Annotated in this window: 58 protein-coding genes, 2 tRNA genes and 1 pseudogene (2 of these 61 cut by a window edge); 30 read left to right on the forward strand and 31 right to left on the reverse strand. The window is 57.2% G+C overall.

The window, feature by feature from the left end; all coding sequences use genetic code 11:
- A protein-coding gene (locus tag IEW66_RS07990; protein WP_188681709.1) for an MFS transporter crosses the window boundary here: on the reverse strand, window positions 1-62 show its 5' portion. The gene continues 1,270 nt to the left of window position 1, outside the view; the window shows 62 of its 1,332 coding nt (coding positions 1-62); it begins with the start codon at window positions 60-62; the stop codon falls past the left edge of the window.
- A gap of 127 nt (window positions 63-189) precedes the next feature.
- Window positions 190-843, reverse strand: coding sequence for an HAD family hydrolase (locus IEW66_RS07995; protein ID WP_188681710.1), 654 nt, complete (start codon window positions 841-843; stop codon window positions 190-192).
- 80 nt (window positions 844-923) lie between these two features.
- On the opposite strand from IEW66_RS07995, the gene IEW66_RS08000 reads away from it, so the two are divergent.
- Window positions 924-2,012, forward strand: a complete 1,089-nt coding sequence (locus IEW66_RS08000; protein WP_188681711.1) for an alanine racemase — start codon at window positions 924-926, stop codon at window positions 2,010-2,012.
- Here IEW66_RS08000 and IEW66_RS08005 read toward each other — a convergent pair.
- The 7 genes from IEW66_RS08005 to IEW66_RS08035 all read right to left on the reverse strand — a co-directional run bounded on the left by IEW66_RS08005 (window position 2,009) and on the right by IEW66_RS08035 (window position 8,883).
- A complete protein-coding gene (locus tag IEW66_RS08005; RefSeq protein WP_188681712.1) occupies window positions 2,009-3,442 on the reverse strand; it encodes an ABC transporter permease subunit in 1,434 nt (477 codons plus the stop codon). The two genes, IEW66_RS08000 and IEW66_RS08005, sit on opposite strands and share 4 nt — an antisense overlap.
- Entirely contained in the window at window positions 3,439-4,356 is a 918-nt protein-coding gene (locus IEW66_RS08010) for an ABC transporter ATP-binding protein (RefSeq protein WP_188681713.1), read from the reverse strand. The genes IEW66_RS08005 and IEW66_RS08010 overlap by 4 nt, the downstream gene beginning before the upstream one ends.
- Window positions 4,357-4,383: 27 nt before the next feature.
- Window positions 4,384-5,568, reverse strand: a complete 1,185-nt coding sequence (locus tag IEW66_RS08015; RefSeq protein ID WP_188681714.1) for an MFS transporter — start codon at window positions 5,566-5,568, stop codon at window positions 4,384-4,386.
- Window positions 5,569-5,682: 114 nt separating this feature from the next.
- Entirely contained in the window at window positions 5,683-6,609 is a 927-nt protein-coding gene (locus IEW66_RS08020) for a hypothetical protein (RefSeq protein ID WP_188681715.1), read from the reverse strand.
- Between the two features lie 50 nt (window positions 6,610-6,659).
- The gene (aroF, locus tag IEW66_RS08025) at window positions 6,660-7,655 is read right to left on the reverse strand and encodes a 3-deoxy-7-phosphoheptulonate synthase (protein WP_188681716.1); all 996 of its coding nucleotides are present in this window, start codon (window positions 7,653-7,655) and stop codon (window positions 6,660-6,662) included.
- Window positions 7,652-8,311 (reverse strand): Rossmann-fold NAD(P)-binding domain-containing protein, encoded by a 660-nt coding sequence (locus IEW66_RS08030; RefSeq protein WP_188681717.1) that lies wholly within the window; start codon window positions 8,309-8,311, stop codon window positions 7,652-7,654. Before IEW66_RS08030 ends, aroF begins: the two co-directional genes overlap by 4 nt.
- Complete coding sequence (locus tag IEW66_RS08035; RefSeq protein ID WP_188681718.1) at window positions 8,308-8,883, reverse strand: chorismate mutase; 576 nt, start codon at window positions 8,881-8,883, stop codon at window positions 8,308-8,310. Before IEW66_RS08035 ends, IEW66_RS08030 begins: the two co-directional genes overlap by 4 nt.
- 104 nt (window positions 8,884-8,987) lie before the next feature.
- On the opposite strand from IEW66_RS08035, the gene IEW66_RS08040 reads away from it, so the two are divergent.
- Genes IEW66_RS08040 through IEW66_RS08060 form a run of 5 tightly spaced genes read left to right on the forward strand, consistent with a single transcriptional unit; the run spans window position 8,988 to window position 12,607 of the window.
- Window positions 8,988-9,779 carry a hypothetical protein gene (locus IEW66_RS08040; protein ID WP_188681719.1) on the forward strand — a complete coding sequence of 264 codons (792 nt, stop codon included), beginning with the start codon at window positions 8,988-8,990 and terminating at the stop codon, window positions 9,777-9,779.
- Between the two features lie 9 nt (window positions 9,780-9,788).
- Window positions 9,789-10,616: an ABC transporter permease gene (locus tag IEW66_RS08045; protein WP_188681720.1), complete on the forward strand. Its 828-nt coding sequence runs from the start codon at window positions 9,789-9,791 to the stop codon at window positions 10,614-10,616.
- Window positions 10,613-11,503, forward strand: a complete 891-nt coding sequence (locus IEW66_RS08050) for an ABC transporter ATP-binding protein (protein WP_188681721.1) — start codon at window positions 10,613-10,615, stop codon at window positions 11,501-11,503. The genes IEW66_RS08045 and IEW66_RS08050 overlap by 4 nt, the downstream gene beginning before the upstream one ends.
- Before the next feature lie 31 nt (window positions 11,504-11,534).
- On the forward strand, window positions 11,535-11,927 hold the full coding sequence (locus IEW66_RS08055) for a DUF302 domain-containing protein (protein WP_188681722.1): 393 nt from the start codon (window positions 11,535-11,537) through the stop codon (window positions 11,925-11,927).
- A gap of 35 nt (window positions 11,928-11,962) precedes the next feature.
- Window positions 11,963-12,607: a metal-dependent transcriptional regulator gene (locus tag IEW66_RS08060; RefSeq protein ID WP_188681723.1), complete on the forward strand. Its 645-nt coding sequence runs from the start codon at window positions 11,963-11,965 to the stop codon at window positions 12,605-12,607.
- On the opposite strand, the gene IEW66_RS08065 is transcribed toward IEW66_RS08060, so the two are convergent.
- A complete protein-coding gene (locus tag IEW66_RS08065; protein ID WP_188681724.1) occupies window positions 12,604-13,089 on the reverse strand; it encodes a GNAT family N-acetyltransferase in 486 nt (161 codons plus the stop codon). The two genes, IEW66_RS08060 and IEW66_RS08065, sit on opposite strands and share 4 nt — an antisense overlap.
- Complete coding sequence (locus tag IEW66_RS08070; RefSeq protein WP_229657577.1) at window positions 13,086-14,426, reverse strand: NAD(P)-dependent malic enzyme; 1,341 nt, start codon at window positions 14,424-14,426, stop codon at window positions 13,086-13,088. Before IEW66_RS08070 ends, IEW66_RS08065 begins: the two co-directional genes overlap by 4 nt.
- 258 nt (window positions 14,427-14,684) lie before the next feature.
- Here IEW66_RS08070 and IEW66_RS08075 point away from each other — a divergent pair, with 258 nt between their 5' ends.
- Window positions 14,685-15,614 (forward strand): GNAT family N-acetyltransferase, encoded by a 930-nt coding sequence (locus IEW66_RS08075; RefSeq protein ID WP_188681725.1) that lies wholly within the window; start codon window positions 14,685-14,687, stop codon window positions 15,612-15,614.
- A gap of 2 nt (window positions 15,615-15,616) precedes the next feature.
- Here IEW66_RS08075 and IEW66_RS08080 read toward each other — a convergent pair whose 3' ends face one another.
- Together IEW66_RS08080 and IEW66_RS08085 are read right to left on the reverse strand one after the other, a co-directional pair.
- Window positions 15,617-16,561, reverse strand: a complete 945-nt coding sequence (locus IEW66_RS08080) for a diacylglycerol/polyprenol kinase family protein (RefSeq protein ID WP_188681726.1) — start codon at window positions 16,559-16,561, stop codon at window positions 15,617-15,619.
- Window positions 16,562-16,619: 58 nt separating this feature from the next.
- Window positions 16,620-16,931 carry a hypothetical protein gene (locus IEW66_RS08085; protein WP_188681727.1) on the reverse strand — a complete coding sequence of 104 codons (312 nt, stop codon included), beginning with the start codon at window positions 16,929-16,931 and terminating at the stop codon, window positions 16,620-16,622.
- Window positions 16,932-17,113: 182 nt separating this feature from the next.
- Here IEW66_RS08085 and IEW66_RS08090 point away from each other — a divergent pair, with 182 nt between their 5' ends.
- Window positions 17,114-17,686, forward strand: coding sequence for a hypothetical protein (locus IEW66_RS08090; RefSeq protein ID WP_188681728.1), 573 nt, complete (start codon window positions 17,114-17,116; stop codon window positions 17,684-17,686).
- Window positions 17,687-17,716: 30 nt separating this feature from the next.
- Window positions 17,717-18,289 (forward strand): hypothetical protein, encoded by a 573-nt coding sequence (locus IEW66_RS08095; protein ID WP_188681729.1) that lies wholly within the window; start codon window positions 17,717-17,719, stop codon window positions 18,287-18,289.
- 34 nt (window positions 18,290-18,323) lie between these two features.
- Here IEW66_RS08095 and IEW66_RS08775 read toward each other — a convergent pair.
- Window positions 18,324-18,663 (reverse strand): annotated as a pseudogene (locus tag IEW66_RS08775) (zinc ribbon domain-containing protein); the annotation flags it as partial.
- A gap of 128 nt (window positions 18,664-18,791) precedes the next feature.
- On the opposite strand from IEW66_RS08775, the gene IEW66_RS08100 reads away from it, so the two are divergent.
- Both IEW66_RS08100 and IEW66_RS08105 read left to right on the forward strand, forming a co-directional pair.
- Entirely contained in the window at window positions 18,792-19,172 is a 381-nt protein-coding gene (locus IEW66_RS08100) for a 30S ribosomal protein S8e (RefSeq protein WP_188681730.1), read from the forward strand.
- A 4-nt stretch (window positions 19,173-19,176) separates the two neighbouring features.
- Complete coding sequence (locus tag IEW66_RS08105) at window positions 19,177-19,434, forward strand: signal recognition particle subunit SRP19/SEC65 family protein (RefSeq protein ID WP_162509697.1); 258 nt, start codon at window positions 19,177-19,179, stop codon at window positions 19,432-19,434.
- Here IEW66_RS08105 and IEW66_RS08110 read toward each other — a convergent pair.
- Both IEW66_RS08110 and IEW66_RS08115 read right to left on the reverse strand, forming a co-directional pair.
- Window positions 19,431-20,405: a hypothetical protein gene (locus tag IEW66_RS08110; protein ID WP_188681731.1), complete on the reverse strand. Its 975-nt coding sequence runs from the start codon at window positions 20,403-20,405 to the stop codon at window positions 19,431-19,433. The genes IEW66_RS08105 and IEW66_RS08110 overlap by 4 nt on opposite strands.
- A complete protein-coding gene (locus tag IEW66_RS08115; protein WP_188681732.1) occupies window positions 20,402-21,481 on the reverse strand; it encodes a M24 family metallopeptidase in 1,080 nt (359 codons plus the stop codon). The genes IEW66_RS08110 and IEW66_RS08115 overlap by 4 nt, the downstream gene beginning before the upstream one ends.
- Window positions 21,482-21,552: 71 nt before the next feature.
- Here IEW66_RS08115 and IEW66_RS08120 point away from each other — a divergent pair, with 71 nt between their 5' ends.
- The 4 genes from IEW66_RS08120 to IEW66_RS08135 are packed head-to-tail and all read left to right on the forward strand — an operon-like array spanning window position 21,553 to window position 24,444.
- Window positions 21,553-22,182, forward strand: coding sequence for a 7-carboxy-7-deazaguanine synthase QueE (locus tag IEW66_RS08120; RefSeq protein ID WP_188681733.1), 630 nt, complete (start codon window positions 21,553-21,555; stop codon window positions 22,180-22,182).
- 11 nt (window positions 22,183-22,193) lie between these two features.
- Entirely contained in the window at window positions 22,194-23,435 is a 1,242-nt protein-coding gene (locus tag IEW66_RS08125; RefSeq protein ID WP_229657578.1) for a dihydroorotase, read from the forward strand.
- A 38-nt stretch (window positions 23,436-23,473) separates the two neighbouring features.
- Window positions 23,474-24,142, forward strand: a complete 669-nt coding sequence (locus tag IEW66_RS08130) for a phosphoglycolate phosphatase (RefSeq protein ID WP_188681735.1) — start codon at window positions 23,474-23,476, stop codon at window positions 24,140-24,142.
- On the forward strand, window positions 24,139-24,444 hold the full coding sequence (locus IEW66_RS08135; protein ID WP_075057424.1) for a ribonuclease P Rpr2/Rpp21/SNM1 subunit family protein: 306 nt from the start codon (window positions 24,139-24,141) through the stop codon (window positions 24,442-24,444). The genes IEW66_RS08130 and IEW66_RS08135 overlap by 4 nt, the downstream gene beginning before the upstream one ends.
- Here the strand turns inward: IEW66_RS08135 and IEW66_RS08140 are convergent.
- From IEW66_RS08140 to IEW66_RS08170, 7 genes are all read right to left on the reverse strand, one after another.
- The gene (locus IEW66_RS08140) at window positions 24,434-24,661 is read right to left on the reverse strand and encodes a hypothetical protein (RefSeq protein ID WP_188681736.1); all 228 of its coding nucleotides are present in this window, start codon (window positions 24,659-24,661) and stop codon (window positions 24,434-24,436) included. The two genes, IEW66_RS08135 and IEW66_RS08140, sit on opposite strands and share 11 nt — an antisense overlap.
- A gap of 190 nt (window positions 24,662-24,851) precedes the next feature.
- Complete coding sequence (locus IEW66_RS08145) at window positions 24,852-27,962, reverse strand: MMPL family transporter (RefSeq protein WP_188681737.1); 3,111 nt, start codon at window positions 27,960-27,962, stop codon at window positions 24,852-24,854.
- 108 nt (window positions 27,963-28,070) lie between these two features.
- Window positions 28,071-28,430 carry a DUF2203 domain-containing protein gene (locus IEW66_RS08150; protein ID WP_188681738.1) on the reverse strand — a complete coding sequence of 120 codons (360 nt, stop codon included), beginning with the start codon at window positions 28,428-28,430 and terminating at the stop codon, window positions 28,071-28,073.
- A 40-nt stretch (window positions 28,431-28,470) separates the two neighbouring features.
- Entirely contained in the window at window positions 28,471-28,815 is a 345-nt protein-coding gene (locus IEW66_RS08155) for a tRNA-binding protein (protein ID WP_188681739.1), read from the reverse strand.
- Window positions 28,816-28,884: 69 nt separating this feature from the next.
- The gene (locus IEW66_RS08160) at window positions 28,885-30,108 is read right to left on the reverse strand and encodes an NRAMP family divalent metal transporter (protein WP_188681740.1); all 1,224 of its coding nucleotides are present in this window, start codon (window positions 30,106-30,108) and stop codon (window positions 28,885-28,887) included.
- Window positions 30,109-30,264: 156 nt separating this feature from the next.
- Window positions 30,265-30,338, reverse strand: a tRNA-Arg gene (locus tag IEW66_RS08165).
- A 41-nt stretch (window positions 30,339-30,379) separates the two neighbouring features.
- Complete coding sequence (locus tag IEW66_RS08170; RefSeq protein ID WP_188681741.1) at window positions 30,380-30,952, reverse strand: hypothetical protein; 573 nt, start codon at window positions 30,950-30,952, stop codon at window positions 30,380-30,382.
- A 315-nt stretch (window positions 30,953-31,267) separates the two neighbouring features.
- On the opposite strand from IEW66_RS08170, the gene IEW66_RS08175 reads away from it, so the two are divergent.
- The gene (locus tag IEW66_RS08175) at window positions 31,268-32,227 is read left to right on the forward strand and encodes an SIS domain-containing protein (RefSeq protein ID WP_188681742.1); all 960 of its coding nucleotides are present in this window, start codon (window positions 31,268-31,270) and stop codon (window positions 32,225-32,227) included.
- 25 nt (window positions 32,228-32,252) lie between these two features.
- Here the strand turns inward: IEW66_RS08175 and IEW66_RS08180 are convergent, their stop codons facing one another.
- From IEW66_RS08180 to IEW66_RS08190, 3 genes are read right to left on the reverse strand one after another with little or no spacing between them, the layout of a single operon-like run.
- Complete coding sequence (locus IEW66_RS08180; RefSeq protein WP_188681743.1) at window positions 32,253-32,708, reverse strand: hemerythrin domain-containing protein; 456 nt, start codon at window positions 32,706-32,708, stop codon at window positions 32,253-32,255.
- A gap of 45 nt (window positions 32,709-32,753) precedes the next feature.
- Complete coding sequence (locus IEW66_RS08185; protein ID WP_188681744.1) at window positions 32,754-33,491, reverse strand: Rossmann-fold NAD(P)-binding domain-containing protein; 738 nt, start codon at window positions 33,489-33,491, stop codon at window positions 32,754-32,756.
- 45 nt (window positions 33,492-33,536) lie between these two features.
- Window positions 33,537-34,388 (reverse strand): DMT family transporter, encoded by an 852-nt coding sequence (locus tag IEW66_RS08190; RefSeq protein ID WP_188681745.1) that lies wholly within the window; start codon window positions 34,386-34,388, stop codon window positions 33,537-33,539.
- Between the two features lie 262 nt (window positions 34,389-34,650).
- Between IEW66_RS08190 and IEW66_RS08195 the strand changes: the two genes are divergently transcribed.
- Window positions 34,651-34,735: transfer RNA gene (locus tag IEW66_RS08195), tRNA-Leu, on the forward strand.
- 926 nt (window positions 34,736-35,661) lie between these two features.
- Window positions 35,662-36,510, forward strand: coding sequence for an SMP-30/gluconolactonase/LRE family protein (locus IEW66_RS08200; RefSeq protein WP_188681746.1), 849 nt, complete (start codon window positions 35,662-35,664; stop codon window positions 36,508-36,510).
- Between the two features lie 535 nt (window positions 36,511-37,045).
- Here IEW66_RS08200 and IEW66_RS08205 read toward each other — a convergent pair.
- Window positions 37,046-38,605, reverse strand: coding sequence for an AMP-binding protein (locus IEW66_RS08205; RefSeq protein ID WP_188681747.1), 1,560 nt, complete (start codon window positions 38,603-38,605; stop codon window positions 37,046-37,048).
- 227 nt (window positions 38,606-38,832) lie between these two features.
- Between IEW66_RS08205 and ppcA the strand changes: the two genes are divergently transcribed.
- The 9 genes from ppcA to IEW66_RS08250 all read left to right on the forward strand — a co-directional run bounded on the left by ppcA (window position 38,833) and on the right by IEW66_RS08250 (window position 49,245).
- Window positions 38,833-40,350 carry a phosphoenolpyruvate carboxylase gene (ppcA, locus tag IEW66_RS08210; RefSeq protein WP_188681748.1) on the forward strand — a complete coding sequence of 506 codons (1,518 nt, stop codon included), beginning with the start codon at window positions 38,833-38,835 and terminating at the stop codon, window positions 40,348-40,350.
- Between the two features lie 225 nt (window positions 40,351-40,575).
- A complete protein-coding gene (locus tag IEW66_RS08215) occupies window positions 40,576-41,916 on the forward strand; it encodes an ammonium transporter (RefSeq protein WP_373286581.1) in 1,341 nt (446 codons plus the stop codon).
- Between the two features lie 75 nt (window positions 41,917-41,991).
- The gene (locus IEW66_RS08220; protein WP_188681750.1) at window positions 41,992-44,088 is read left to right on the forward strand and encodes an FMN-binding glutamate synthase family protein; all 2,097 of its coding nucleotides are present in this window, start codon (window positions 41,992-41,994) and stop codon (window positions 44,086-44,088) included.
- Window positions 44,088-45,104 (forward strand): class II glutamine amidotransferase domain-containing protein, encoded by a 1,017-nt coding sequence (locus IEW66_RS08225; RefSeq protein ID WP_188681751.1) that lies wholly within the window; start codon window positions 44,088-44,090, stop codon window positions 45,102-45,104. Before IEW66_RS08220 ends, IEW66_RS08225 begins: the two co-directional genes overlap by 1 nt.
- Window positions 45,105-45,147: 43 nt before the next feature.
- On the forward strand, window positions 45,148-45,984 hold the full coding sequence (locus IEW66_RS08230; protein WP_188681752.1) for a GltB/FmdC/FwdC-like GXGXG domain-containing protein: 837 nt from the start codon (window positions 45,148-45,150) through the stop codon (window positions 45,982-45,984).
- Window positions 45,985-46,141: 157 nt separating this feature from the next.
- Entirely contained in the window at window positions 46,142-46,744 is a 603-nt protein-coding gene (locus tag IEW66_RS08235; RefSeq protein WP_188681753.1) for an isochorismatase family protein, read from the forward strand.
- A complete protein-coding gene (locus tag IEW66_RS08240; protein WP_188681754.1) occupies window positions 46,741-47,376 on the forward strand; it encodes an AAA family ATPase in 636 nt (211 codons plus the stop codon). Before IEW66_RS08235 ends, IEW66_RS08240 begins: the two co-directional genes overlap by 4 nt.
- A complete protein-coding gene (locus IEW66_RS08245; protein ID WP_188681755.1) occupies window positions 47,363-48,424 on the forward strand; it encodes a GHMP family kinase ATP-binding protein in 1,062 nt (353 codons plus the stop codon). Before IEW66_RS08240 ends, IEW66_RS08245 begins: the two co-directional genes overlap by 14 nt.
- An 89-nt stretch (window positions 48,425-48,513) precedes the next feature.
- Window positions 48,514-49,245 (forward strand): HNH endonuclease, encoded by a 732-nt coding sequence (locus IEW66_RS08250; RefSeq protein WP_188681756.1) that lies wholly within the window; start codon window positions 48,514-48,516, stop codon window positions 49,243-49,245.
- On the opposite strand, the gene IEW66_RS08255 is transcribed toward IEW66_RS08250, so the two are convergent.
- The 3 genes from IEW66_RS08255 to IEW66_RS08265 form a co-directional block, all read right to left on the reverse strand.
- Window positions 49,214-50,374: a PLP-dependent transferase gene (locus IEW66_RS08255; RefSeq protein WP_373286580.1), complete on the reverse strand. Its 1,161-nt coding sequence runs from the start codon at window positions 50,372-50,374 to the stop codon at window positions 49,214-49,216. The two genes, IEW66_RS08250 and IEW66_RS08255, sit on opposite strands and share 32 nt — an antisense overlap.
- Window positions 50,340-51,263, reverse strand: coding sequence for a homoserine kinase (locus IEW66_RS08260; RefSeq protein WP_188681758.1), 924 nt, complete (start codon window positions 51,261-51,263; stop codon window positions 50,340-50,342). The genes IEW66_RS08255 and IEW66_RS08260 overlap by 35 nt, the downstream gene beginning before the upstream one ends.
- 80 nt (window positions 51,264-51,343) lie before the next feature.
- Entirely contained in the window at window positions 51,344-51,529 is a 186-nt protein-coding gene (locus tag IEW66_RS08265) for a DUF1059 domain-containing protein (protein WP_075057456.1), read from the reverse strand.
- A gap of 123 nt (window positions 51,530-51,652) precedes the next feature.
- On the opposite strand from IEW66_RS08265, the gene IEW66_RS08270 reads away from it, so the two are divergent.
- Entirely contained in the window at window positions 51,653-53,587 is a 1,935-nt protein-coding gene (locus tag IEW66_RS08270; RefSeq protein ID WP_188681759.1) for a hypothetical protein, read from the forward strand.
- A 7-nt stretch (window positions 53,588-53,594) separates the two neighbouring features.
- Here IEW66_RS08270 and IEW66_RS08275 read toward each other — a convergent pair whose 3' ends face one another.
- The gene (locus IEW66_RS08275) at window positions 53,595-54,536 is read right to left on the reverse strand and encodes a PLP-dependent cysteine synthase family protein (RefSeq protein ID WP_188681760.1); all 942 of its coding nucleotides are present in this window, start codon (window positions 54,534-54,536) and stop codon (window positions 53,595-53,597) included.
- A 139-nt stretch (window positions 54,537-54,675) separates the two neighbouring features.
- Between IEW66_RS08275 and IEW66_RS08280 the strand changes: the two genes are divergently transcribed.
- A complete protein-coding gene (locus IEW66_RS08280) occupies window positions 54,676-55,494 on the forward strand; it encodes a sulfurtransferase (protein WP_188681761.1) in 819 nt (272 codons plus the stop codon).
- Between the two features lie 199 nt (window positions 55,495-55,693).
- On the forward strand, window positions 55,694-56,189 hold the beginning of the coding sequence (gene vat / locus IEW66_RS08285; protein WP_188681762.1) for a VCP-like ATPase. 1,748 nt of this gene lie beyond the right edge of the window; only the first 496 of its 2,244 coding nucleotides appear in the window; its start codon is at window positions 55,694-55,696; its stop codon lies beyond the right edge, outside the window.

The following is a 56,189-nucleotide window of genomic DNA, read 5'->3' on the forward strand; positions in this document are numbered from 1 at the left end:
ACCCATCTCCTCTTCACGAGCCTGTCGAGGTTAGTGTCCGCCTGAGCAACAGAACTGAGCATAAATTTAGATGCCTCTTGTATTATATAACTAATATTTTGTACCGGTACAATTTGAACACGTTCAAGTATATGTCTACAGAAACAAAGATCCTCAGAACATGGCGGTCTCAGGGATGTCCATTCCTCTTCAGGCCTGCATCAGTCTTTCGAATATCTCCACCAGCTCCGCGGGATCCCTTGCGGTGTAGTCTGGCCTGTACATGTACAGTTCATCCTCAATGCCAGCGCCCCACAGCGCTGCCACGGAGACAACGCCAGCCTCCCTAGCCGCTATTATGTCCCACGGCTGGTCACCGACCATGACTGCCTCCCCAGGTGTCACGGAAAGCCTTGAGAGTGCCAGGAGCACTGGCTCCGGATCCGGCTTATGATACCGCGTATCCTCCTGTGCCACTATGGTGCTGAAGTAGTCCAGGATACAGTTAATACAGAGGAGCCTCACGGCATCCTCCCTCTTTGATGCTGTTACAACGGCCAGCCTTGCCTTTCTAGAGATGTGCTTTAGGGCCTCCAGTACGCCCGGATATAGGGAGACAGCCCTGGAGTTCCTCCTGAAGAAGGCCCTGCTCAGGGCATAGACCTCATCACCCTTCTCACCGTACTTCTCCCTGAGGATTTCGCTCACCGGCCTCCCCGTGAGTTCCTTCACTTCTCCCCTGGTTATGTGCCTCCCGAACACCGTCTCGAACGCTATGTCATTCGATATCGCAGAGAGCCACTCGCTCTCGAGCAGTGTCCCATCCATATCGAAGAGGACAGCCCTGATCAGCCTACCACCCATTGCGAATGGCATCTGTGGGCATTATATTTCCCAGCAACTGGACTGTAGACAAGTTTTATCCAGGGTAACAATCGCCACGCATGGATCTGCAGGGTATACTGGGTCTGCCATTCGAGACCCCTTACATGGTCGTGGATATTGACCAGGTGGAGAGGAACATCCGGAGCGTTCAGGCTGTGGCTAACAGGTACGGGAAGAGGCTGAGGCCACACTCGAAGACGCACAAGATACCTGAGCTCTCGAGGATGCAGGTCGGCCAGGGAGCATCTGGCATATGCGTCCAGAAGGTCGCTGAGGCGGAGGTCATGGCTGCCGGCGGCGTAAGGGACATACTTGTGAGCAACGAGGTGGTTGACAGGAGGAAGCTTGACAGGCTCTCCATGCTCTCCTCCCAGGGCTTCAGGATCTATGTGGCTGTGGACAGCACCGTGGGCCTCCAGAGGCTCTCTGAGAGCGCCAGGTACCACGGTGCAGAGATAGGGGTATTCGTTGATCTGGATGTGGGGATGCACAGGTGCGGTGTGGAGCCTGAAAAGGCCGTAGGGCTCGCCATGATGGCATCACGGGGCCAGAACGTCTACCTTGCCGGCGTGATGGCCTATGACGGCCATGTTAACGACCCGGACAGGGAGAAGAGGAAGCAGATGGTGGAGGCAGAGGCCTCAGTGCTCCAGAAGGTCATCGCGTCACTGGACATCGAACCAGATACTGTATCCGTGGGTGGCACACCAACCTACGAGCTGTGGGCCGGACAGCCTGTGTGCAATGAGCTGCAGCCCGGCACCTACGTCTACTATGACGTGCACTGTCAGGCCATGGGCCTCTGCTCCAGGGAACAGATCGCCATGGGCGTCGTTTCAAGAGTCATATCCAGGTCTGAATCCCCACCGAGGGCAGTGCTTGACGCCGGCTACAAGTCTGTGTCCCTTGACCAAGGCGTATACCCCACTGCAGTCGACGCGTCTGGGCAGGAGTTGCGCATCCTCTCAATGTCGGAGGAGCACTGCGTCATAGACAACGCATCGCATGCCCTTGACCTGGACGACGCTGTCCTGTTGTTCCCCTATCACTCCTGCACAACCACAGACCTGTGGGACACTGCTCTCCTCTACTCCAGGTCATCAGCCCCAAGGCAGGTGCCTGTGGCGGGGAGGGGGAAGAGGCTCTAGTCCCTCTTCACCGCCAGGTAGAGTGCGGCCAGGAACGGCACGATGGCCCAGGCTATGCCTATGGCAAGGGTTGACGCCAGCGTTATACCCACTGAGCTAGGCTGTATTGTGGCTGATGAGATCAGGATGCTGAGTGTGTGGCTGTGGTAGAACTGCGCTATGGTCGGGAAGCCGGATGGGCTTATGGCCTCCATTGCCAGGTAAGCCTTCACGTAAGCGAGAGTGTCAGAGGGGATGTGCGATTCGAACATCACTATGTCCACTATGATGCTCCAGAAGAGCCCTAGCACAACATAAACGCCTATGGCAGCACCCAGGAGAGCACCCTGTGACTTCACAAGGTGCGAGATCAGGTACACGAGTGACAGGAAGGCTGCACCCTCAACCACGTACTCAAATATGAAGAGGGCAGTGTACGATCCGGATAGGTAAAGGCCAAAGTAGTGCCTTATTATCATCTGTGCTACGAGCATTGCCAGGGCAACGGCGACGATTATCGCCGTGAGGTTGGACAGGAACCTTGAGCCTATGAGGCCCGACCTGCTTATGGGCCTCTTCAGTACGGATTCTATGACACCGGTTGTCCTGTCCTTCCCGTAGGTGAGGTATGCCGAGAAGACTGCGAGTATTGGCATGAGGAAGCCTATAAGGAACGATGTGTCGTCAGTGACGAGGCCCTGCAGCTTAGACTGTGTCATGGGCACGTAGGTAGAGAGGTGGCCTATGTATATGTCGTATACGACTGTGGAGTTGCTCACGACGAAGGCCGTCAGGTTCTCCTTCTTCTCTTTCAGTGGCATCACCGGGTCCACTATCTCGTGGGTGACACCTGAAATGCTGGCGTTAAAGAGTTCTGAGCTCTCCACGGCGCTGAGCTGTGAGGGCGCGGACTGGTTCGAAATAATGAGGTCCGCGCTGGGTGACGCCTTTCCGCCAGGGCCGAAGTAGAGGACCAGGATAGCCAGGTTGCTATAGTTCGAATACTCCGCCACCGGGGCCAGGGCGAAGCCTGTGTACGGCACAGCCGGGTTAATGGGCATCTCGATCCTCTCCGTGACAGGGGCGAAGATCCTGTATGTCAGGTTGTAGGAGTAGCTGCCCACCTGCGGGCTGAACGGGAAAGTTGCCGTGAGGAAACCGTCACTAGATTCTTGTGCCCTCTCTGTGATGCCGTTGTAGGTGAAGTTGAGCGTCGCACCTCCGTACTGTTGACCGTAGCCGTTGAAGACATAGGCCTCAAGCGTTATGCTGCTCCCATTTATGTAGTATCCAGAAACGACCTGTGGCACCTGGAGCTCCGTGGGCCTGGCGCTGTAGCTCACTCCTGATTCATATGCCAGGGCCCCTGATAAGCCCACTATTGCAACAATGAGTATTATGACGAACTTGCTCGTTAGCACTCGCCTTATCTCGTAAAGAGCCGGCTTCATTTGGAACCACCTATCAGATCGAAGAAGTACTGCTCAAGGCTCTCCCCGAAGGAGGTGAACTCCCTCACCCTGTAGCCCTTTCCCACGAGAGCCTCCAGGATATCGGGTATCCTGTCGCTGTTGACCTTCAGGTCCCTGACCAGGAACTCATTTCCCCTCCTCTCGGTCTCGCCGAACTGTGACAGGACGCCCTCTATGGGGCCGTCAGGATTGTCCACGGTGATCTTCACCTGCGTCTTACCCAGGTATTTTAGTTCCGACCTGTCCAAAAGCTTCACCAGCTTTCCCCTGTTTATTATGGCGACCCTGTCAGCAGAGTCTTCGATCTCCGTTAGGATGTGGGATGACAGGAGGATGGCCTTGCCCTCGGAACGGAGCCTGCCTATCATCTTCCTGACGAATATGACGCCCTGAGGATCCAGGCCGTTTAGCGTCTCATCGAAAAGCACATTCTTCGGGTCTCCGATGAGCGTCTCCGCTATGGAGAACCTCTTCTTCATTCCCTGGGAGTAGCTCCGGAGCTTTTTGTCCATGGCCTTCTCCAGGCCAACCATCCGGAGGAGCTCCAGGGCCTTATCCTCTGCTTCCCTCCCACCAAGGCCGTAGAACCCCGCGAAGTACTTGAGGAGGGTGAGCGGCTTCGCGTTTGGCTCGAAGTTCGGGAACTCGGGTATCCAGCCCACGTTCCTGGATGCCCTGACCTTTTCCCTCACAATATCGAAGCCGTCCACGAGTATCTTTCCGGAGGTGGGGAGCGTGATGCCAGACGACATCCTTATGGTGGTGGTCTTGCCCGCGCCGTTCAGGCCCACCAGGCCCAGCACCTCTCCGTCGTTCATGTCAAGCGTGAGCCCGTCCACCGCAGGGGGAGACCCCTTCCTGTAGACCTTGGTCACGCCCTCTATCTTTATCATGCCTGACCCGATATCGGTCTCCGATTATTAATCTATGCTGACGCCCATCCTCTCCTTCAGGGCCCTTGGCCCAGGCACCGCAAGTGTGACCAGGAAGGCGACCACTGAGAGGACAGCCACTATGAGCCACAGCTCCTGTGGAGACCGTTGGAAGACGAGCGCCAGGGGAAGGGTGGTGACCAGGCCGGTGGTCCCAACGACGAGCTTCTGTATGGAGGCATATGTCCCCCTGTTCTCCTTCCCTATGGCCTTTGCCTCGTAGGCCAGGGCGCCAGATACCACGAATGGCCCCACGCTACCGATCAGCACTGATGAGAGGTAGAGCCACACCATGCCGTGTTCCACAGCCAGGTAGATGAGGGAGTAGCTGAACACATCGGAAAGTGCCATGAGGACAACGTACATCTTTCCGAACCCGGGGTGGCTGTCAATGAAGCGTTCCCCCAGCCTGGCCCAGGGTATGCCGAGAACATATGAGAGGAGCAGGAACAGTACCGAGAGCCTCAGGGGTATGTCCATCCTCTCCGCCTGCAGGACGTAGAAGTACGAGAAGCCGTAGAGGGTCACGGACATTATGGCCTTGGCTGTCAGGCTGGGGGCGACGAAGCCTGACCTCCTCCTGAGGTTTCTCAGATTTTCTGAAAACCTTGTCCTTGTGAATCCCTTCGATTCCTCCACGAAGGCCCTGTGTCCAGACCTGAAGGCTGTGAAGGCGATCAGCGGGGATGCGAACATGACCGCAGACGTTGCCATGAAGGAGAGAACGAGGTCCCTGCCAGAGCTCAGGAAGATTATGAGGGCGAACGCAACAATGCCCCCGACGACCTCCAGCGTATAGACGCGGGAATAGTTGGCACCGACGTTGCTGTTCCTGGCGACCTTGGCGATGAACGAGTTCAGTGAAGCCCGGAAGACATTCTGCGCGATCACTATGAGGAAGCACCCCACGGGCACGACCACCAGCGGGATCAGGCCCCTCCAGGCTGAGAGCGTTATGGCAAAGAACACAGCCGGATAGAAGAAGGAGCCTATGGTTAGGAGCCGGTAGGAATGGCCGGCGTCTATGAGCCTTCCGGTGAGCATTGCTGTGAATATGACAGCAAACTGGCCTATGGATAGGCCCAGGGCAGCATACTCTATGGGTATTCCGAAGTAAGAGAGGAGCGGGTAGAGTGAAAAGCTGAAAATGGTCATCCCTGCTACTATGGACATGTTAATTGTTCCTAGAGAAGTTATAAAGGGTCTAACATTTCCAACTTGTTCACGAGTCAATAGAATTCCATTTGATAACTTGTATAAGTTACTTTCCAGTCGCAGTGCGCGACTTCACTCCACCTCTATGATCTTCTCCAGGGTTTCATGCACATCGTTGAAGACCTTGCTCTTTTTCTTCAGGTACGAGACCTCTTCGTTCCTCAGCACCAGCCTTGGGGGGAGCACGGCACCGCGAAGCTTCTCGTAGTCCCTCAGCACAAGGGATTCGAACACACTCTCCATGACCACTATGTAGTTGTTCCTGTCGAACCTGTATGGCTTCACCAACCTCATCCTGCTGAGCAAGTACGCCACACCGAGGCGGAACCTGCCAGGGTTGTGCCTCATCCTCGAAAGGGTCCTCACATCCGATGCAGAGAGGTTAAGGCCTGTTATGAAGTCCCTGAGGGCCGCTATCCTCCTGTCCCTCGGCACCAGGCTCAGGCCGTACGGCCTCATGCCGACCAGCGGGTACGCTATTATGCCGTAGGCCACCGCGAACCTGGAGAAGAGGTCACTGTCCTCTCCTGAAACGAGGTCCCTCCACCCCCCGACCTCCCTCAGCGCCTCAGAGGGCATCATCGCGAAGGAGGAGAGGAGCATCTTCTTTGTGTCCATTATAATGTAAGAGTGGATTATGTCGGCTACGGACACCGGGTATGCCGTGGCAGGGTCGAAGAAGACCAGGTACTTGCTCCTGCTCTTCTGCGTGCCTACCCTCTTGCCCTTCCCGCTTGCCCGGCCTTCTATCGGCACTATGGTGACGCACTCGATCTTGTTGAGGGGCCTGATCCTGGCAGCTGAGGCCTCTGGTGTTGCGATGATTATCTCATACCTGAGGCCGAGCTCCTCGCCGATCTCCTGGATGCTCTTCACGGACCTGATGGCCTCCCTGCTCATGTCCTCAAGGTAACAGATGAAGGAGATCGTTATGTCTGCAGGTATTATGCTGTCCAGGTAGTTGCCTGTGCCCAGCAGGGCCTCGAGGGCATCCTTCACAGCATAGACATGCAGGCTCACAATTAAACCATTGCTGTCCTCAGTAACGGTCAGGAATGCACCAGCTGGGCAATGGAATCTGTCCTCAGCAGCTGGTGCATCCTCCTGGCGCTCCTGACTATGTCCCTGAGCATCTCTATGGTGACCTGCTGGTCAGCATCTGAGAGGGCCCTCTCCGGTTCTATGTGCGCCTCTATCTCCAGCATGTCGACACCTGCGGCCACAGCGCCCAGGGCCATGGCCTTCACTATCTCCCTGTTTCCAGCGGGGTGGCTCGGGTCCGCGCAGACGGGGAGGTGTGTCCTCCTCTTCACTGAAGCCATGGTGCCCAGGTCCATGGTGAACCTCGTCGACCTCTCCAGGCTCCTTGTACCGCGGTAACACAGGATAACACGGTCGTTGCCACCAGATAGTATGTACTCTGAGGATGCGAGCCACTCTTCCATGGTGGTCCCTATTCCGTTCTTCAGGAGCACAGGTTTTTTCACGCGGCCCAGGAACTTCAGGAGGGAGAAGTTCTGAGCGTTCCTGGCACCCACCTGCAGCATGTCGATCTTCTGGAACTCTCTGTAGTCAGAGAGATCCATTATCTCCGAGACGGTGAGCAGTCCGTATTCCTGCCCGGCCCTAGCAAGCAGGTCAAGGCCCCTCTCCATGAGGCCCTGGAAGGAGTACGGGCTCGTCCTTGGCTTGAATGCGCCTCCCCTAAGCATTTCACACCCGGCCTTCTTCACACCCTCTGCCACGGCCATTATCTGCTCCTCGCTCTCAACGGCACAGGGGCCTGCCGCGATCACAAGCCCCCCTCCCCCGATGGTGAGACCTGAGACATCCACTGTGCTGTCCTCATGCCTGAAGTCCCTGGAGTAGAGGGGGCTCCTGGATACCACGCATATGTCCCTGAGGGCATCCGGTACAAGTGTGCTGTCCGGTAACGCCATGACCCTGGTACCGAATACGTCTATGATCCTGCCATCCCAGCCACTACTTTCCGAGATCTCAATGAGTTTCTCCTCACAGTTCTTGCCCCTGGGTATGAGTATCACCTGACCACCTCCCTGTAACCTTCCTCAAGGGAGCGCACCGCAGCCTCGATGATGGGCCACACGCCGTAAGCCTGCAGCATGTCGGTGACAACATCCATACTCTCCCCATGCACAAGGGAGGCCATGGACTCGAGCGCCATGCGGGCCGAGACCGGTAGGTGAGGGCCGGGGCCGAGCAGCCTCGAGGCCAGCAGGGAGACCGCATACGGTACCGCCAGGTTGTGCAGCACGAACTCGTCGTGCTCCCTGAAACCCATCTCGATTATCCTGTCCCTGGGGAGCATCCTCTTCACCACTCCAAGCGAGCCCTCCACAGAGATGTCCTTCACGAGGACAGTGTTCCTCCTGGACGGCTCCTTGTAACTCATGGGGCCATAGAGAGGGTGTATCGATATGATCCTGCCGCTGTGCTTCCTCATGAGCGACTTGGACGCGCACACCTCCACAAAGCCCAGGTATTTCCTCTCCCTGCTGAGTATCTCATCCGCAACCCGGGGCGGAATGGACAGAACAGCAAGGTCATACTCTTCCAGTGAGTAGAGCATGTCCTCCGTCTCATGCCTGTGGAACCCGACCACATCGTGGCCCGCCTCCAGCAGGACCTCCATGAGGGTGCTGCCCATGCGGCCCCCGGAGCCAAGCACTGCTATCCTCATTCCCTCACCACCCTTACCGGCCTGGTGGGAGAGGTGAGCCCTTCCAGGTCCTCCGCGTGGAGGACGCCATCCCGGATTTCCGCAGCGCACCCCTGCCTCCCGGAGCCTATGCACACCAAGACAGGGTTGCCCCTGGCCCTGGAGATGTGGCCCCCCTTCATGAGGAAAGCGGATGCGAAGGCCGTGCCCTCTGTATCCTCCGCGATCCTGCCCGGCGATCCGCACAGGGAACCCAGGATGAACTCCAGCCCGGCCGGGTCGCCGGAAATGCTGACCTCCCTGGGGGCGCTGATGTCGCTCCTCTTCTGCCACTGTGTGCTCAGCTCGAATAGCAGGTTGATGTCCCTCGCCACCACCGGGTCATCGGACCCTATCTGGCGGATGACCCTCTCCTCCTGTTCGGGCACACGTGCTGGAAGGCCCGAGGTCGCCTTGGCCCTCCCTATCTCCACAGCGATCCGGCGCCTCTCATTCAGCAGCCTCAGGATGGAGAGTGTGTTAGAAAGCATCTCCTTCCTAAGGTCCTCTATGCACTTACCCGGATCACTCTCTCTGGCTATAAAGTGAACCACTTCCGTTTGGAGCCATATGCGTGATAAAGTCTATCATGTATATCTAACTTTTCATCAAACCGGGTGTTATGAAGGTTAATAGGGCAAGGATGTATACACTACATATGAAGGCGCTGGTTCTCAAGGTCGTCCTGGTTGCCGTGCTGGCTGTGGCCGGGGGCTCTGGCGCCTACTTCGCTTACCACGCCTCGACGGCGCACTCTCACGCTCAGACCGGGCCTGAGGACGATATCCCTGCATCCTCGATGGTCGTTGGCCAGTTCCGCCACAACGGGACAAGCATATACTTTTTCATGCAGAACAACACCTCCTTCGGGTTAATACTGCCCCTCAATGACCTCGGTGCCGTGAACGCATCTGCGAACCTGTCGAACGCATTGGGCAAGGCTGGAACTAATGGACTGAACGTGAGCGTATACGAATACTATAGTGGGATCCCTGTTTTCAGGGTCTCGAACATAAGCGAGGTCAGGGGTATTGAGGTGGAACTGCCCGGGATCAATTTCTCAACCGGCAGCACCCTCTACTTCTCACTCCCCCAGACGCAGGATGCTGTGGCAGGCTCCCTGCAGGGCGTTGTCTCATCGCTACGGGCCTCTGGCAACGCCTCATACCGCTCGCAGCTCACCCGGTACCTGAACTCGTCCGTGAACCTCAGCCTCGCAGTGTCCCTGGGCAGTTACGGACACATCTCGGTCAACGTGACATCCAACTCTACCCTGGTCTTCGTGCAGGACACGAACCAGACCCAGCTTTCCCTGTTCTTCGCCTCCCTTAACCTGATCCACCCGGCGGGGGGCAGGGCCTATGACCTAACATCAAGCACAATGCAGGTGTACTTCCCTGAGGGCCTCTCATCCCTGCCCGTGCTTCTGAAATACATTCAGGGGGCGTGAGCGTTAAGAATGTCGAGCCTGTCCACAGTTTACGTGCACTACCTGCGCAACTACTATCGGTCAAGGAGCTTCTACCTAATGCTCATCCTCATACTCATGATATCGTCCCTCATGACGTACTTCTCCTTCAGGTACTACAGCAAGGTGCCGGAGTTCCTGGCCAGTTTCCACGTGACATCGCTCCCGCCCGTGCTGAGGTACAGGGTCTTCGCCTACTTCTGGGCATTTGTCCTCACAACCGTGCCCGTCTTCGCCTCGGTCTTCTTCGGCTCCCCTGCCATCTCCGGGGAGATGGAGAACAGGACTGCATACCACATATTCCAGCTGCCGGTCGGGAGGTTCACCCTCTACTCCGGCAAGTACCTGGCGGCGCTCACAGTCTCGGTCATAATAGCCCTTATATACATTGCGTTCCAGGTCGCTGTGCTGCGGGTCCTGCTGGGCATGGGGCCAGTTCCGCAGTTCTACATATCGCTGGGCATGCTCCTGCTCTTCATATCCACCATAATGTCCATAACCTTCATGGTCAGCACCTTCTTCAGCAGGAACATGTACGCTTACATAACGGTGCTGATTGCATACTACATAGTCCTGGACGCACTAAACATAATACTGCAGCTCCTTTACAACATAGACCCTTACTACCTTCTGAACAACGTGGCAGCATCAGTGGAGGAGGCCTACCTGGACGTGAACATAACTGGATTCGGGGCTCCGGGCTCACTGTCACCGATGCCCTATGCCACGGTGGCCCGGAACGCCTACATCATGGTCCTCTACCTGGTGGTTGCCTTCGTGATAGGTGCCCTTATATTTGAAAGAAGGGAAGTGAAATGAGCCCATCCCTAGAGGTAAGAAAGGTCACGAAGAAATTCGGTAAGATCGTGGCCCTCGATGACTTCTCCTTCAGCGTTGAGGGCTACACAACCGTTGCGCTCCTTGGCCCCAACGGTGCGGGGAAGACGACGCTCATGAAGGTCATAACGGGCATGATACACCCCGACAGTGGAGAAGTGTCCATAAATGGCTTCTCCGTGGGGCAGGACAGGAGGAAGGCGCTCCGTACCGTGGGTGCGCTGGTGGAGCAGCCGGAGTTCTACACTTACCTGACCGCAAGGGAGATCCTGGACTTCGACTACAAGATACGCACGGGCCGCTCCGATTCGAGGGAGGAGATCATGAGGGTCGCTGAGCTCACGGGCATCACCCCTTACCTCGACAGGAAGACCGGCGGCTACTCAAGGGGGATGAAGCAGAGGCTGGGCCTGGCCTCCGCCATGATAGGGAGGCCGGAGATCATAATACTGGACGAACCCTCATTCGGCCTGGACCCAGCTGGCATGAGGGAGTTCAGGGAGATAATAAGGAAGATGGGTAGGGACAAGGAGGCCATGGTGATCCTGAGCACCCACCTCATATACGAGGCCAGGGAAGTCTGTGACAGGGTACTTATAATAGACCACGGGAGGAAGATGCTGGACGCACCCATCCGGTCTGACACAAGCCTGGTCAGGCTCACCTTTTCCAGCCAGGGGGACGGCGTTCTAGCACTGCCGTTCGAAACCGTGGAGGTGGAGGGGAGAAGCGCTGTCATAAGGCTCCCTCCAGGAATGACACTGAATGGCTTCCTGTCCCAGTACTCATCGACCCTACCAGACCTTGTGTCCGCTGAGGTCTACGACGACCTGGAAGGCCAGTATGTCAGGATAACCAGTGGGGAATAGGTTGAAATACACATCCAGATAATGTAGGTGTATGCAGCATTATATAGAGTTCGTGAGCACTTACGGCTTCCAGGAGACACTGGAGAGGCTCAGAGGGGCAGTGAGGAAGCGCAGCCTCACCATCTTCTGTGAGGTAGACCACAGGAAGAACGCGGAGTCCGTCGGGCTGAGTATGGGGAATGCCACTGTGGTATCCTTCGGTGACCCGAGGGCAGGCACGCCCCTTATGGTGGAGAACCCCAGGGTGGCCCTGGAACTCCCCCTGAAAATCCTTGTCTACGAGAAGGAGGGGAAGACCGCAGTTGGTTTCAGGAACCCGGAGTGGTTATCCCAGGACCTGTCAAACGTTGAGGCACTCTCAAGGATGAAGTCCCTCCTCACCTCGCTCTCCCTGGAGGCATCGGGGAGCCGGCTCGACGCCTGATATATATTTAAGGTACGGAGGAATATTTGCCAGGAATGGAGAAGTCCATCACTACCGAGGACTACCTCAAGATAATCGACGAACTCACCAAATACAAGGGGTGCGCCACTCTAACGGAAATAGCCAACAGGCTGAGGACGAAGAGGCAGAGCGCCTACGACGAGATAAAGATACTCGAAGGGAGGGGGCTCGTAATCAGGCAGAGCCGGGGGAGGTACGTGCTGTCTGAGATGGGCCAGGTGGAGGCGAACCTGTTCCTGAGAAAGCACAGGCTTGCGGAGGTGCTCCTCTGGAAGGGCCTAGGCATGCCCTGGGAGGTGCTGGATGACCAGGCCATGGGCATAGAGCACGGCATAACGGAGGAGATGGCAGAGAGGATATGCAGCACGTACGGCTGCGACAGGTGCCCCCATGGCAATCCCATACCTGACAGGGAAGGCAGGTGCCAGGAACCTGCAGACATAAAGCTCTCCTCTGTCCCCTCAGGCTCGGTGCTCAGGCTAACCAGGGTCATATACGAGACTTCGGAGATCCTCTCTTTCCTCACAGAGAACAACATGTACCCCGGCTCAATAATAGGCGTGAAAAGGAAGGGGGTCATCACCGTACCTGTGACAAAGAGGGAGATCGAGATACCTGAAAAAGTATCGATGGCGCTGAGGTTCGAGCGCCTCTTCTAGTCTTCTTCTATCGGCTTTCCGTAAACGGAGAGTATCTCCCGGAACCCTATGCCCCTGTAGAAGTTCAGGGCTATCAGGTTGTGCGACGGGAACTCCGCAGTGACGAACCTGACGCCCTTCTCGTTCAGTTCCCTGGTCACCCTCTCTATTAGCATTTTCCCTATGCCCTTCCTCCTGAACTCCGGCATGATGTAGAAGTCCACTATCCTGGCCTCCTCCTTCGGTGAGTAGAAGCTGCGGTCGACAACTGTCACGAAGACAATGCCCACCACCTTGCCACCGCTCTCAGCCACCATGACAAGGTGGTTTTCCCTGTCGCTGGCGAACCTGGCCAGCATCTCCTCGATCTTCTCCCTGGCGTCCTCCGCAACCTCGAACACCGAATCGAACTCCTCGTTCAGCCTCTTGAGCCTCAGTACCAGGTCTGCCGCTGTCCCCAGGTCCCTCTCCTCCATCCTCCTTATCTCGATCTGTGCCTTCATTTCCTCACCGTCCCGGGCAGGGGCTTTATGAGGCCCTCACTCAGCATCCTCTCGTACACCCTCCTGTTGTTCTCTATCATCTCTGTGGCCACCTTCAGGAAGTGCTCCTTGCTGCCGCTCCTCCTGGCCAGGCCCTGTGATGCGGTCTCGTAGGCCACCGCACTTGCAACCCTCGGATAGATCTCCCACTCCTCCATTGTTGGCACGATCTTCTCCTCAGTGGGCTCCTTCACATAGTCCGCCAGCTCGTACGAAGCGGCAACCATCACCTTGAAGTTCACCCCCTTTGCCCTGGCGTCCAGCACGCCCCTGAACACACCGGGGAATATCAGGCTGTTGTTTATCTGGTTGGGGAAATCGCCCCTTCCGGTAGCAACTATCCTCGCACCCGCCTCCCTGGCCTCGGACGGCCATATCTCAGGTATCGGGTTGGCCAGGGCGAATATTATAGGGTCCCTGTCCATTGACCTTATCCACTCCTTCTTGATCGTCCCTGGCCCCTGCTTCGCAGCTGACACAACGACATCTGCCCCCCTGAAGGCTTCCTCGGGCCCGCCCTTCCTCCTCTCGCCGTTGGTGATCATGGCCAGCCTGTACTTCCACGGGTTGTTGAGCATGAGCTGGTCCATGTCCTCCCTCTCAGGGTGCAGTATCCCCTTTGAATCGCATATTATTATGTTCTCCCCCCTGAAGCCTGCCGCCATCAGGAGGTGGGCCGTGGCTATGTTTGCGGCACCGGAGCCGAAGAGCACAACAGTCGTGTCCTCGTGTTTCTTACCAACTATCCTGAGCGAGTTTATGAGTCCGGCAAGCGTGATAGATGCCGTGCCCAGCTGGTCGTCATGCCATGCCGGTATTGAGAGGGACTTCTGGAGTTCCTCCAGGATGAAGAAGCACTTCGGCGACTCTATGTCCTCCAGGTTGAAGCCCCCAAAGGCTGGCTCAAGCGCCCTCGCCACCGAGACAAACTCATCCCTTGTCCTGACCCTGATGGGTATGGGCACTGCGTTGACTGCACCGAGCACGTTGAATATTAGCGACTTCCCCTCCATAACGGCCATGGCCGCCTCTGGCCCTACATTGCCAAGGCCGAGCACCCTCGTGCCGTCAGTGAGTATTCCTATGCTGTTCCACCTGCCGGTGTATTCGAACGAGTTGTCCGCGTTCTCCGCTATCTTCCTGGAAACAGCGGCGACCCCCGGGGTGTACCAGAAGGAGAAGTCCTCCAGGGATCTCACCGGGACCTTCGGGAATATCTGTATCTTCCCCTTGTAGTATTCAGAAAACTTAAGGGCCATCTCGTTGAATCCCTCAGTCCTGGCCTCCTCATCAAGCAAGCTCCTCAACCTCCAGCCCAGCGCAGAAACTGACAGCGATCCAGTCCAGAACTGTGCCGGGCGTTTATAAACAATGGTATACCTTACAGATAGATAAGCCTGATGCACACATTTCAGGCAGAGCTGGTGCATTTCCGTGCGGCCCACGGATGCGCTCGCATGGCCCGGTGGTCTCCATGGCATGCTACCCAAATACAGGCCTCGGGCACACTCCCCCTGTCCAAATAAGGTTAAATCTGACACTACAATGATCGGTTGATGGAGCTCAGCAACATCAAGCTGGACTGGGATGCCATACTGGGGAGGCAGATCTCCCATCTCGAATCGATATACCCTGACATGCAGATCAGGGACCAGTTCAGGGCCATCATCAACCTCCTTAACTCCAACAGGATAAAGTCAAGGGTCATACTCAGCGGAATAAACGTTGCAGCCTATGGCTTTTTCATGGACAGCTCGGAGATGCGTGACCGTTCTTTCGCAACGGTTGGCTTCACAGATCCTGCCTTTGCAAACGAGCAGAGGCTCAGGAACATAGTGGAGTGGATAGTGGGCTCTGTCTCCTCCTCAGGCCGCATGACCATGATGAACGAGGTCTTCCAGGACAACGGGATCTCGGGGCCCGTGCTCGCATCCATGGGCTTCAGGAAGATAACCAGGGTGAGGATGGAATACGACCTGGCGGATAACAAGCCCGGGGAGCCATCTCTACCCAGGGAGATCAGCGTCACCGGCCTGGAGGGGCTGGATATAAGGGCATACTCCTCCCTGGAGTACGAGTGCTACAGGGGCACCCAGGACGAGATACTGCTGGCATCATCGGAGGAGGACAGGCTCGCGGTCACAAGGAACATCTTCAGCGGCTCATACGGAAATGTACTGCAGAACGCCTCATACCTGGCCTTCCACAAGGCATCGCTCATCGGAGCAGTGGTGTGCACGGACGGGCGTGTGCAGGGCAGGAAGGACATGCTCCCCACAATCCTGAACGTATTCGTGAAGCCTGAGTACAGGGGCAACGGCCTGGGCACGGCGCTCATGCAGATGGCACTCTCGTCCCTGAGGGGAATGGGCTTCTTCAAGGCTTACCTGTGGGTCACTGAGGGCAACAGGGCCAGGGACCTCTACTCTTCCCTCGGTTTCACAGAGAGCCGGTACCCCAGGGAGGTCATATACTACAGGAAGTGAGGTCAGAGGGCGTTTGAGATCAGCGCGCAGGTGAGCGGTATCAGGTAGTTGTCGTCGAACGGGTACCTTGCGGCACTCTCCACCAGCGAGCCGGCCAGTGCGAGGACAACGCCATGCCAGCCAGCCATGAAGAGGCCGAAGAGTGCAGACGAGAGGAATATTGCGAGGAAGCCGGCGACGCTCTTCTTCCTGTTGAATATGAGCCTCGCAGATTTCACGCTTGTCCCGACAATGGTTGCAAGCGAATCGCCTATGACAAGCACAAAGAGAGTTACGGCGAGCAGCCTGACGTGCGGCACAATGGCCAGGGCAAGCAGCACCCCTGAGGCGAACCATATGGCCCCTATTCCCAGGGGCGTCCCGCCCCTCTCAAGGGAAAGGAGGAAGCTGGCTGCCCAGCTCTCCGTGTGTGTGGTGAAGTATGAGCCGACGATGTAGAGGATGAGCGCAGCCACCGAGACGAGTTCCCTTGCCAGGGTGAGCCCGAAGGCGAAGACTGCGCCTATTATTATGCTCCCCACAACGCTCTGCATTATGTCCCTGTTTATCTCCCTCCCTCTGTCCCTGCCCTTCATGCTCTCGTTCCTCCTGACGTAGCCCCTTATGCGGCCGTCCATGAGCATTGCTATTATCGTGCCCGCGGAGATCCCTATGTCTGCCCCTGGCCAGTAACCGTCAATCCTGAGTGCAGATGCCGCGATGGAAAGCACGAAAAGCGCGGAGAAAGGTAGGTAAAAGCCCGGGGTGTAGATGTAATATGCGGATAGGAGTGACAGCACGGATGAGGGTATCACCGAGTACAGGCCGGTGAAGTAGACAGTAAGGGCATCTGCTGCGGCCACAGCTGCGATGGGAGCGATGAAGCTGCGGCCCCTGGCTGATAGTGCAGAGATGGATGTGGCGAGGCCAATGGAAACATACGCTATCGCCCCAGGTGAGAGGTACATTTTTGCTGGGTGTAAGAGGGATACTTATAATAATTTTTATACATGTGCATTCCTGGCATCACCTGAGAACAGCAACCATGCCGCCTATGAGAATCAGGGCGAACGAGAGTATGTAGAGCCCAGGGAAGATGTCAAGGCCCAGTACTGAGAGCGTTATCATTATGGCTCCAGCGTGCGTCCTCATGGTGTTGGCCAGTGCTGATGCGAATATACCGATCACGGGGAAGACAGCCATGTGTATGGCCCCCACAAGGCCGGGAAACGGCTGCACCCTTATGACCGGGTCAACAGGCGGATAGAGGAATGTGGCAAGCAGTATGGCGACGAAGACCAGCGATCCGGAGAGGCCGAAGCTCTGCTCGTACTTCACCGACATGCATAAACGACCTTTTATATAGAGGTTCACATCGGCCACAGGCCAATTCAGTACAGAAGGTTCCCAGTGGTGGACGGAAAGCACAGGGCAAGACCACTGCCAGGCCTGCAGTCCCCGCCGTGCCAGGCATGGTTGGCAGGTGGAAGAGTTCAATACTGCCTGGCGATCGGGTTCTGTTGATCTACTACATCCTTGGACTGGCTGCAGCGATCGCGGCACTCCACATGGTTGCCCCGGACCACTGGGTACCGCTCTCGGCCCTGAGCGTGAGGTCAGGATACACGCAGAGAAAGACTCTTTCGCTTTCACTCCTGATCGGCATCACACACGGGCTGGCCACCTCCGCCCTCTCCGCCTCCGTTGCATTCCTGGGCCTCGTGTTCCTGAGCGGTGCCCTGGTGAGGTACATATCCTTTGTGCTCCTGATCGCTGTGTCCGTTTACATCGTAGCCAACGCCATCAGGGAACAGTCCGCGGGCACGGAGGTGCAGCAGGTATCCTTGGCAGCCAGCGTGATCCCAGACCCTGCCCTTGTCCCCATACTGCTCCTTGCATCTCCATCCGGCCTCTATACGCTGTCGGTGGCCATTGTGGTCTTCCTGGCAGTGACAGTGGCCACCGTGGTCTGCATGGTCTATGTGTCCATGCTCGGCTACCTGAGGGGCCTATCGGGACTGAGGCCCGCCACCGTGGACTACATCGTTGCCGCTGTGCTGGCTGGCACCGCCCTCTACGTACTACTCTCCTAAATTACAATAGCCACCAGGACATGCCAGGCCATGCGCATAGCCTCTTTCCCTTTCCACTTGCCGGAGTGGGTATCTGGCCCACAGAGGGCATCGCTGATGCGTTTCATCTCCTCCTCTGCCCCATCCTCCGTGATCCTTGTCTACGACGGGAGCAAGTTAAAGGGCAGCGCGGAGAGGGATGCCCACATGGAGGTGGTGGAGAGCATAGTCGATGCATGGGTGACCATGGTGCATGATGCCAACCATGGCTGTTACTCCTCCATGATGGCCGGAGCCGACACCATGGAGGAGAGGGTGAAGAGGAACATGCTCCTGATGGTCTCTGACACAGTGGAGTCATACCTGCGATCTTACTGGAAGGACCTCAGGAGCCTGAACTCTGAGGTCACGGATTCAATGTACAGGGCCAAGCACCGCCTCTTCTCCAGTGTGGTCTGGGACCTTGAGAGGTCGTGCTGGGAACACGTGAACGAGGTTGCGCTGGATAGGGTGCGCTCCTTCGGCTACACGGAGAGGACGCTCATGGTGGTTGACCCGGAGCTCTCCTACTGGTTCCAGGACCACATGCCCGAGGTCAGGAGGGCAGAGCTGCAAAGCCTGTAAACTACCCCGCCATTACGGACGGGGCATCTCCACCTCACGGTGAAGATTTCCTGCTTCTTCCAGGAAACTTACTATACACTCCCTCGGAAAAGGGAATGTACAGCAGAGGTCTCCTGTCCACAGGCTCTAAGGGCAGTGCCGGCCCTTCACGTGGAACGTTTAGGGGAGCGCTGTGATAACGCTCTAAAGTCCGACCGCACTCAGTACAGGCGAACACACGGTCTTTCAGGGACAGTTCATTCTTGACGTATCCACACCTGGCATACTTCTTAGGTATACGCTGGATTCACCTTCACTACCCTCCCACCAGCCCTTTCAGCCTTTTAGGAGAGGTATCTCGTGAATTCAGATAAATTGGAGTGGAGGATATGCTCTCAGTGTCTAACTCCCGCTGCTCACTACCATCCCCTCCCACACCGAAGGGGGCTTCCGCCCCATTAAACCCCATAAAGTTAAAGAAGGAAGCCATGATGCCCAGCACGTTCGGTACAGAGTGATCGGGATGACCGTGTTTCAGGGAAGGGCTTCAAAGAAGTTCACAGGCGGGAAGTACAAGAAGTTAAGGAACAAGAGGAGGTTTGAGCTCGGCAGGGAGCCAACTCTCACGAGGCTTGGGCCGGAGAGCAGGAAGACCATCAGGGTCAGGGGCGGCAACACGAAGACCTTCATAATGAGGGCAGAGTTTGCAAACGTCTATAGCCCAAAGGACAGGACAACGAAGAAGGTCAGGATCCTAACGGTGAAGGCCAACCCGGCCAACCCGCACTTCGTGCAGAGGAACATAATGAACAAGGGCACCATAATACAGACAGAACTCGGTGATGCTAGGATAACTTCAAGGCCCGGGCAGGAAGGCGTGATCAACGCCGTCCTGGTGCAGTGAAGCCATGGTGCAGGTAACCCTTTACTCCCAGTACTTCAGGGAGAGCAATACGAGGCGTCTCGGCAGGAAGATCTCCAGGAAGGCTGCCCGGAATTACTCCGATGCAAGGCTCGAGGAGATTCTGAGGTCCCTGAGGCTGAAGTTCGAGGTCAGGGATGCCAGGTACCCAAGGATACCATGGGAGCCCTGCAAGATGTACATAGTGGACAGCAACGTGAAGAAATCAACACTCATCAAGATGATAGAGAGGAAGTTGTCCTAGGGCACTTTCCTGCGCCTCTTGTAAGAATAGTACTGGAGCGGGTGCCTGAGCCACTCCCTAGCACAGACGGCATCGTCGCCTGCGTAGCACAGGTGGTTGGACTTCAGGACAGCGCACTTTGGTGGTGAATAGACTTTGCCTGATATCTCCCCTGTGACGTGGAGCACCTGGTACCTTGTCATCCTCTCGTTGTAGTCGGGGGCGGTCCTGAACAGGCTCATTATGTCCTCCCTGTCCATGCCAACGTTGAAGAGAAAACTCACCAGGGTAAACCTGGCCATGTGCGGGAGGTTCACCCCATCCCTCATCTGGTTCAGGTAGGTCGATATGCACGGTGGAAAGCTGTTGAAGTCAAGGCCCCCTGGCACATCGGCCCACTTCCTGGAAAGGTCCCTGAAGAGGTTTCCCAGCGATTCCACCATATCTGCATATCCAGATAGGGCCTCCCTGGCCTCCGAAACTTCGATGGAATTGTAGAGGTCAAGGAACAGGGCCACGAACCTCTCCCTCACAAGCGTTGCGAACACGTCCTCGCTCACCCTCACCGTACCGGAGTCCACGTCCTGGTATACGAGCCTGTATGTGGGCCCGCTTACCCTCTTCACGGTGGCCACGAAGTCGAACACAGGCACAAGGAACCTGTGGCTCCTGTAGTCGAAGGATGCCCTCATGCCCATGGAAGAGGCATATGAGACAGCATCCTCCGGGTCAGACTGCTTCACCGCAGATTCCACATGGTCCCGGGCAGTGTTGAGAGCCCTGGTGGTGAATCCCTGCTCATCTATGGCACGCAGTATCCAGAGGGAGAGGTAAAAGGTGTCGCTGTCCCTCGGGTCGGGCTTCTCTGACCGCGCCACGGACTCGAGGAAGTCAACGGCCCTCCTCCTGGCCTCAGTGCCCTCCTTGCTCCCCAGCAGCGTGCCGATCCTTGCCCTGAACTCCAGGAAGCCTTCCCTGGTTGGCAGGTTCATGAAACCTCGATCAGGTCTCTCGGTGCCGTGGTGATCCTCTCGTTGCCGTCCTTCCTGACCACCACGTCATCCTCTATCCTGACACCGCCGAACTTCGGGACGTATATCCCGGGCTCCACTGTAACGACCATTCCGTTCTTGAGCGGGAAGTCCAGGGTTGGCGTCAGCGCAGGGTGGTCGTGCACGTCCAGCCCGACGCCGTGCCCCAGGGAGTGTATGAACCTGCCCTTGTACTTTGTGCTGTCTATGACATTCCTGGCAGCAAGGTCAGCGTCCTTCCCGTTTGCGTTCTCCCTTATCACCTTGAATGCAGCCTCCTGGGCCTCGTAGACAACCTGGTGCATGTACTTCTGCTCCTCACTCGCATGGCCGAATACCACGGTGCGGGTTATGTCAGAACAGTACCGCCTGTAAAGGGCCCCGAAGTCCATCAGCACGAAGTCGCCCCTCCTGAGCTTCCTGTCACCGGGTGCGTAGTGCGGTATGGACGCATTGGGGCCGAAGGCTATGATCGACCTGAACGAGGGCCCATCTGCGCCGGCCTTCATCATCTCGTAGTTGAGCTCTGCGGCCAGTTCCAGCTCCGTCATGCCCTCACGGAGCCTGTCCAGCACCCTCTCGAAGGCCTCACTGCCTATCCTCGCCGCCTCCCTGAGTTTCGATATCTCCTCCTCTGTCTTCAGCCTCCTGGCCTCTGCTATCGAACTTGTCACGTCTATGAACTCCTTGTCAGGTATCATCTTCAATATCTCCTTGTACTTGGAGAGCGTCAGGGCGGAGTAGTTGAGGCCTATCGTGTCAACACCCTCCACCTCCTTCCTTATGATGTCCCTGAACTCCTCCTGGTTCCTGAACACCAGCACCTCAAGCCCCGTTGCCCTTGCTGACTGTTCCTCCAGCTGCGATGTCACGATCTTCACGCTTTCCGGCGTGACCACGAGGGCAGAGTGCTCGAAGAGCCCTGAATCTGCCCCGGTCAGGTAAAAGAAGGTCTTGTCGACGGAATTCTCGTCACCGTTGAATATCAGGATCGTGTCTGTCTCCCTGGCGTACTCGAATATCCTCTTCGGGTCCATGGTGGGAAGAGTGGTAATGTAGATATAACAGTTAGCAGGGAGAGATATATCCAGCAAAGTGATGTGGTTATGTGCTCATAACCGAGGTGTTCCACAGCATCCAGGGCGAGGGACTTTACATGGGCATACCCATGCTGTTTGTGCGAACGAACAGGTGCAACCTGAGATGCACATGGTGCGATTCGAAGTATACTTTCACAGGTGGCAGGGAGGTACCACTGGAAGAACTGCTCGGGGAGGTGGAGAGGAGCAGGGAGCAGTGGGTCTGCTTCACTGGTGGGGAGCCCCTCCTCCAGAGGGAAGCGCTGGAGTTCACGAAGAGGGTCGTGTCCATGGGCAAAAAGGTACTCCTGGAGACGAGCGGCTCACTGCCCATAAAGGAGTTCACCTTCTCACCCATGGTTTCCATAGACATGGACATCAAGACACCGTCTTCCGGGGAGGAGAAGCACTTCCTGAAGGAGAACCTGGACTATATAAGGGATAACGACTACGTGAAGTTCGTCATAGCCAGCAGGGGTGACTACGATTACTCCGTAGGCTTCATCAGGTCTATGCAGCGCAGTGTGAACGTGGTCTTCCAGCCTGCTTGGGGCACTGACATGCGCTGGCTGGCAGAAGCCGTGGTCAGGGACGCGCTGCCTGTGAGGCTCCTGCCGCAGTTCCACAAGTTCATATGGGGCGAGGCCAGGGGCGTGTGAGGTGGTGGATCTTGCAGGAAACGGTTTATTCTGGCATATTCTACTACTTAGGCGAGTTCAGGGAGCTTGAGGTACTCGTGAGGGACGGTAGGATCGAGAGGGTTGGGATGGACATAAGGGGCTTTCCGGTGAAGCGCCTCCCCGGTGCTGTCCTGCCCGCTGGAACGGACATACACGTCCACTTCAGGGACCCGGGGGAGACGGAAAAGGAGGACTTCGAGACAGGGTCGCTCTCTGCCATATACGGCGGCACAACCACGGTGTTCGACATGCCGAACAATGCAGTGCCGGTGGACAACTACGAGGTCTTCAGGGAGAAGCTGGCTAGGGTGAGGGGGAGGTCATATGCGGACTTCGGACTCTACACCATGTTCACGGGCTCGAACGAGGAGGTCATATCCAGGGAGACGAGTGGGATCAAGGTTTTTATGGGCGGATCCACGAACTCGGTGGTTGTCCCGGAAATCGACGAGAGGAAGGCCAGGGCCCTGGACTCATTCAACGTGCCTGTGGCCTTCCATGCGGAGGACCAGGGGTGCCTGGCGGCACACCAGGTGGAGGCAAGGGACACGAGGGAATACAACAGGTCCAGGCCACTGGAGTGTGAGGTGGCGGCTGGGAAGGCAGTAGATTCGCTGAAGATAAGGAAGAGGGTCGTGGCCCACATGACATACCCTTACCTGAGCGCCGAGAGCAGTGTGGTGAGGGAGGTGACACCGCACCACCTCCTCCTCCATGACAGCATGGGCCTGGGGCCGCTGGGCAAGGTGAACCCGCCACTGAGGGACAAGCCCACAGTTGAGGCCAATCTGGAGGCATACCTGAGGGGCTACTACACCGTCCTGTCATCGGACCACGCGCCCCACACGCAGGAGGACAAGGAGGAGTTCGAGTACGCCAGGGCGGGGATCGTGGGGGTTGAGACGAGGATACCCCTCATGCTGGCGCTGGTGAAGAAGAAGGTGCTTGACATGAAGGTCCTCATAGAGACCGCCTGTTCGAACCCTGCCGAGGTAATGGGCATAAGAAAGGGCAGGATAGATGTGGGTTACTACGCAGACTTCATGTGTGTCGACCTGAACTCCATGAGGAGGGTGAACGAGGAGAGGCTGCACTCCAAAAACCCGTGGACTCCGTTCAACGGCTTCGATGCCGTGTTCCCGGAAACGGTGATAATGAGGGGCCAAACCGTCCTGGATAGGTACGAGGCCATTGAGGAGCCCCTGGGTGAATTCGTTCGAGATCTGAAATAGCCCCGATCATGATTTAATGCACCAGGCGATCCAGGGCCGTGATAAGGCTCATCCTCTCCGATGTCGATGGCACGATTACACACAGGGACAGGAGGATAGACGTTGCGGCCATAGAGGCAATCAGGAAGGCCATTGGCAGGGGCATCCTGGTGAGCCTTGTGAGCGGGAACGTCATACCCGTGATGTACGGGCTGGAGGTCTTCATAGGCCTCAACGCGCCGGCATTCGCGGAGAACGGTGGCTGCTACATCATGAAGGAGCACGTGGAGGCCTTCTTCTCAAAGGAGAAGCCGGAGGAGTTTTTGAGGCACATAGAGAGGATCACGTCGGCATACGGCATATTCTCTAATGCCTGGAGGCTCACCTCCATGGGCTTCGGGATGAGGGAGGACGATGAGGAGAGGGTCAGGGAGGAGGCGAAGAAGTTCGGGGTGACCGTGACGAACAGCGGCTACTCATGGCACATACTGAACCCCGGGCAGGACAAGGCGTTCGCTTTCAGGAAGCTCATGGAGATGTACTCCCTGGAGAAAGACGAGATACTGGTCATTGGCGATTCAGAGAACGACATGCCCATGTTCAGGGAGGCCGTGCACAGTGCCTGCGTGGGCACAAACGAGGTCCTCATGTCCATGGCTGAGACCGTGACATCAGGAAAGAACTCCTCAGGCTTCGTTGAGGCGCTCGGGAAGTACGGTATTGTATGAGGTCAACGTTCGGGAAGAGGGAGCTCAGGGCCATCGCCAGGGAACGCATTTGGCACATGTTCGACCTCGCCTCAGTGGAGGATGACCCAGCACTGGCCGCAAGATACATAGTGATCATGGAGAGGCTGGCCCTCAGGATGGATCTCACGCTACCCAAGGAGATCAAGAGGTCATACTGCAAGGTATGCAAGTGGCCATACAGATTCGGCACCGTGCTGAGGATAAGGAGGCGCCTGCTGATCGTGCACTGCGGTCACTGCGGTGATATAAGGAGGATCCCGCTGGAAAAGGTCAGTCGTTGAGCGTCTCGATCTGGAACATAACCTTGAATCCTTCCAGTGTGGCCTGTATCTTGTCCGCGAACCAGATCGAATCCTCTGCTGTTGCGTTCTCGCCCCACTCGTATACCATGTCCTGCTCCCCTATGACGGGCTTGAAGCCAAGGGAACGAAGCCTGTTGATCACTTCACTGGGTTTCGCACCCTCGCTTGAGAACGTAACTTTCAGGTAAGTCTTCATTGGATTCAGACCCCTCATAATAGAAACATATTTAGGTTTTTCCACGGCGGAGACCGTGTGCCAGCCACTCTTGGTACTGCCCGGGACGGCCTGGCATGTCCTCTGACTTCACCCTCCCATGCCAATCAGGATAGGTCGGCCCGCCAATGTGGCAGTCCTCTGGCACTTCCCGGGCCATAACCCGCCGTGCTCACTTGCCGCCTATCCTCTCCCTCAGCCTCGCGATGTTGCTGGGCCACCAGTTGTACTTTTTAAGGAACAGCATCACTGACGGCACAAAGAAGGGCCAGCTGACGAACGTGTCTATGAGGACACCGAGTGCCAGGCCTATGCCTATCTCCTGTATGATGCCTATGTCACTGAAGTAGAGGGACCCGAAGGTTGCGAACAGCAGGCTGCCCAGGGTTGCGATCACGCCCCCGTTCTCCGTGACGCCGCGCGCAATGGCCTCCTCGTCCCCTGATCCCTTAATGACGCTCTCCCTCACCCTGGTTACCATGAAGATGTCGTAGTCCAGGCCAACGGCCAGCAGGGTCACGAAGGTGAACATGGGCACGAAAATCAGGACCGGCATCCCAAGTGGGGAGTAGTGCACTATACCGAACGTTATCGCCAGGGATATGACAACTGATGCGAGGACCATCGCTATGAGCCTGATGGGCGTGAAGAGAGAACTGAGCTGGACTAAAAGTATAACGAATATGGCAGCCGCCAGGATAGGTATGATCTTCAGGAAGGCGGAAAGTGTAGCGGAGTAGGCCGCGTTAAGCCCCTCAGTGAGGCCGCCCACATATGCAGGGTACCTGGAGCCCTGGGTGAAGTCCTTGACTATGTCCTTCACCGTGTTAGAGGAGTACTGGTCCCAGGCGACCTGCGACAGCTGGAAGGTCACCATGGCGTAGTCAGGGTTGCTGCCTATGTCACTGCTTATGGTGCTGTTGTATATTGATGAAAAGCGCCCATGCGTGACGTTCTGCACATTCACGTAGTAACCGAAGGGGTAGCTTGGGCCGAAGACCTCCGAGACACCCTTTACGGAACTGAGGTTCTCCTCCAGCCCGGTTATGTAGGCCATCTCGGTCATGTTGTATTTTCCCTCAGCTAAGAGGGGTGACGGGAACTTCACGATAACGTAACCCCTGTCGAAGAAGTCCCCGTGGAAGGTGTCGTTCACGACCTGCAGTGCCTCCACTCCCGAGCTCTGGGGTATCAGCCTGAACACGTCCATGTTCGTGGGCGTGATGAGGTATACGTAGAGGGCTATGACAGAGACAACGATGAACACAACGGCTATCTTCCCCTTGTTCCTCAGCACTGCGCGCGATATCCTCCACATAGTCCTCTCCATGGGTATCGACTGAAGCTGCGCCGGGTGCCTCGGCCAGAAGACCCTGGGCCCCGCCCTTTTCAAGAGCGCTGGGAAGAACGTGGTCGCGATCAGTATGGCCACGGCCACGCCAATTGCGTTCACGAGGCCCGAATCGCTGAACAGCGGGACGTCTGCGAGCCAGAGAATTATGTACGAGATCGCAACGGTGAGGCCGGAGGTGAGCACAGCGTTGCCTGCCCACTGGCCCGCATCCACAATCGCTTCCGGGTTACCTGACTTCACCTCCCTCCTGTACCTGGCCATTATGTAGACGATGTAGTCGCTGGTGAGGCCCAGGAGGAGTATGTAGAGGAGCGTGGGCGTTATGAAGGAGACTGTGGAGTGTAGTATCCTCCTGTATATCAGGCCATCAACTGCAGAAGATATGACCGCGGACATGCCGAACATGGACAGCGGCAGGAATGCTGCCACAGGTGACCTGAAGAAAATGCCCACTATAACTACCGAGATTGCAATGCCTATTATCAGGGCCCTCAGGAGGCCGTCTATGGCCTCGCTCTCGATCTCCTGGTCCAGGGCCGAGGCTCCTGCAACGTAGTACCTGCTGTCTGGCTCAACCGACTTAAAGTTGTCGCTTATGGCCTGTATGGTGTTTACCTGCTCCGGTGTGAGGTTGAACTGTGTGCTTATGAGTATTATGGTTGTGGAGTTGTCGTAACCAACAAACTGGTGCAGGAAGGCGGGTGTCAGCACGATCGGGTATGTGAGGTAACTGCCGGACAGGATGGTGTATGAGGCCAGTTTCGATGGGCTCGTCCCGTTCAGTGCTGTGAGGTAGCCAGTAAGGGTCTGGGTGTTTAGCTGGACCTCAGGGTTTCCAGAAAAGGAGTCAATGAGGCCTTGTTCGACATCGGATACAGTCCAGCCCTCGATCACAGGCCCTGTCATGGACTTTCCCGAGGCCCAGGACTGCTCTGCAATGTACGAGGGGGTGAGGTTAAGTGCACTCAGCAGTTCTTCAGCCCTGCTGTTGTTTCCCAGCGAGCTGGATGTGTAGTTGACCGCGAAGGCCCGGGAGAATGAGAGGAGCGTGGAGTTGAACTGCTGCATATTCTCCACATACTGTTCCAGGGTGACATTGCCGGCCAGCCCTGCGGTTATGTTTGCCAGAAGTGGTTCTGTTGTGTTCAGTGCACGGTAGAACCCACCGTTTGGCTTTCCGTCAATACCACTCACTATTCCGGACCCTGTCTGCACCAGCACGCTGTACGGGGCGTTTTCCTTCACCGTGCTGTTCCAGGCGTAGCTGAAGAGATCAAGGTAAGAGGTGGCGAGGCTGGAGAACTGGGCCGGCATATCTCCCGCTGCTGACAGTGCGGCATGGTATGCCACGGAGTCCTCCACCGTCACGTTGCCGTACGCCTCGCTCGCGTTGAACGCCCTGATGAAGACCGCGGGCAGACCGTACTCAACCTCGGCAAGGCCGACTGTGGTCTGGTTCAGCTCGCTCTCCTCCGCGTTGAGGGTCGAGAGCAGGCTGTAGGTGCCGTTCAGCAGTGCCTTTGACGAGTTGCTGAAGGACTGCAGGGTCTCGTTCTCCACAGTGAGGAAGCTGGTTATGTTCACGCCGCTCCCAAGGGAATCGAGGTACGATGCAACGGCGCCCTGCAGCGATGCCAGGAGGTCTATGCCCCTGACGCTATCTATGGGCGTCCCGTTAGTCACTATCACGAGTGTGGAGTTGGACGACGCGTTCCCGCCCCCACCGAAGTACGTGTTAAAGAGGTTCTGGGCGGTGTTAGCCATCGAGTTCGCCGGCACAATGTCAGACGCTATGTTGTACGAGGTGTCGTTGAAGAGTATGCCTGCAAAGGGGAGTGAGAGGACAAGGATAACGAGCCAGATTATGATGACCTTGCCGCTGTGCCTCGTGACTGTTAGGGCCAGCCTCCTGAAAGCCCTTTCGAACATCGATATCGGGTGGTAGATAACAATCCGTTAGATAAACGTTGAAGAACAGCTCCGACGGTAAATGAACCGCCAGGGTTCCACGTAGTGCCACCGATCCACCCGTGCAAGTTACCTGGTCTCCAGGATCCTCTCCTCTCCCGTGATCCTCTTGCGCCCCGCGAATCCCTCGTCAACGTAGTGCCAGTACTTTATGTCTTCCTCGTTCTCCAGCCAGCACAGGTAAGCCGGCATGTCGTTTATCACCGCAGGGAAGTCCACCAGGCCTGCCTCTATGTCCCTGACTATGATGCCCTTTCTCCCTATCTCCTCCAGGATGGCCTCACCACGCGCGTACAGGACATCGTTCTGCTCCTTCGGTACCCACACCTCACGGCTGCCGAGCTCCCTGTATATGAGGCGCAGTTCGTCCAACCTCTCCCGCAGCCACGGTATCTCGTCCCTGGCAGTGGTGAGGTCGAAGTACTGCATGCATACCGATCGAATATACGGAAATATTTATTTCGCACCGCTACCCGATAACATCGCCTGGCTGTGCTCCCTCGTCCACTGAGAGCAGTTTCACTCCGTCCGGTGTCAGGGCGCCGAGGACGAGAACCTCTGACATGAAGTCCGCCACCTGCTTTGGGGGGAAGTTCACGACCGCAATGACCTTCCTTCCCACGAGTTCCTCAGGCCTGTAGTTGGTTATCTGCGCCGATGACTGCCTGTACCCTATGTCGGGTCCGAAGTAGATCTTCAGCCTGTAGGCCGGTTTCCTGGCCTTTGGGAAGTCCCTGACTTCCTCTATGACCCCCACCCTTATGTCCAGGCTCTGGAACACTGAGAAACCGACCTTGTCCTTCTTAACGGACATCGGCCCGGTATAGGTGTTGCGGTGTATATCTTATTTGCACTGTGAGGACATGGGAGCACTGTCCATCTCCTATATGGACGTGGCCATGGCGATGAACGCTGTTGATACGACAAGTGCAGAGGAAGCCAGGTATGCAGCCTGGACACGCCTTGGCATGGTCAAGGGCCCCATGACCTCAGGGTCCCTTCCTATGACCCACATTACCGAAAGGGGCGCTATGAGTGCTAGAACGAAGAACACGAGAAGGTATAGGACGATCTCAATCATTAACGATGCACTTACGAGTATCGAGGCAAACACTGCGGGAAGGCTTTCAGTGACGTACAGGAGCCAGTAGTTCTTCTGTTTCATGTCCAGGGCCTCAGCAACTCCCCAGGCACTTCCAAGCGATATCACGATCAGGGCGATGAAACCCGCAGCCACCAGCCCGGCACTGAAGACAGCTGGTGCGTAGTCGCCGGCCAGGACTCTGAGCGTTCTTGATAGCTCTGCAGGTGTGGCGAAGAATGATGCGCTGGAAGCACTGCCAATGCCTGCAAAGGCCATCACCACCACGATCATCATGCCCTCAGTCACCATGGCCCCCACCAGGGTCTCCGATCTAATCGACCTGATGGCTGCTCTCCCTTCAACCGCGATGTTGCTTGACCTCATCCCCATGACCTTCGTTCCTGTGGCGGAAGCCTGGAAGAACACCATGAAAGGCATGACAACAGCCCCAACATCCGCTGCCAGTACAAGGAAATAATTCCTGCTATCACCGAGCAGGAACATGTTCGCTTCGGGGTCTGTGTGTGGCAGTGGCCCCCTGATGACCAGTGCAGCGACCAGGAAGGCGATGAGCAGAAGAGACATTGCGATGAGGGGTTTCTCCGCCTGTCTGTACTTGCCCGAGGACACTATGGCTATATGGAGCACGTAGATCAGCGGCACCGTATACAGTATCGGGATTCCAGCAACCTCCAGGCCTATGCCTATGCCCAGGTATTCGATCGCGTAGGTTACCATGTCCGTGATCGCCATGGGAAGTGCCACTGCGGTTGCCGCTCTCCTGCCGTACCTCTCCCTGACCACTGTCCCAAGGCCTTTGCCGGTCGCTATACCGATCCTACCTGCCTGCTCCTGGATGATGAACAGCGGGATTACGAGAAGTGCCATGAGCCAAACGAGACCGTAACCGAAGGCTGCCCCTGTCGATGCAGCCCCTATGTACGAGGAGGCATCCATGTCTGCGATCATTGCAAGCCATGCCGGCCCAAAAAGGAGCAGCCATGTTCTGTAGGATCCCTTCATACTGAGCACCCGATACCGTCGTCCATGATGTAAGGCACTCCTGACATAATTAACACTGTTAAAAAATAGCTGATCCCCTGCATAACTCCTGCTTCTATATTTTCCAATGGCACAATAGGGGGGGTCACGGTGCTATTTAATCAAAATGGAATATAGCGGGCCTGCCGGGATTCGAACCCGGGTGTTCGGCTCCGAAGGCCGACAGGCTCTCCTGACTATCTCACAGGCCCGGACAATTATGGATTGACGGGTTAAGCAATTTGCGGTACAGTCAGATCCAGAACCCACCAAACCCGGGCCCGAAACCGCCGAATCCCCCGAACATGCCCATGGTCATCAGGCCCATGCCAGCCATCATCATTGGGGCCATCATCATTCCAGTGTTGTTCTGCTGATGCGCCATCTTTATGTGCTTCTCCAGGTCGTCCCTGGACTTGAAGAGCAGGCCGTCCAGGTCACACACGAGGAGCGAAGGGTCTATGAGGTGCACTATTCTCTTCCAGAGGTTCAGTTCGTACTCGTGGCCCTCATGCACCTCCACAGCCGTGGCCAGGCCAAGCGTGAGGAGGCCCTCAACAGCGGGCACAGCCATGTCCCTGCCCCAGATACCTGCGTGCAGCTGCACCTCGAACTTGCCCTTGCTCCCTGCTATGACCACATCCACGTCCCTGACCTTGCCCAATACGATCCTCTCCCTCCCGGACTTCTTGGCATGTATCTCCCACATCTGGTCATGGTGCTCGTCCGAAGTGATGTTGAAGCCGTCGTTGACCAGGAACTCCTTCACCTTCTCATGCACGTCCGATGGGTCTATATCCTTTTCAACAAACCCGTGCCTATACATGGGTAAAGATTGGAAACGTCTGGCAAAAAGGTTGCTGTGCGGTGTCAGACATCTTAAAATATTTGTCTGCTTATATATTTTTAAATATTTTTCACCTCCGAAATATTGCATGATTTATAGACGAACGAATATTTATTAATAACCTGCAGTTGATTTCTCTCATGTTCCACAAAATACACTTACACTTTGTGGACACAATTAGGGACGAAACCAGGAGGATAAAGGCCCTGGTGGGTGAGCAGCTCTTCTCACCCCTGGAGGACCAGAAGAAGCTGCAGTAAACATTTAAACTGAAATGCAATGTTCATCTGGTTCATGTACCAGATGGAAGAGGAGATCAGGTCACAGTCAACCAGTGTGAGGAATGCCTGGGAGAGTGCACACAGGAAGAGCTCCGAAATACAGGATATGGCCTCCGGGGCCATGGGATTCGTGGTATCGGGAAGCGGGACGAGCTTCAACGCTTCCCTTTTTCTTTCCCTCCTTCTGAACGACAGCGGGAGGCCTGCTGTGCCAGTTGCGCCTTCTGAAGTAGGCACTTACATACGCTCGCTCGGCAGGAATGCCATATACGTGTTCTTCAGCCAGTCAGGCGAGAGCAGGGACACCGTCAGGGCGGCCAGGGAGGCGGCCGAGAGCGGCGCAAGGATCATATCCTTCACAAACTCGCAGGAGAGCACTCTCTCGAAGCTTTCTGACCTTGAAATATACCTGTCTGTGGGGCCGGAGAAAGCCGTGGCCGCAACGAAGTCCTTCACAGCCATGCTCATGGCATCCCTTGAGTTCTGCTCCGCCATCCAGGGCTCGTGTTCAGAGGCAGTGATGAGGAAGGTGGCGGCATCAGTAGGGCAGGTGGTCGGGCAGGCGGAGAACCTGCAGGTGGTGTCTGCGGACAACTACATCTTCCTGGGCTCTGGATACTCATACGTTACCGCAAGGGAGGCTGCCCTGAAGCTTAGGGAAACTGCATCCGTAAGGACTGAGGCCTTCATAGCCCAGGAGTTCGAGCACGGCTACATCCAGGTGGCAGGCAGCAAAGATGCTGTAGTCACATTCTCAGAAGACCAGGTGACAGCAAGGATCAGGGAGGAGTGCACTTCTTTCGGTGCACAGGTACTTGATGGGTCTCTGGGATCACAGGTGATCAGGGGCTTTGACTATCCTGAGAGGTGTGTCCTCGAGATAATCCCGTGGCAGCTCTATGCCATGCGCCTGGCCCAGTCCAGGGGCCTGAACCCGGACAGGCCGGACAGGCTCACAAAGGTGCTCAGGTGACAGGAAGGGCTGGGGGTTTCAGCCCTCAGTGCCCTGTGGAGGCCGGCCTGCGGAGCTTCCTGCATACCCACCCATCAGGCACCCTGAAGGAAGCAAGTGGAGGGTCCGTGCCTGCCACTGGGTACACATCTTTCTCCTCCTGCACGTTGTGGGCCTGCAGGATGTCGTAGATCTCCTGCACGTACTTGGGGGCCTTGACCACCTCGTTCCGCCTTATCTCTCCCTCAACCCTGTCAAGAAGCATCCAGATGGATGCGTGCTCCATTTCCAGGCCCGAGACCTTGGCAGAGAGGTCTGGCCTGGCCTGGAGGGCCCTGGGGAACATGTCCTCCTCCTCGGCGTAGATGTGCCTCCTGAGCCCTACGGATATCCTTTCGAACAGGTCTATGTCGATCTCGCCCCCATCTATCGCCCTGAGCAGATCCCTGAGGAGCCTGTTCGCCTCCTCGTGATCCCTGACCATCTCCTCCTCTCCTGGCATCAGCCAGGCATGGGATTTGGCCAATAATCACTTTTCCCTAACCTGTTAGGGCACACCACCGTACCATGCGCCCAGTATATCCCTGCCGGCCGGTTCGAGGCCCGTCTCATGCGTCAGCTTCCTGCACGAAAGGGAATAGTCGGAGCGATCGGATCTACAGGGTGGCCTGCTGATGCCGGCCGCGCTTGCGAACTCCTCCTCGGCCATGTTGAAGTCGCAGACGTTGTATATGCCGGACCTCCCGAGAAGCCGTATGACAGCTGTGGAGAGGTCCCTGTTCAGGACGAAGGCCCTCCTCCTGCCGGTAACCGGTGCCCAGCCGGTGGCCCCTGCGGCCCACCTGTCCATGAGGTTAGGGGCGCAGTGCCCCAGGGGTATTCCGGTCCTGATTATGAGGGCACCTTCACCGGCTGTGGCCTCCGCCTCCAGCATTTTCGCGCCCAGTGGAGTGGCCGGCCCTGTTGCGTCTTCCTCGCTCTTCTCTCCACCACGTGGAAGGTAGACGAGGTCAGAGGATATCAGGACGTGCATGCTCCCTGGGAAGAGGCCCTTGATTATGCTCTGCGCCACCTTCACTGCCTCCCCTGCCCTCTCATCTTCAGGCACTGCAGCGGCAATGCCTTCACCGTAGATGGCGTTCACAACGTACTCAACACCCTCAGCCCTTCGGAGAGCGCCGGGGATATCCTCTAGCCCCCTCACCCCTATTGCCAGGACGCCGTTCTCTATCAACCTGTTCATTAGGTTAAGGCCAATTATGTTGCTGTTGCCGACAACGAGCACTGACGTGCTCTTATTATCATAAAGGGTGAAATAAGGTATTCGGAGTCACTTCACGGTCTCCTGCGGAGGACGCACTATGCTTATCCCTCCGCGCAGCCTTGATATAAGTATTCCGATGAACATAACTGCTACTCCGGCAATTCCGTAGTATGTGGGCATGGAGTGGTTCATCACCGCCTCCAGCACTATGGTGAATATCGGCACGGAGAATGCAAGCACGGTCACCCTGTTGACCTTGCTCACCCTCACCATGAGGTTCCAGAGCAGGAACTGCAGTGCCCCGCCCAGGGTCGCCATCCAGAGTAGGTCCTCGGTGAACTGCAGGTTGAAACTGACCCTGAAATTGAATGAGGAGAGGGCGAAGAGTATGGCTGCGCCCACCACGAACTGGGTGGCGTTCACGCTGATCGGTTCCTCCTCCCTCAGGCGCCTGTAAAGGACTGTGAAGGTGGCCCAGAACACTGCGTTGACAATGGTCAGAACCATGCCCAGGAAGGTGAAGCCGTGGACAAGGGGGATACCGTAGATGAAAACGCCGGCAAAGCCCACGACTATGCCCAGGACCTCCATCCTCGATGGGGATTCCCTGACGAGCAGGAAGGCTATCGGCAGGGAGAAAAGTGGCATTGTGTAGCTGAGGACTGCAGACTGGGAGGGAGAGACGTAGGCGAGGCCATAGATCCAGAAGGCCGTGCTGGCAACAGTGAAGAGGGTAAGGTAAATGACATCCATCTTGAGGACTAGCTTCCTCGAAATTGCCAGCAGGATCGCGCCCGCGATCAGGTACCTGAAAGCCATGAAGGCCAGGGGAGAAGCATACTGGAGGCCGTCCTTGGCGAAAAAATACGAGAAGGACGTGAATACAACGTAGGGTATCAGGAATTTCAGCTCACGCATCTACCTATCATCTTGGCCTGTCATTACTAACATATTAATTAATTCGTACATCTCCAATGTTTTGACTATTTCCAATGTTTGGAATATTTATGCGTATAACAATATTTTAGAGTGCCAGGATACAGCGCAGTTATGGAGGTCTGCCGAGGTGCAGGCCGTGGCTTCCTGTCTGGTGCCCCGGAAGTGCACCTGGCCGGGGAAATGCATGTGTAGATAGGATTGGATATGTTTCTTATATCAGAGGCACATAACATGTCATCGGGCGGAGGTTGTCGAGCCAGGTTAAAGGCGATGGATTTAGGGTCCATTCCCGCAGGGGTTCGCCGGTTCAAATCCGGCCCTCCGCAATCCGTATCGGAGAGAGGTAGTGGAGCAGCTTTAGCTTTCCACTATAGCATCTCCACGCTGAAATTTTCAGGCTCTCCTTACACACCTCTTCCGCAAAAACGAAAAAATATTGGCTCTGCAGTTAATCCTGTTTCAGTGGTAATAAAAGAGAATTATAAAAGTGAAAAAAATACTAATATCAATGCTGGAGCAGGGGAGCTACTGCTTTGAACGCTTCTTACAAACTTTAAGAGGCAGACCCTGCTTTATCTTCTGTTGCCTATACCAGATTGTGCTCTTGTTATTCCCTGTTAGTTTGGTGTTCAGCATCTTCTCTCTACACTCTTTATTGTCTCCTCTGACTTTTTCAAATGGGATAACATCGGGGTGGGAATCAACCAGGCATTCGCCTGGACTATGACGGTCACCGCAGGCCTGGATCTGAGCATGAGCACTTCCAGGGGCTTTACCACGGTATTGAACGACGCCGCCGGCTACATAGTGCAGGCACCGCTGGTACCATCACGGGCTATATGGCTGCGTCATACGGGCTAAAGGAGGCTTCTTTTCTGTTTGGAACTGTTGTTGTATTGACGGCCGTTGTAATCACAACACTTGCAGTCAGTGATACAGATCTACCTCCAATCCCGGGGCCTTCTGTAACGGATTATGGGCCTGGGTCTCAATATACTCCTCATCCGGGTGGGGAGATGGTGGCAGGTCGCGCCGGCAACTTGCCTTCGGTGTTTCCAGCACGTTATCTTGGCTGACACTACAGAAGAAAGTGTGTTTCCAGTGTGCCAGACCGCTCCAATCTCACCGGCAATCATCCCTATCCTGAGAGCCAGATAGGTTCCTGTGAAAGTCATGTTGTCATCCGTTGGGCACCGTCTGGGCAAAGCGTGCACACCGCACACAAACTTATACCTGGCATGGATGTATGCACATGGAACCCGAGGTTCTCTTCAGGAAGGTAGATGTACTCGGTGAGGGCTCGACATACGATGAGAGGAGGAGGCGGGTCTACTGGGTTGATATAAAGGGGCGAAAATTCCACTACCTATCTCTCGGGGCTTCCGAGATGAGGACCTTCCAGTCCAAGGGGATGATATCGTCCATTGTACCAACCACCGGCGAGGAGATGGCCGCCACAGTGGACCACGGCCTCTACCTGATCGACGAGTCAGGGGGTCACAGGCTCCTGCTCGAGGTCGAAAAGGACCAAGGGGCCACAAGGTTCAATGATGGAAAGGCAGACCCATTCGGCAACTACGTTGCAGGCACCATGGACCTGGAGGAGAGGAGGCCCATCGGCTCGCTCTACGTTATCTCCGGGAGCACGGCAAGGCGCATCCTAAGTGGCCTGGTCATATCCAACGGGATCGCCTGGGACACTGGGAGGAGAGTGTTCTACCACATAGATACACCGAGGAGAAAGGTTGATGCTTATTCCTACGACAGCAGCATGAACATTGAGTGGCTCGGCACTGCAGTGGACTTCAGGAACGAAAACGGGAATCCAGACGGAATGACGATAGACGCCGACGGGAACCTCTGGGTTGCCCACTGGGGTGGCAGCAGGGTATCTGTCCACGACCCGGAGAGGAAGAGGAAGGTCGATGAGATAGTCTTCCCCGCAAAGAACATAACATCCTGCGTCTTTGCCGGGGACGGGCTGAGCGATCTCTACGTGACGTCAGCATCCTCCAATGAGCCTGGGGACATGGGCGGGAGTCTGTTTGTGGTGCACACGGACTATGAGGGCTCCAGGACGTTCAGGTTCAGGGTACCCTGACCGTTACGTTGAACCCAGGCGCCGGCCAGATAGGCCCACTGGCGCAACAAGCCAGATTCAATTGTTGCAGCATTCAGCTTTCAGCGCCACTGAATCTCCCGTGCCGGAATGAGACGTTCGCCCGGCATTTCCCTTGCCCTTCATCTCCAGGTGCCTGGGCTAAGGTACGGCGGTGCGGGGGCCACCCTGTGCACTGCTCCCCACGCCACTTTGGCCCGGCACATGGCACCACGGTGTGTATATGTCTATGGCATGGCCCGGCCACGAACCAGATGCGGGTTTGGGTGGCAGGTGAGGCTCCCGGATACGGAGCCCAAATGCCGTTGCTGCAACTCCCAACCCTGCCGGAGGCCGCGGTGTGTGCCCAGCCCATGGGTAATGTAATGCGGACCATATCCGGACCGGATCCGGTCTTCCAGGCCATCTGTAATGACACCTGTCTTCGAAACGGTGGCCGTGGAAGTGCGGGAGTGGCACCGGTCATGCCCTGCAGGGGGCTCCAGGAACTCCATGCTTACAGGCACCGCACCATCCCTTAATCAGGTCTGCTCCCTGGCTGTGCTTTCCCAGGCTGTTGTGACAGCGCTGCCCTTAGCGCCTTCTTGTCTATCTTTCCTGTTCCAGTCATAGGCATGCTCTCGACCCGGATGAAACGCTCCGGGATCCACCACTCCCTGATCAGGCCCCTGGAGGCGAGGTCTCTGAGGTGGGATACAATCACTTCATCACCAACCCTCAAGCTATCACTTGTCCGGTACACTGCAACCGGCCTCTCGCCCCACCTCTCGTCCGGCACTCCTATCACCGCAACATCGCTGATACCGTCTATCTCCGATATGTAGTACTCGAGGAGTGCGCTGGGTATGAACTCGCCACCGCTCTTGATCAGATCTCTGATCCTGTCCCTTATTCTTATCCTGCCATCTCCCGTTATCTCTGCAGAGTCCCCTGGGTAGAACCAGTCACCCCTGTATGCCTTTTCCTCATGCACATTGAAGTAACCGTCCGGTAACCAGGGTGCCCTGAAACCCAGCTCACTCCCGTCTCCACCGATCTGGAAATCTGTGAACACCAGTGGCGTGACCGCATTCACCGCGTCAGCGTTCCTTGAGGGCAGGTCATCCATGATTTCCGAGGTGCCTATGCCGGCAGCAAGGCCATCGGTGAAGCCATAGATCCCCGCCAGCTCTATTGAGTGCTCCGAAGCAAACCTCAGTATGCTGGAGGGTATGGCGGACCCCCCTATGAGCACCTTCATACCATCAAGTGAGTCCCTGTCATATGAAGTGAGTGCGCTGAACATGGTGGGGACCATGCTCATCCAGGTGGCACCTGATCTCTTGATCAGTTCAGACGTTGTTCTCGGGTCGAAGCGGCCGCCCAGGACGTAGTTCGAGCCTATCAGGGTGGATATGTACAGCGTGCCCCAGGACCACAGGTGGAAAAACGGGATCAGGGAGAACACAGTATCAGAAGAGGTGAGCCTGGAGGGGCCCGGAAAGGCCGAAAGGCCTGTTTCCATAGCCCACACGGTCAGCACAATATCCCTGTGCCTGTACCTAACTCCCTTGGGCTTTCCAGTCGTGCCGCTTGAGAAGAGGACAGAGGCCACCCTTGTTTCATCCAGTTCCGGGAGTCCTGTCTCCCCATTCCCATGGGAAAGGTCCTGTCCTGTGGCCTCATCGATGGACATGCAGAACTCATCCTTTACGAGGCCTGCGGACACTGCAGCCTCTGCCAGGCCCTTGAAAGGGGGAGAATAGAGGAGGCAGCTGCTCCCCGCCTCCCTCATGGATGAGAGTACCTGTCCGGTGGGCTGCCTCACATCCACTGGGTGGACTATGTTTCCAGAGATTGGCACAGCATAGAGGAGCTGCGCGAACTGCATGGAATTCCAGTCCATCACTGACACGACCCTGTCCTGGCCCAGCAGCCTGTGGAGCCCCCCCGCAACCCCCACCGCCGCCTCGTAGAATTCACCGTATCCGGTTTTCACCCTCCCATCCGTCAGGTACCTGTGCCCCGAGGTCAGCAGCGTCTTCAGGAACAGCTTGTCCAGCGTCAGGCCGGTGTTGCGCAGTTTTGTATGATCCATGGTATACACAATTGGGCAAAGCGTATATCAAACTTTAGGGATTTTTGAAGAGCCTGCACCGAGCCGCGCCACATGCTCACTGGGGTCTGCGCTTGCCCTGCGCAGTTATCAGAGTGGCATGTGTTCCGATCCAGAGCCGTCCATATGATTCATTTCAGCCGCAATTTCCGAAGGTACGTCCACCCGTGCGGTTCACGGTTTTTTATCTCACCGGGACATGGGGCCGCATGCACATGGTACCAAGGGTCATGTCAACGCAGCACCCAGATAACGCCTCTCCACCATGGTGGCAGGCAGATGCAGTGATCCAGGGCGATGGAGAGGTGGAGGAGACGTTCCGCTCGTATTCAGAGCTTGGCGTTGACGAGGCGATGTGGGACGCTGAGGGAAAGGACGTCGATTACCATGTTGTGAGGAAGATTCTCTCCAGGTACCCTGACTTCTTCAGGGAAAGGGAGCTCGGCAGGGACCTGTTCCTGACATACAGGATACCAAACGCGAGCATCGAGGGCCCTGAGAGGAAGGTCGTGATGGAGACCCTGGAGAGTATACCAGTGAGCCATGACGTTGCGAGCAGGTTCTATGAGAGGAAGGTTTCCCCGGTTTTCCAGGTGATAATACCATTCACCACAAGCTCGAAGGATCTGATATCAGTCCTGAGCTACTACAGGAAGGTGGTCGTGGGAAAGGGCAGGATTAGCCTGGACAGCGGAATGACCGTTGATGAGTGGATCGGCGATTCAGAGCCGAAGCAGATCGACATAATCCCACTCATAGAGGACATGCCCTCGGTCCTGAAAATAAGGGAAATCGTGCAGGAGTACGTGAGGTTTGCATACCCCAAGTACATGAGGGTGTTCATTGCAAGGTCGGACCCCGCGATGAACTACGGTTTCATCTCCGCCACGCTGCTTGCAAAGTACGCCGTGCACGAGATCCACAGGATGTCCGAGGGCATGGGGATACCCTTCTACCCCATACTCGGGGCGGGAACATCAGTCTTCAGGGGTAGGCTGGTGCCCGGGAACGAGAAAAGGGTTATGGACGAGTACAGGGGCTACCATACCTTCACCGCACAGTCTGCATTCAGGTACGACTATGGGAGGGACGAGGCCAGGAGTGCCGTGGAATCACTTATGAGGAACGTGGTGAAGGAGCCCATGCCGGTGGACGCCGTGCAGCTCCGTAAGGTGCTTGAGCCATATGTTGCCAGGTACCAGAGGATGCTCGAGAGCATAGCAGGCCTGATCAACGTGTGTGCCCGGTATATTCCGCCCAGGCGCTCCAGGAAGCTCCACATAGGCCTCTTCGGTTACAGCAGGAACCAGGGCGGCATCGTGCTGCCCAGGGCGATCACATTTGTGGCAGCACTTTACAGCATGGGCCTCCCACCTGAGGTATTCGGCATATCAGCCCTCCAGGAAATGGGCGATGGTGATGTGGATTTCATAATGTCCACTTACCGTGGCCTCAGGGAAGACCTCTCTGCTGCTGCCGGCCTCTTCAACTGGGATGCCCTGGACATACTCGGTGGATCGCTCAAGGACGAGTTCAGGGGCATGCTCCTCGAGGACCTCAGGTACCTGCAGGACACCCTCGGCATCAAGCCGGGCCCGCAGGACTATGCGACGAAGAAGCACGCCCTCCTGTCCTCCCTCTTCCTGATCTCCATGCAGTCCGGCCACGATGATGAGGCAAGGTCCGCTGTCCTTGAGATGGCAAGGGCGAGGAGGACTCTCGGTTGACATGATATCAAGGAAACCGCACGTTTGCTATCGCGAAGAAAGAAGTAGTTGAGAAATGTGATCTGAAATTCTAATAAATCAATTTTTCATTGACAGAGTGTCAGAAAGTTCTGCAAAAAATTAAATAGGGTCGCGTAAATGCGAAACACTATCATGCAGGGTAAGTGGCTTGGAATCACGGCAGCAGCATGCGCAGCCATTATAGCGGCCCTTTTTTACCTGAGCATGCTGTTCGGCCCAAAGGCTACGTCAGGCAACTTGGTCACGGGTAGCAGCTGGCTCAACACAGGGAACAACTCCTGGATGATGATCGCCGGTACGCTGGTGGGCCTGCAGAGCATACCGGGTGTGGCCCTGTATTATGCGGGACTTACCAGGAGGAAGCACGCGGTCAACACCTCGCTGATGGTCTTCTACGCATTCGCCTGTGTCCTGATTGTCTGGGTTGCGGTGGCATACAGGATGGCATTCGGGCCCGGCTCCCTGCTCACTGTCCACGGCTACTCTGTACTCGGCACCCCAGCACCGTCGCTCTCCGGATACTTTCTGGGCATGCAGTCAGCGTATGGCCCGGGCGGCTCCCTGCTCTCCATCCCCAACGCAACGTTCATCTTCTTCCAGTTCGTCTTCGCGGCAATAACGCCAGTGCTGATAGTAGGCGGCGTAATTGAAAGGATGAACTTCAGGGCGTGGATGCTCTACGTCCCGATGTTCACGGTTCTGGTTTATGCTCCTCTGGCCTACTGGCTCTTCGCCGGTGGCTGGCTGGCACAGATGGGTGCTGTGGACTTCTCGGGCGGGTATGTAATACACCTGGACGCCGGCGTCTCCGCACTCGCAGCGGCCATGATGGTGGGCCCAAGGGTTAGGAAGGGCTCAGGCCATGAGGCACACAACATGATGCTCGTCCTGGCCGGCACAGGCCTCATCTGGCTCGGCTGGAACGGGTTCAACGGTGGCGACCCTGGAGGCGCAACGATAGATGCGAGCATAGCCGTACTGAACACAAACCTGGCCGCGGCCGTGAGCACGGTCACATGGATGGCAATGGACCAGCTCCTCAGGGGCAAGCCGTCGCTCATAGGTGCAACGACAGGTGCCATAACCGGACTGGTCGCGATAACTCCGGCTGCTGGGTACGTGAACGGCCTGGGTGCCATTGCCATCGGCATTGCCGCAGGCACTGTGCCCTGGTTCTTCCTGAACAGGGTGGAGCCGAAGATGGGCATAGACGATTCACTGGGCGTGTTCAGCAGCCATGCCATCTCGGGCCTGGTTGGTGGAATACTGACCGGTGTCTTTGCTGACCCTGCGGTGACGGCCTACATAGAGCCTGGCCTCAGGGGCGCCCTGTACGGGAACCCATCGCTCCTCCTGGTCCAGGTCTTCTCAGGCGTATTCGTCATGGGCTACGTGTTACTCGCCAACCTGGGCATCCTGAAGCTGATCTCGCTGTTCGTGCCCCTCAGGGCGGACGAGGCCAGCGTGCACCACGGGGACATTGCTGCCCATGGGGAGGTGGCGTACGCGGAGGAGGTGCACATTGAAAGGCTGGAGGACACGTGATACGAAATACGTATTCACTCACCATTTTACGTATCGGCCAAGTTAATTTTAAATAACATGAGAAAATAGACCATCGTGCAAGATAGTGTCAATCAGCTACGCACATTCCTCAGGCTGCCAGAGCAGAAGCAGAATGAGTTCTGGAGCACGTGGCGGATTGAACATATCCGTTTCATGTCAAAAAACGCCAGGAGTGACGGGACGATATTCGTACCGGATAGTGAGAGAACCGGAAGGCTCCTCGACCGTCTCCGTGTCCGCACAGGTGGCGGCCCAGTAAAGGACCCGGAAACGGGCATGAGGTTCCTCAACTCCCTTGACCTATCCATGCCTGTTTATCTTGGCGACATGTCCTTCGGCGCGCTTTCTGGGGTCCCGAACATAGCCATCGCCAGGGCTGCGCAGATAGAATCTGTGGTCGCGGGCACCGGTGAGGGTGGGCTGCTCCCTGAGGTATCGGGCATACCGAACATCACGGTGCAGTGGGCTTCCGCCAGGTTTGGGGTGACCGCTGACACCCTGTCAAAGGGCTCCGCCATAGTCATAAAGATAGGGCAGGGGGCGAAGCCGGGAATAGGGGGGCACCTGCCTGCGTCCAAGGTCACAGAGGCCATATCCCGGGCCAGGAGGATACCCGTGGGCATCGACGCCATATCACCGGCACCGCACCACGACATATACTCCATAGAGGACCTTGGGCGAAGGATAAGGCAGCTCCGCACCATGACAGGGAAGCCGGTCCTGGTGAAGGTAGCGGCAACCAACTACATTCCCTACATAGCGCTGGGTGTGGCCAGGATGGGAGGTGCCGGAATAATAATAGATGGTTATGGAGCCGGTACGGGGGCCGCCCCGGAGGTGGTCAGGAACAACATAGGTCTTCCTGTTGAGGTGGCAGTTGCCTCCGCCCACAATGCCCTGGTCTCTGAGGGGCTCAGGGACAGATTCCTGGTGATTGCCGGTGGGAGGATAAGCACGCCGGAGGACATGTTCAAGCTCATGGCCCTGGGCGCAGACATGGCTGTTCTGGGCACGGCAACTCTTATAGCGATGGGCTGCGTGATGGTGCACAGGTGCCACCTGGGCTTCTGCCCTGCACTGATCACCAACAGGCTATCGGACAGGAGGGGCAGCCTCTCCCTCGAATTTGCCACAGGTTCCGTGGTGAACTTCCTCAGGGGCTGGCGCGACGAGATGTGCAGGATCATGGAGGCCTCTGGCGTGGCATCGCTGGAGGAGGTGGTGGGGAACAGGTCGCTCCTGAAGCCCTCCGGGATCCTGGACACCGAGGCATCCCTGATAGGCCTGGAGGAAGATGTCCCCTCTGAATTCCCACCTCTCCCAGTGCAGGTACCGCTCCCCCAGCACATGGAGGAGCACATACTAAGGCTCTCGGGACTCTCCGGGAACTCACCTGCCCACCCACCCATATCGAGCATGGGGAGCAACACTGATCCCCACGTGTCCGGAACGCAGAAGCTACTGGACTACCTGCGCATAGACGGTGCACAGGTCACAAGGCCAAGCGTGGATCCCTACAGGGAGGAGATAGACACCTCTGTGAAGCTGAGGGGTGGCCCCTGCATCTCCATCCCCTGCTTCACTGTTGCATCACCTGCGGAAGCTTCCTCGCCCTACATGGACATGGTGTCCAGGTCAATGCAGGTCCCTGTGCTGAAGGGGCAGAGACTGGAACTAAGCACATGGTGCACGGATGTGGAGTACCTCTCCACTGACTGGAGGCAGCAGATCCTGGACGCCCTGGACGAGGGGAGGCGCTTCTTCGTCGTGCAGGAAAGAGACGAGCCGGCGCCGCTGGTGGTTGCGCGCATAGACGAGTGGCTCACGGAACACAGGGTGCGCGGGGATGCCTTCATACTGGCCATAAGCGATGGTGTCCACTGTGCCGAGGATGTCTTCAAGATGGTCTGCCTGGGCGCCGATCTCGTTTCTATAAACGTCCCGGTGGACGTGGTGGTGTCAAAGGGCGGCACCACGGAACACATAGAGAACCTGCTGGCAGGCATACAGAAGGAGATATCTCTCCTCTCAGGGGCAGCCGGCGTAACCTCTGTGGGGAGGTCGCTGAGGGGGAGCAGGGAGCTGCTCCGTGCCGTGGGCCTCCCCACGGAAGTGTGCCAGTCACTGGGCGTAAAGGCGGGTGGTGAGTGATGCACGTACCGGTTTCCCCAGGCGCATGCGGTATACTGGCCGTGTTCGATCCTGAATCTCCAGTGAGCGGTGCTGAGGTGTTGGACGCCATAGGCTGCATATCGTACAGGGGGAGCAACCTGGGCGCCGGGTTCTCCTACTTCGAGGACACAGACAGGGTCACGCTGCAGGCCTTTGCCTCCAGCATGCGTGCCCTCCACAGGGCCCGGGGTTTCATACCGCGCCACTGGGAAATAGAGTTTGAGAGGGCACTGCACCTGAGGGGCGTGTCGGGTAACACGTTCCTGTGGGAGATGAGCGTCGTCACTGACGATGGGGAAGCGGAGATTGAGAACAGGGTTGAGGCAATAAACTCGCTGCTCTCTCCAGAAAAGGGTGAGTGGGCACGCTTTGTGGGCGTGGGTAGGGGGCTGCACGTGGTCAAGGGGATAGGCTTTCCATCGGACGTGGCTGGCAGCGTTCCTGGGTTCACATCAATAAAGTCGGACACCTGGCTGGCACACACCAGACAGCCCACTAACTCGCCTGGTAGTTATCCGATATTCTCCCACCCCTTCTCCTCTGTGAACATATCCGCGGTGCACAACGGTGACGTGAGCTCTTTCGGCGCCAATGTGAACGCCCTGAGGAACCTGGGCTACAGGAGCTTCGTGGGGACAGACAGCGAGGTCATCGTCCGCCTGCTCTTCGTCCTGATGCACAGGTTCAGGATGCCAGCCGAAGAGGCCCTCCAAGTCCTCGCTGGCACTCACCCACTCTCGAATGAGTTCCCGGGCCTTTCCCTGGACGGCCCGTTTTCTGTGGCCTTCTCCTTCATGGAGGGAGGGATGAGGAAGATTGCGGCCGTTGCGGACAGGTCAAAGCTCAGGCCACTCCTCGTGGGGACAGATGGGGGCAGGGTGGTTGTGGCCAGCGAGCTCAACCAGGTAAAGCGACTGATAGGGAACCCGGAGGTTAGGAGGCTTAAGGGTGGGGAGGTGATGGTGGCTGACAGGCACGGGATCAGGTACTGTTGAGATAGACGCTTCCCTGTACGGTGCGGATGAACTGCAGGGGGCAGTGGCTGCCAGGGCGGCTGCAGGGGACATCAGGATCAGGGGCGTCTCGAACCACAGGTTCCTCCTCTCCGGCATGAAGGGCCAGGTCTGTGTGGAGGTATTCGGGGACGCGGGCAACTGTTTCGCAAACCTCCTAGATGGGCCAAGGGTCACCGTGCACGGTAGCTGTGAGGACGACCTCGCAGATACGATGCAGTCTGGAGATATAACGGTGATGGGCGATGCTGGCGATGTGGCCTGCCAGGCCATGCAAGGTGGCACAGTGGTGATTCGGGGGAGTGTTGGCAACAGGGCTGGCATACAGATGCGCGAGTATGGGGAGAACAGGCCACTGCTCCTCGTCTTCGGTACCGCAGGGGACTACCTGGGCGAGTACATGGCGGGAGGGATCATATGCGTCCTGAACTCCGGCCTCAGCAGGCAGCCGGTGGGCCACCATGTGGGCACGGGAATGGTCGGTGGAAGGATATATGTGAGGGGCCGCGTGCCCCTCACGCTGATAGGGCCCAGGGTGCAGACGTGGAGGGTCAGGGCCTACCTGGAAGCGCACGGCATCGCTGTGCCGGATGGCATGGATGGGCAGTTCCAGAGCCTTGTGTCGCTCTCCTCGCTGCTCGATGGGCCGGTGTTCCAGAGGGCTGCCACTCTCTTTTTCACAGACACGGCAATGCCGGATGTGGAATACAGGCACCTGGACGATGGTGAGGTGCATGGGAGGCTGGGCTCTGAGATTGCGCGTGCATGCAACAAATTCTCGCTTGACCCTGAGCCATACCTGAACGATACATATACTGTGATCAGTGTGAGGCAGGGACGGCATCACGGGAATGCGCCCTGACTGGAAACAGTTTGCACGCGGGCACGGCAGCAACCGTATCGCTGGCAGGGGGCCCACACGCATGCCCCGGAGTGGCAGTGGAACGGTTCGGATAGTGTGGGGCACCTGTGCCCAGCAAGAGGCAGAGGTATAAAATCTAGCTCAATATAACCCTGGCATGACCGCCATGGGGCTGGAATCCATACTGGAACCCTCCAAGACGCTGATCGTCAACATGAACTATTCAATGGACACATTCTCCAGGATATTCAGCAAGATGGAAGTGGTGATGGCGCTCGATTACCTGTTCGAGAAGGCATCGGTGAAGGGCATACCGATGATATACACTTCCGGCGCCCCCCATGCAGTGCACGACAGTGAGATCCAGGAATACATGGATGCAAAGAGGGAGAGGGCACTGCGAGGCTCAGCCCCTAAGTCGGTACTTGACAGGACATTTGAGGATAGGTTCCGTTACTTCCTTCCTGACAGCAAGAGCACTCTCGTGACGGTCTCCGGATTCGATGCCTTCAGCAGCCCGGCCCTGGCGGATGCGGTGCGTGCCTCCGGGAAGAGAACCGTCCTGCTCACGGGCTTCACAACTGAGCTCGAGGTCTACGTGACTTCCATCTCTGCGCTATCCAGGAACTACTTCAGCGTTGTGGTATCGGACGCAACGTCGACATACTCAGAGAGGGTCTATTACGAGGCCCTGGACCTCATATCCCGCTCCGTGGAGGTGATCGATACCAGGGACCTCATGAAGATATGGGGTGAGTGAACCTGAAGGCTCCAGTGGTGCTAATAGGCGGTATTCCGGGCGTCGGGAAGACCAGCATGGCGGGTGCTGTGGCCCGGATGCTCGACATAGACATAGTGCTCTCGGGCGACTACCTCAGGGAGATGGTCAGGCCCCTGCTCACCGGCAGAGAAGCGGAGGTGATGTCAAAGAGCGTGTACGAGGCCTGGTCACTTTTCGGGGAAGAGAGCGAGCAGAGCATACTCAGGGGATACCTGGAACAGGGGAGGATACTGAACAGGGGGATAAACCAGGTACTGAGGAGGGCCATATCCAATGGGGAGCCCTTGGTGGTGGAGACCCTGCACTTCATACCCTCGCAGCTCGAGGCCGATGTCATGGCTGGCGTTATACCCCTATACCTGTACATATCGGACGAGAGGGTCAACGCTGAGCGCCTGCTGGAGCGGGAGAAGTATACGCACTTCTCATCACCGGGCCACCGCCTGGCCAGGCAGCTCCCGAGGTACAGGGTCATGATGAGGTACTCTCTGGAGGAGTGCGGCAGGATGGGCATAAGGGCATTCGATAACCTGGACTACTGGAGGACCAGGGCAGAGGTCCTCCGCTATGTGAACGAGATGGCGAGGTCTGGGAGGCTTGAGGCTCACTGATGCCCTGGAGAGGGCCCTGAGGGACTACGGCCTGGACTTCGAGCCTGTGGAAACGGACATAGAGGTCATGAACGGCCTGATCTCCTTCGGCTACGGCCACCCCATAACTGGCCTGGAGAAGTTCCTGGGCTACTGGGACAGCAGCCTGAACATAGCGAACTTCCCCTCGGTCTCCCTCACCGCTGACTATTCGGTGTGCAAGGTGGCCTGCGCAGTATCAGGGAGAGAGCAGATATATGTGAGGGGCCTGAACCCTGAGACAGTGAGGGCCAGGGTGGAGAAGGCCATGAGGGCTCTCAGGTCCTTGTCCGGCAGGGATATAAAGGTATCATTTTACATAGAGATGGAGAGGAAATACCCAGCTGGAAAGGGCCTCGGGGAATCTGCGGCTGTAAGCGCGGCTGCTGCCAGGGCTGTCGCAGGTGTCCTCGGCATATCCGATCCTGCCTCCGTTTCAAGGCTGGCGAGGCTCGCCTCCGGATCGGGCACGAGGTCTGTGGCCGGGCCGCTTTCACTCTGGCTATCATACGCATACATGGACGAGAGGAGGTGCTACGCCCTACCCGTGCCGGGGGAGGAGGTCCACCTTGCCTTTATCCCGCAGGAAATGGGCCTCAGGACAGAGGGTGCACACAGCGCAGCACTGAGGTCGCCATACTACTCAAGGTGGAAGCTCCTCAAGATGCGCAGGCTCATACGGGCCCTCCGCAGGGGTCTCGAAACCGACGACCTCCTCAGGATCTCCATGGAGGACATGTGGCAGATGCACGGCCTGCTCCTCTCCTCCGGTTTGAGCGTGCAGGACGACAGGTTCCAGGAAGCCGTCAGGGCAGCAGAGGCTGCCAGGTCAAGGACGGAGGGCCTATACTTCACCGCAGACACTGGGCCGTCCCTCGTCTTCATGAGCACGGACAGTGGCGTGATCAGGGAGCTGGAGGAGGAGCACGGCCTGGGGCTCGTGCACGCTAGGCAGTCATGGCTCCCCGGCAGGGACTCTGGATTCGAGGCCAGGGCCAGGGAGTGGTTCGGCTTCATCGGGCTCCCCTGACAGGGCACAGGCCATGGTGCCTCCGGGGTGCCCGCTTTACCGGCAAGCCCATGCTTTATCTTGACCTCTCGGGTACCGGGGTGAGGCTGATGGAGGCAAGGGGTGGCAGTTTCGTGCCCAGGGCGATGGTACAGGGGGGCCTGAAGGACATCCCCAGGCTCGATGCGGACACCCTCATCATGGCCGCAAGGCTCTCGGGCTTCACTCAGGTCGAGGACTTTAGCCCTGAGGGTGACAGGACACCGACGAACGTGCCGTGGGCCAGGGTCTACAGGGCAGTCCTCCTCAGGGACTCATTTTCCTGCAGGCTCTGCGGCACATCAACCGTCACCAGGTTGCCGTCCAGGGCAGGTTACAACAGGGTGCACCTGAACATCCAGGTCCACCACATAGTGCCCAGGAAGGACGGCGGCTCTGATTCCTTCAGGAACCTGGTCACTCTGTGCGAGGAGTGCCACAGGAAGACGTTCTCGCAGGGCTATGCCGGCCTGCCTGTGGAGAACACCCTCTACTACTTTGAGGAGAAGCACATGGTCGTCCTGCCACACTTCATAGACGCTCCAGGGGCGCAGAACTGCAGGCTGAGGGGCCTCCAGAGGGCATTTGACGACATAACAGGCGAGTACAGGGTCGTCCAGAACCTGGGCTCCTTCATAGAGGCCAGGTGCGTGGAGGCTGACCGGAGGAAATACGCAGAAATAGTGCGTGATGTGGCATCGAAGTACGGCGATATAGATTACGTAACGCTGAGGGTGCAGATAGGGCGCAACAGGGTGCCAGCCAGGGTCTTCACTGACCCAGGTGGGGACTATATAATCTAGCCCTGGATATGGCGCCCCTTATGTCCTCCACTATGGCGTCTGCCCCCTCGAGCCCCACTGAGAGCCTCATCATGCCCCTGGTGATACCGAGCTTTTCCTTCTCTTCCTCGCTCAACCCCCTGTGGGACATTGTGTACGGCTGCGATATTGTGGAGAAGACGCCGCCAAGCGTATTTGCGGGCGCAACCACGCCCAGTGCCCTCATGAATGCCTGCGGGTCTATGTCCTCTGAGAGGTGGAATGTTATGACGCCTCCGGGGTGGCACAGCACCCTCCTCGATATATCGTGATCAGGGTGCTCCTTCAGCCCCGGGTATATGACATCCCTCACGTGTTCCAGGCTGCACAGTTCCTCTGCCACCCTTTCGGCGTCCCTGTTGATCCTCTCCATCCTGACCTCCAGGGTCCTCAGGCCCCTCATCACCAGGAAGGCCGATTGGGGGTCAAGGGTGGATCCGAGGTTGCGCCTCATGTCGTCCGCCCTCCTCACGATCTCCTCACGGCCAGAGAGTGTACCCGCAATGACGTCATTGTGGCCTGAGAGGAACTTCGACGCGCTGTGTATCACAGCGTCTGCGCCCATGCCGAAGGGCTTCTGGTTAACCGGGGTGGCCAGGGTCGAGTCCACGATGAACCTTGCGCCGACCTCCCTGCATGCCTCCGCTATCCTCGGTATGTCCATGACCCTCAGCACTGGATTGGTAACGCTCTCCAGGAGTGCCATGTCAGGCTTCTCGGACCTGACCATCCTGATGAACTCCTCACTCCCGGGCTCAGCCACCGATACAGAGACACCGAAGGACGCCAGGAACTCGCGTGCAAACCTGTAGGTCCTTGAGAACATGTCCCTGTGTATAAGGAGCCTGCTCCCGGGCCTCAGGTGGGAGAGGAGCAGTGAGGTGATGGCCCCCATGCCCGAGCTGAAGCAGGTGGACGATGGCGTCCCCTCCAGCATGTCCATCTTCCTGGCCAGTTCCTCCACCGTTGGGTTCCACTCCCTCCCGTACCTGTAGTGCTCTCCCTCCGGCATCAGGAACGAGCTGGTTTGGTAAATGGGGAAGACCAGGGAGTGGGCCACCGGGTCTTCTGTATCCCTATGAAACGATGCCGGGCTCCTCAATGGCCGCACCCCCTGCGGAGACAGCCCTCACGGTCCTGGTGCTCATGCCAAAGGACTCCAGTATGCTGGTGGCCCTCCTCTCTATGCCTGACACATCAGTCCTTTCGTCAAAGATCACCAGGATGGAGGGCCCGGCCCCGCTCACGCACACGCCTGCGGCGTTGAGTGCAAGCGCCTCTTCCTTTATACGCCAGTAGAAAGGGAAGAGGGGTGAGCGTGAAGGCTCAACGATCTCATCGTTCATGCCCTCGCGCAGGAGCTCCCTGTCACCGGAGCTCAGGCCCAGTATCAGCGATGCCAGGCGCCTGCTGTTCCTCACATACTTCCCTGTCTCTATGGCCCTCGGGACCAGGGACCTGGCAAGCCTTGTCTTGCCCTCCCTCTGCTGCCCAGGGACAATCAGGAGGAACCTGAAGGCGCTGTGGACTGGGATCCTCCTCACGACTGGCCCATCGGATAGCACGGCAACAGCGCCACCGAAGGTGGCTGCGGCAACATTGTCAGGGTGTGCGGCACCGGAAGAGGCAACCTCTCCCTGCATGGCGAACCTCACTATCTCCTCGCCAGAGAGCGAGAGGCCCAGCAGCTCGGAGGCCGCTGTGACAGCACCCACTGCGCTCGCACCGCTGCTGCCCAGTCCCAGGCCGTACGGGATACCCTTCTCTATGTGTATCTCCAGCTCTGCCCTCACGTCCAGGGCCCTGAGCATTGCCGTAACTGCCCTGCCCGCCGTGTTGCTCTCGATTTCCTGTGGTATTCCAGTACAGAACAGCCTCGTCCTGCTGCCCTCCCTCACAGATACCCTGTCGAAGAAGGAAGTGTGTGCCAATGCGAGTATGTCGTAACCGGGCCCCAGGTTTGCGGATGATGAAAAGGCGACCGCGCTGACACTCCTCATTGCGGTTTCGATTATAAAGTGAATAATAGTGTTTTAGAATAGATAATTATCAGAAGTAATAAGCACCCTCTCGGGCGCGTTCAGAACATGGACTTCTTGATCGCGGACTGGACCTTCTGCTTCAGGTTGTCATCAATCTGCTCTATGTGGTGAGCGTTCTTCGCGTGCTCCGCGATCTTCGGCATCAGCTCGTCAACGGTCTTGCCGCTGGCCTTGAAGTCACAATCCATACCGATGTCCCGGCACTTAAATTTGTATGAGGCCATACCTACCGCATTAAATATACTAATCTCAATATATAACTATTTTGGTGCACACCGTGCATGGAAGGCATTTCCTGACGGGAACACCGTCCCTAAATTTATATGAGGATGCGGGCTGACTAATGGATGGGCCTCAACCTGCAGGAAGCTCTTGTACGCTGTTCGGAACTGATGGAGGAAGAGAGGTGCATAGTCCTGACCGGTGGGCCCGGATGGGGTGCCCAGGAGCTGGTGGACATGCTCGTCTCAGGCGAGAAGCACTGGGCCCACAGGCCATACTATGACAGGGAGATCCTGAAGTACGCTCCCTACAACAGGTTGCTTGACAGGCTGACCGGCAGGCACGAGCAGAGGGAGCTCGACGTCATAATCAGGACTCTGGAAACCATAAGGTGGGACGGCTGGCTCGTAACAAATGGCCTTGACATGCTCAGCGACCACACGAAGCACTTCTTCGTCTACCTCTCGCGCAACACTTCCCGCTTCCATGTCAGGCAGATAGCAACCGCAAATTCCCTCTCTTCCGGGTTCTCAAGCTTACTGGGCGAAAATTCTGACCGCATAGGTGTTGTTGAGCTCTCGAGGCCAACTGACAGGGACGTGGTCTGGTACCTGAGGGAGAGATTCAGGGACATGCCAGGAGACCTGGTGTCCGCTGTGGCAAGGGTGTCCAACAGGAACTTCGACGCAGCGCACTACGTGCTGGGCTACCTCTCCTACCTCGGGATCCTGAGGGACGACGGTACCGTCAACCTGGGCCTCTACAGGCACTTCACAATCCCCCCGGATGCCCCAACGCTGGCATCCAGGATCGTGTCCCACCTTGGCGACGGGGCCAGGCAGCTCCTGTTGGCCCTTTACATATCTGGGAGGGAATACCGCCGCGTGGAACTGGAGGCAGCCTTCGGCGAAGGTTTCGCAAGCGCGGTGGGTGACCTCTCCCGCCTGGGCCTGGCAAGGGACGACGGTGGCGAGATAGCGTTCAACAAGGGCCCCTTCGGTGACAGGATAGTGGCGCTTCTCGGAAGGGATGCTTACGTGAGGTGCGCCCAGTGGATGGTTCAGGCTGGCCTGATGAATGGCGTCCCCCTACAGGCCAGGCTGGTGGCATACCTCAGATCAGGCAACTCAAGGGCACTTGACGCGGAGGTCAGGGAGAACTGGCGCCTCATGCTCCGGCGCTTTACATCCCTGACGGATCTCATGTCCTTCATAGAGAGCGCCATGCCCATGGTAACCGAGGAATCGAGGAAACTGCTGCAGACCATGAGGTGCACATGCCTCTACAACTCCTACAGGTACGGGGAGGCCCTGCAGTGCTTCGAGTCGATCGACGGTGGCAGCGAAGGGGCCCTGGCAGTGGCGGACATGCTGATCGAGATAGGCGGTTATAAGAGGGCCCTCGAGACTGCACTTGAGGTGCTTGAGAGCGAGAGAGGCGCCCTCGCGGCAGAGGCCTCTGGCCTGTGCATAAGGGCCCTCCTCGAATCAGGTAACTACAGGGAAGCGCTGGATGCAAGCAAGAGCGCACTGTCTTCCAGGATAGAAGACAGGCAGGCCCTGGGCGAGATCACAAGGCTGAAGGGCCTGGCGGAGATGGGCCTTGGCATGCTGGAAAGTGCAATCTCGGACCTGAGGGTAGCCCTCGGGATATTCGAGGAGTCCTTCGAGAGCAAGGGCATAACCTCGACCCTCATAGACCTTGCCACTGCCCACCTTTCAATGCTCGATTTGGAGGGTTCAGAGGAGTTCTGCAGGAAGGCCATCGAGAACTCCTTCCTCCTCGGCGAGGCAGAGAGGAGGCTCCAGGCATATTCGATGATGGTGAGGGTCTGCGGCCTGGCCCTGAAGGCGGAGGAGTGCATGGAGTACGCCGTGAAGGCGCAGGCACTCTGCAATTCCCTGGGCCTCGGCGGCTGCAGCGATATCCTGGAAAGCGCCAGGGAGGTCCTGAACTTGGTGGAGGGGAGGCAGGGAGAGCTCAGCGAGAGGGCCCTTTCGTTCCTCACAGGGGGCCTGCGTGACATCGCCAAAACCCCTCTTGGCGAGGCACTTCACTGATGCCAGGTCAGGCCTCATCTGGGCTCGCCCTCCGGGACCTGTCCTGGTACAGCTCAGTGCTCAAGTACTTGTACCCGCTGTCCGGCAGTATAGCAAGCACCCTGTGCCCACTGCCCAGCCTGCTCGCCTCTTTCATCGCCACGTAGAGGGCGCAGCTGCTGCTCATACCAATGAGTATGCCCTCCCTGGAGGCGGCAAGGGAGGCCACTCTGAAGCACTCCTTCTTCTGCTCCTCAGTGATCTCCACGACCTCGTCGAGCCAATCAGTGTGCACCAGCTTCGAGGGCCTGGGCTCCCTGGGGTTCCTGATGCCCTGTATCCTCACCCCAAGTGCGGGAGTGACGCCTATCACCCTTATCCTCCTGTCGAACTGCTTGAGCCGCAGCGCCAGGCCTGATGTCGTACCGCCAGTTCCTATCGTGGCCACCACGGCATCCAGGCTGTGCCCGAAGTCCTTTATTATCTCTGTCGCAGTCCTCTGGTAGTGTGCCAGTATGTTTGCAGGGTCGCTGAACTGGTCCACTGCAACGTACCTGTCAGGGTACTTCTGAAGCAGCCTCTCCTTCATCTCTATGGCCCCAGCGGTTCCAAGGCTGCTCGGTGTCAGGATGAGTTCCGCGCCGTAGGCCGAGATTATCTTTCTCCTCTCCTCGCTCACCGCCTCGCTCATGACTATGGTGACGTCGTACCCCCTGATGGCGCCAAGCATCGCCAGGGCGATGCCAGTATTCCCTGATGTGGCCTCTATGATCCTCTTGCCCTTCTTCAGCACCCCGGCCGCCTCTGCGTGCTCGATCAGGTTCAGGGCGGTCCTGTCCTTTATGGAACCTCCTATGTTGTACCATTCAAGCTTGGCGTAGAGCTCGGCATCGCCCTCGCCCGTGAGCCTTCTGAGCAGGAGCACAGGTGTGTTGCCTATGAGATCTGTGGCATCATAGTATATGGCCATGGCCAGTCAATCGGTAGAGGTATCATAAACTTGCCAGTAATGCGCAAACCCCACTGCTAATTCCTGTGCGGTCTGGCCGCATGTGATGGGAGCGCCCACCGGGCACAACTGAAATAGGCCACAGGGGGATTACGGTACCATGGCAGAGTGTCCCGTGATAGAGGCCGACGAGCTGGAGAAAAGGCTGGGAAACTCAATAATAGTGGACTGCAGGTACTCACTCTCCGACCCAGAGTACGGGTTGAGGGCATACCTAAGTGGACACATACCGGGGGCCCATTTCCTGGACCTGGAAAAAGACCTGTCCGGGCCAAAGGGAAGGCACGGTGGCAGGCACCCGCTGCCACCTCCGGAGCAGTTCAGGGAAGTGATCGAGAGGATAGGCGGGACTGAGAGTTCGGAGTATGTTGCCTACGACGATGACCTGACCGGTGCTTCGAGGTTCTGGTTCCTGTGCAGGTACTTCGGCATAAGGAATGTAAGGGTGCTTAACGGTGGCTGGGAGAAATGGGTGAGGGAGGGCAGGCCGGTCAGCACCGAGGTGCCCAGTGCCAGGCGCGGACACTTTCAGCCGCACCCTGCGGCTGGCATGGTCGTTGACATCAACTGGGTCAGGCGCATGGGCCGTGGCTATGTGCTCGTTGACTCGAGGCAGAGGGAGAGGTACCTGGGGGTCCATGAGGCCATAGACCCAAAGGCCGGCCACATACCCGGTGCTGTCAACATACCCTACACGGCGGTCACCTCTGGCAGGGGGACACTCAGGCCTAAGGAGGAGCTGGAGGGGGTCTACAGGGGCCTCGGTGGCAGGCCGGTTGTCTACTGCGGCTCCGGCGTGACGGCATGCGTGAACGTACTTGCCATGAAGCTCGTGGGCCTTGATCCCCTCCTCTACTCAGGCTCATGGAGCGACTGGGTCTCGTACGAGGACAGCCCGGTGGCCACCGGAGAGGAGTGAGCGCCGGGCCCTCTCGGGTGGCCACAGGGGTGCATGGCGATCGCTCACGGTGCTGGGCCCCTCCCGGGACCAGTGGGTGTCCGGCATGGGGGACATGGGTCCGGCGGACACAGGGTTGCATGTGTGTGTGCAGGGCGAAGCGAAGGGCGCCCGGGACTTAACTCACAATTTTAAAATAGTTTCTTGCAAATATGGGAATATGCAGTACAGTGACGGTATAATCCTCCGTGTCGCTGAGGCCAACTCGACCGATCCTGGCATGTCCAGGGTCAGGCTAGACGAGGAATCGAGGATGGCCCTGGGCGCAGAGATCGGGGACGTCGTCGAGATAGAGAAGACAAAGAAGACAGTCGGGAGGGTTTACCGCGCTAGGCCCGAGGACGAGAACAAGGGTATAGTTAGGATAGACAGCGTCATGAGGAATAACTGTGGCTGCTCAATAGGTGATAAGGTAAAGGTCAGGAAGGTGAGGACGGAGGAGGCAAAGAAGATAACGCTCGCCCCAATAATAAGGAAGGACCAGAGGCTCAAGTTCGGGGAGGGCATAGACGACTTCGTCCAGAAGGCCCTGATGCGGAGGCCCATGCTCGAGGGCGACAACATAAGCGTCCCTGGCCTCACGCTTGCCGGCCATTCAGGCCTGCTGTTCAAGGTCATAAAGACAACTCCGAGCAAGGTGCCGGTGGAGGTTGGCG

The organism is Thermogymnomonas acidicola, from assembly GCF_014646795.1.
In the GTDB taxonomy this organism is placed as follows: domain Archaea; phylum Thermoplasmatota; class Thermoplasmata; order Thermoplasmatales; family Thermoplasmataceae; genus Thermogymnomonas; species Thermogymnomonas acidicola.

What these genes read in the sequence shown, in the direction of transcription:
- IEW66_RS07995 (WP_188681710.1), bottom strand. Translation starts at nt 843, where the DNA reads ATGGGTGGTAGGCTGATCAGGGCTGTCCTCTTCGATATGGATGGGACA.
- IEW66_RS08000 (WP_188681711.1), top strand. Translation starts at nt 924, where the DNA reads ATGGATCTGCAGGGTATACTGGGTCTGCCATTCGAGACCCCTTACATG.
- IEW66_RS08005 (WP_188681712.1), bottom strand. Translation starts at nt 3,442, where the DNA reads ATGAAGCCGGCTCTTTACGAGATAAGGCGAGTGCTAACGAGCAAGTTC.
- IEW66_RS08010 (WP_188681713.1), bottom strand. Translation starts at nt 4,356, where the DNA reads ATGATAAAGATAGAGGGCGTGACCAAGGTCTACAGGAAGGGGTCTCCC.
- IEW66_RS08015 (WP_188681714.1), bottom strand. Translation starts at nt 5,568, where the DNA reads ATGTCCATAGTAGCAGGGATGACCATTTTCAGCTTTTCACTCTACCCG.
- IEW66_RS08030 (WP_188681717.1), bottom strand. Translation starts at nt 8,311, where the DNA reads ATGAGGATAGCAGTGCTTGGCTCCGGGGGCCGCATGGGCAGCACCCTC.
- IEW66_RS08040 (WP_188681719.1), top strand. Translation starts at nt 8,988, where the DNA reads ATGAAGGCGCTGGTTCTCAAGGTCGTCCTGGTTGCCGTGCTGGCTGTG.
- IEW66_RS08045 (WP_188681720.1), top strand. Translation starts at nt 9,789, where the DNA reads ATGTCGAGCCTGTCCACAGTTTACGTGCACTACCTGCGCAACTACTAT.
- IEW66_RS08050 (WP_188681721.1), top strand. Translation starts at nt 10,613, where the DNA reads ATGAGCCCATCCCTAGAGGTAAGAAAGGTCACGAAGAAATTCGGTAAG.
- IEW66_RS08055 (WP_188681722.1), top strand. Translation starts at nt 11,535, where the DNA reads ATGCAGCATTATATAGAGTTCGTGAGCACTTACGGCTTCCAGGAGACA.
- IEW66_RS08060 (WP_188681723.1), top strand. Translation starts at nt 11,963, where the DNA reads ATGGAGAAGTCCATCACTACCGAGGACTACCTCAAGATAATCGACGAA.
- IEW66_RS08065 (WP_188681724.1), bottom strand. Translation starts at nt 13,089, where the DNA reads ATGAAGGCACAGATCGAGATAAGGAGGATGGAGGAGAGGGACCTGGGG.
- IEW66_RS08075 (WP_188681725.1), top strand. Translation starts at nt 14,685, where the DNA reads ATGGAGCTCAGCAACATCAAGCTGGACTGGGATGCCATACTGGGGAGG.
- IEW66_RS08080 (WP_188681726.1), bottom strand. Translation starts at nt 16,561, where the DNA reads ATGTACCTCTCACCTGGGGCGATAGCGTATGTTTCCATTGGCCTCGCC.
- IEW66_RS08095 (WP_188681729.1), top strand. Translation starts at nt 17,717, where the DNA reads ATGCGCATAGCCTCTTTCCCTTTCCACTTGCCGGAGTGGGTATCTGGC.
- IEW66_RS08100 (WP_188681730.1), top strand. Translation starts at nt 18,792, where the DNA reads ATGACCGTGTTTCAGGGAAGGGCTTCAAAGAAGTTCACAGGCGGGAAG.
- IEW66_RS08105 (WP_162509697.1), top strand. Translation starts at nt 19,177, where the DNA reads ATGGTGCAGGTAACCCTTTACTCCCAGTACTTCAGGGAGAGCAATACG.
- IEW66_RS08110 (WP_188681731.1), bottom strand. Translation starts at nt 20,405, where the DNA reads ATGAACCTGCCAACCAGGGAAGGCTTCCTGGAGTTCAGGGCAAGGATC.
- IEW66_RS08115 (WP_188681732.1), bottom strand. Translation starts at nt 21,481, where the DNA reads ATGGACCCGAAGAGGATATTCGAGTACGCCAGGGAGACAGACACGATC.
- IEW66_RS08135 (WP_075057424.1), top strand. Translation starts at nt 24,139, where the DNA reads ATGAGGTCAACGTTCGGGAAGAGGGAGCTCAGGGCCATCGCCAGGGAA.
- IEW66_RS08140 (WP_188681736.1), bottom strand. Translation starts at nt 24,661, where the DNA reads ATGAAGACTTACCTGAAAGTTACGTTCTCAAGCGAGGGTGCGAAACCC.
- IEW66_RS08145 (WP_188681737.1), bottom strand. Translation starts at nt 27,962, where the DNA reads ATGTTCGAAAGGGCTTTCAGGAGGCTGGCCCTAACAGTCACGAGGCAC.
- IEW66_RS08150 (WP_188681738.1), bottom strand. Translation starts at nt 28,430, where the DNA reads ATGCAGTACTTCGACCTCACCACTGCCAGGGACGAGATACCGTGGCTG.
- IEW66_RS08155 (WP_188681739.1), bottom strand. Translation starts at nt 28,815, where the DNA reads ATGTCCGTTAAGAAGGACAAGGTCGGTTTCTCAGTGTTCCAGAGCCTG.
- IEW66_RS08160 (WP_188681740.1), bottom strand. Translation starts at nt 30,108, where the DNA reads ATGAAGGGATCCTACAGAACATGGCTGCTCCTTTTTGGGCCGGCATGG.
- IEW66_RS08170 (WP_188681741.1), bottom strand. Translation starts at nt 30,952, where the DNA reads ATGTATAGGCACGGGTTTGTTGAAAAGGATATAGACCCATCGGACGTG.
- IEW66_RS08175 (WP_188681742.1), top strand. Translation starts at nt 31,268, where the DNA reads ATGTACCAGATGGAAGAGGAGATCAGGTCACAGTCAACCAGTGTGAGG.
- IEW66_RS08180 (WP_188681743.1), bottom strand. Translation starts at nt 32,708, where the DNA reads ATGCCAGGAGAGGAGGAGATGGTCAGGGATCACGAGGAGGCGAACAGG.
- IEW66_RS08190 (WP_188681745.1), bottom strand. Translation starts at nt 34,388, where the DNA reads ATGCGTGAGCTGAAATTCCTGATACCCTACGTTGTATTCACGTCCTTC.
- IEW66_RS08200 (WP_188681746.1), top strand. Translation starts at nt 35,662, where the DNA reads ATGGAACCCGAGGTTCTCTTCAGGAAGGTAGATGTACTCGGTGAGGGC.
- IEW66_RS08205 (WP_188681747.1), bottom strand. Translation starts at nt 38,605, where the DNA reads ATGGATCATACAAAACTGCGCAACACCGGCCTGACGCTGGACAAGCTG.
- ppcA (WP_188681748.1), top strand. Translation starts at nt 38,833, where the DNA reads ATGCACATGGTACCAAGGGTCATGTCAACGCAGCACCCAGATAACGCC.
- IEW66_RS08215 (WP_373286581.1), top strand. Translation starts at nt 40,576, where the DNA reads ATGCTGTTCGGCCCAAAGGCTACGTCAGGCAACTTGGTCACGGGTAGC.
- IEW66_RS08225 (WP_188681751.1), top strand. Translation starts at nt 44,088, where the DNA reads ATGCACGTACCGGTTTCCCCAGGCGCATGCGGTATACTGGCCGTGTTC.
- IEW66_RS08235 (WP_188681753.1), top strand. Translation starts at nt 46,142, where the DNA reads ATGACCGCCATGGGGCTGGAATCCATACTGGAACCCTCCAAGACGCTG.
- IEW66_RS08250 (WP_188681756.1), top strand. Translation starts at nt 48,514, where the DNA reads ATGGAGGCAAGGGGTGGCAGTTTCGTGCCCAGGGCGATGGTACAGGGG.
- IEW66_RS08260 (WP_188681758.1), bottom strand. Translation starts at nt 51,263, where the DNA reads ATGAGGAGTGTCAGCGCGGTCGCCTTTTCATCATCCGCAAACCTGGGG.
- IEW66_RS08265 (WP_075057456.1), bottom strand. Translation starts at nt 51,529, where the DNA reads ATGGCCTCATACAAATTTAAGTGCCGGGACATCGGTATGGATTGTGAC.
- IEW66_RS08270 (WP_188681759.1), top strand. Translation starts at nt 51,653, where the DNA reads ATGGGCCTCAACCTGCAGGAAGCTCTTGTACGCTGTTCGGAACTGATG.
- IEW66_RS08275 (WP_188681760.1), bottom strand. Translation starts at nt 54,536, where the DNA reads ATGGCCATATACTATGATGCCACAGATCTCATAGGCAACACACCTGTG.
- IEW66_RS08280 (WP_188681761.1), top strand. Translation starts at nt 54,676, where the DNA reads ATGGCAGAGTGTCCCGTGATAGAGGCCGACGAGCTGGAGAAAAGGCTG.